Consider the following 56082-nt stretch of genomic DNA (forward strand, 5'->3'; position numbering starts at 1 on the left):
CGATCTATTACTCCCCCTTGTAGAAAGGCAGAGATTGGCCGAAATCGGATCGAGGGGGTGTTATATAGGGACTAGCCGTGGTGACCTATTTATCCGTGTTCCGTGTATTGCTTACCGCTTGGCCCGTATCGTGCTGACGATGGCAGGAATTTCATCGTCCGGTGTTGGACCGTGTTCGTCCGTAGCTATGTAACCCTGAGTGGTGCATTTGAAGGCTATCGCAGTTTGTGATAATGGCAAGTGATCATGAACAACTATCGAGGCGGTATTGATCTTTCGGCACAGCGAGCATTGCAAGCTCGACTAACGGAGTTCATTACGCCGACGATGAGCTTCTCCGGCCAAGTCAAGTTCTTCCTGTAACGAATTGCTGGTACCCACTCAAGGTAGGTACCAACTCGTTACTTTCACTGGTGTACTCCAGGTGAGTGTTTAGGATAATTCAAGTTCGCTGAATTTCAAATTGATTCCCTGCTCAATGTCATTGATTAGCCTGCCTAGTACCCTCTTTAGGTTAATACCGGCTTCAATATAAGTGGCATCTCGACTTTTCCTCATTAAAACATCGTCGATGTAAAAGCAAAGATCCCCATCATTAATGTAGCCATTTTCTGGGTCGGTAGTGATAACTTTATCGATGCCAAGTTCTTTTTCAATTTCGAATGTGTAGTTTTTTTTGTTTGTGTGTAGAATTTTCAGGTTTTCTTTCAGTCTCTCGAAGCCCATTTCTACAATACTTTTTAATGGTCCTGGCTTTAAAAAAATATTGCTGTTATTCGTAAATTCGAAATATAAAAATCCTCTCAGTTCGCCTGAAAGCTCTTCAATTTTTGGTTTTACGTAAGGGATTGTGTTGTGTTTTAGGCAGTTGTTAATGTCCAAGAATATGCTGTATTTCACGCCGTGAGAGAAATGTTCATTGCAATAAAATCGATACATGTACTCATGATATTTCCTCGCGAGGCTGGATACTAAGAAGCTATCATCGCAATATTCAAATTTGAAGTTTGATGTTTTTTCCATCATGCCAGTGTCTTTCAGATGGCCGACGATTGCGTTTCCGAAAAATATTGGCCAGTAATCATTTCCTGATAATTTGCTTGGGTCCTGTTGGCTGATTTTTATGATTTTTTCCCGTGTGTCGTTTCTGATGTCCTCCATCGAAGCTAATTTTTCGTTTTTTCCTTTTGAAGGGTAGGTTTTCCGAATATTGAAATTGTTAAGCGGTCTGTACTGAACTTTTGTAATGTTTTGCGCGTTTATCCCCATTCTTAAAAAGCAGTAAATGTAGTAATAGTCGATCAATGATGCCATCGAGTTCATGATCGAGTCGGTTAGGGCCTGATTGATGTTTAGGTTTTCATTGTCTGGTATTTTTTTATTTACGACCTCTTCCAGAAGTCTTTTAATTGTCTTCTCCCTTAGGCTCCAGAACATTGAAAGCTTTTTGATTTGATATTCGATGTTTTCCCTTATTTGGTTGGTGTAATCATGTGTTTCCAAGAGATTTCTCCAATCGAGTGTGGCTTTTTGGCGTTTAAGTTTCGGTTAGGCTTGGTATTTTGTGTGATCACTTTCTTTGACAAGTTTGGAAGAGAGGGACGGATTTATTATCCCGAACGGTACGAAAAAATAAGTTTGTCCGCTTTGTTTGTTTCAGTAAGTGCAAGGAGCTCTATTAAATTACTTGCGAAACTCTCTTAGCATGTGTCCCATTTTTAATGCCTTGGTTTTCAAATAGGGTGCAGAACTTGTAGTGGATTCTATTTCTAGTGGGTGGCGAGTTACTTTAATGCCTGACCCAATTACCGCATCAATTTTTCTTGGGTTATTTGTTAAGAGCCTAATTTCTTTGAACTCGAAGTGACTCAATATCTCGTTGACTCTCGAGTAATTTCTAGGGTCTTGCTCTATATTCAAATGCCGATAGGCTTCAGAGGTATCCATTCCATGCAACCTGCCAAGCTCTAATCCGCGCACCTTATTTAAGAGCCCGGCTCCGCGACCATCGCAAAGCATATATACTAAGTAGCCACCTTCGCCGGCTATTAGTTGCTGGCTTTTGCTAAGTTGCGCATGGCAATCACAGTCTAGACTTCTAAATATCTCAGCGGTATAACAAGCACTTTGAATTCTTACAAGTGGGGCGAATTTAATGCTTTTCTTTTCAAGAACGAGAATGTTGTCCTCTTCATGTGCGCCCCAAGAAAAGCAATGAAATATGAAGCTGCCAAACTTAGTTTCTATTGTCGTGGTTTCCAGTTCAAATGTTTGTATCATTTTAATTATGACTCTTGTGTTCGTTGTTTAGAAGAACCTTGTATGTTTTCCGGATTTGGAACCATTGGTAGCCATGAATAGTGTGCGTCTAGCGCGATTTTTGAAACTCGCTCAATCAGTAGCTTCTCGGGATGCGCTGAGTCTTTATAGTCCAGTATTTTATATTGAAATTTATGTAAATTATCCTCGATTTCTCTTTGTGACGTTCTGTAAAGCGCCCACAATTGTTGTGGCTTTCTGAGTTGGAGCCAGGTAGTTGAGAACGCGACTAAAGCTGAAAGCATGGAAGGGACTACTTTCTCCAGGAACATACCGCTGCCTAATGTTAGAAACAATGGGGCGGTGAGTGCGCCGCCCATGGAGAGCCAGAAAAAAAACATCGATTCGTTTTTGTTGTGTACGGCTTTACTTTTGAAACCCTGAATTAGGTTTTTTGTAAAAACTTCTGGGTCTGGCAATTTATCGTCATGTTCTGTATTGTCAGGCAGCATTCGTAGTACCCAAGTTATTAGAGAAAATTTTCGCATTTAGACGACAGCGCCTCTTATTCTTCATATGTTTTTTTACGGGCCCGCTCCTGACAAAACTGGGTGATTGTGACGAGGGAAAGAGGACAGATTTATTTCAAGTAAATAAATCTGTCCATTTTTGCTAAGTCTTAGCGCCTTTTACGTGTTCCTTCACCGTGTACGAGTATGGGTGACCAGTTTTTGTCGGCACCGACATGTGCGAACTCAGCTCGGATCTGTTCCACGGTGAAAAAAGGTTTTGACATGAATAGCACTGCGTAAAAGTGCTTCCAATCCTCGCTGCCTGCATACCCACGCATGTCTTCGTAAAAGCCGCCAATGATCTTCCTGGCCTCCTCCTCAGTGGTCGCATATTTGTACTCCGCCGCAGTTTTGAGAGACGGGACGCCAAGATCGGCTTTGTAAGTCTTCGTGACTTGGGGGACGGGTATCTCACGCATGGTGTCAGGGAACACATGTATCAGTAGATCGTATACGCAGTTGCGGACTTCTGCCTCGCTATTTGGCGTGATTTTGCGATCATGTACGATCTTGGGCGTGTTTCTTAAAATAGCCTCTAGCAGTACACGCTGCTTTCTTTCATCCGTTTCTACCGACTCAAGATTTATTAGCGATGAAGTGGTTTTATGAAAGCGCCAGAAGTAACTGAGTGTGCTGCTATGAAAGTCCCCGTCGCGGGTGGGCGAACATGAAGTTGGATTGCCTGAATAAGCCGAATAGCCTGACTTAAAGTCTTGGAGCAACTGAACGTATCCGAGTGATTCCAATAGGAGGCAGAGAGAAAGGTGAATCCGCTGAATTTTTGAAGAGAAATAGGTTTCTTCTTCGTCGTAGTCTTCGTTGGTGCCGTTTTCGTGGTCTACGTGCTCACTGAGATTTTGCAGCTTATAGACAGAATTCCAAGCATCTGTTAGCTGCTCGTCAATGTCTTTGAGGAGCGATATCTGGGGTGCATAGTTGATGTTGATTTCCAGCATTGAACCTTCTCCTTGGTTGATACTGTTGTAGCCCATACGCTATGCGGTGGGCGTTCTGCTTACTGGTCAGCCCAAGCGTAGCGGCAATTTGATGGCTTACACATTGTGCCTGCGTGATCTATTGCGCATCAAGGACCCACTTCGTTCATATAAGACTCGACGATCCAGTCAAGAATCTCTAGGGCTCTTAGCCGTTTTGAACCAATGACAGCTTCTGACCGATTGCGCGGAGCTCTGCAAACGCACGAGATTTTATTGCGATAACACGGCACGGGTCAGGCTTGACGCCATCGCCAGCAAGCCTCGCTCCCACAGAATAGCGGCACGTCTCAGCCGAGGATTTCGAATGACGTGCTAGCCAGGCGTTCGCCATTCACCAGGATGTGCACCGCGTGTTTGCCTACATAATGCTTCCGAGTGGTCAGCTCCTTAATCTGCTGACCACGACTAGCCCGTTCAGTCGCCCCGCCAGCCAACGTCAACGCCTTCAGCTTGAACACCTTCGCCGAAGTGCTGCCATTGGCTTTGACGTAATCAATCGCATAATCAATCACCAACCGCTGACTCTCTGGCACTGTGGATTTCACCGCAAACGACAGGGTGATTTTCTCCCCCAACCGAATCACCGCCGGCTCCACCTTCACCCCAACAATCTCAACCTCAGCCTTGCCACTCGCCCCAATAATCGCCAACGCCCGCTGATTCCCCTGCTTAATCAAACTGCGCAGCGCATGCTTGGCAATCCACGCCGTGTGCTTGTTCTCCAGCGCCCAACCCTCAATCAGATCCAGCACCCACTCCGGATGGTCCTTGGTAATGTCATTAAGGTGATTAGCCACGGACTTGCGCACGTAAAGGCTGTCATCCGCCTTGAGGTTGTCGAGAATCGCCGCCGCCAATGTCGGATCACTCTGAATCTGCTCCAACCGAAACGACCACGGCAACCGCGGTCGGCTGCCTTCACTGGCCAGGCGCCGAACATGCTCATTCCCATCCCGAGACCATTCCTGCATCAGCGCCAACGACCGCTGCAGATCACTGCGCAGAAAATACCGAATCGCAAATTCCGCAGACCCAAACGCAGTGAAGTACTTGAGCGCCTCCATCGACCGCTCAAAATCATGCCCGCCATACATCGCCACGTAATGCGGCAGCGAGATGCTGACAAACCCGCTGTTCAAACGAGGGGCGAGGGCGCGCAGCACTTCAAGAGATTCGTCATAACCCAGCGGCAACAAGGCGTGTAGGCATTCGCTGACCCGGGCCATGCGTTGCATGATCGACAGGTCGGCGAGGCCGTCGTTGGCCTTTTTTAGGAAGGCTTTGGCGTTGAATGCCGGGTAGACCGCCGTCATTTCGGTGGCGATGTGTTTGAGGCGTTCGGCGTTGAAGATTTCCTTCAGCGCCGGGGCGGGTTGTTCGGCGGCGGTCATGGTCGGGTCCGTTCGAGGGGGCCGGTCAGGTTATCGGGGTACTGATGAAGGCCTCAAGCTTTTCTGCCTGCGCGGTGAATTCCGCGATTAAAGGAAACCGTTCGGCGTCGACTTGATCCGGTGTTACCAGGTTGGTGAAGCTCCAGGCGACGGCGAGGGTGATGCCGTCTTGCCCGATCAAGGTGCCGTTTGCCAGCGGCTGTTTTTCCAACTCCCGTTCAAGCGCGGAATACGCCGCGGCGAGTTGGCCTTCAACCCGTTCAACCCAAGGCTGGTATTGAATCTCGGCGGGGCGCAGGTTGCGTTCGTAGTAAAGCTGCACTGACTTTTCGCACGCCGCCAACCCGAGCCCGATCAGGCGCCATGCGCGCAGCCGTTGCTTGAGGTCGTCGGGCATCAGGCTTTTGCCGGGGCTGGCCAGGGCTTCGAGGTAGTCGATGATCAGCGTCGAGTCGATCAACACCTCGCCGTCGTCCAGCACCAGGGTCGGCGCCTTGACCACGGGGTTGATCTGCTGGAAGTGCTCGAAGTGGCGGAACACCGAAACTGATTCGTGCTCCAGGTCGATGCCCAAATGTTTGGCGGAAATGGCCACGCGCCGCACGTAGGGCGAATCCAGCATGCCGATCAGTTTCATTGAGCCGCTCCTTCAGGTGTCCATGTCGGGATGGACTACCTTAGCTGAGGTTCGGCGACCTGCAAACGGCGCTGGGCTAATCGTCGAAACCGACCTGTTCGTGAATCTCGTCGACCTTCAATTCCAGTCGATACGCCACGGCGATAAACAGCGCCTGGCACAGGCACAACGTCGCGCTCAACGAGCGGAAGGCGAACGAACTGCCTTCATTGACCAGCAGCACGGTGTTGGCGCGCTTGGCCAGGGGCGACAGGTTGCTGTCGGTGATGATCAGGGTTTTCGCCTGGTTGTGTTGGGCGATGCGCAGGCAGTGCTGGGTTTCCTTGCCGTACGGCGTGAAACTGATCGCGATCACCAGGTCATTGGCGCGCACGCTGCGCATCTGCTCGCGGTAGCTGCCGCCGAGGCCGGAGACCAGGTGGATGCGCTTATTGGTGTGTTGCAGGTTGTAGACCAGGTAATCGGCCACGGCGAACGAACGGCGCACGCCGACCACGTAGATGTTGTCGGCGTTGACCACCAGGTCCACGGCTTTGTCGAAAGCCTCGTCATCGAGTTCCTGCCCCAGCCGCTCGATGCCGGACAGGGTCGCGTCGATGCACTCGCGGGCGAGGTCGCCGCCGCTGGCTTTCTGCGATTTGTTGGCGATCATGCTGCGAATGCGCTGCTGGTAGTTCTGCACCGGCGTGGTTTTGTGCGTGTACGCCTCTCGGAACAGGGCCTGCATTTCGCTGAAACCGCTGAAGCCGAAGCGCTGGGAGAACCGCACGATGGCCGACGGGTGCACTTCGCACTCGCGGGCGATGTCGCTGATGCGGTCGACCATGATCCGGTCGCTCTGCTGGCTCATGTAACTGGCGATGCGTTTGAGCTGGCGCGGCAGGCTTTCGTATTCGTTGGTGATCAGCTGCAGCAGGCGCTCGGCATTGATCGGGGGGCTGACGAGATCGCTGTCGGGCGTGCTCTCGGTCGTAGCCGGCTGATCGGTGCGGGACATAGGGAATCCTTCTGGCTTGTTCTTATAGGGCTGACTTGTGTGTCGTCCCCTGACAATAGGTTGGCTGTGCGCAGTCTACAGGGTAGGCCGGAATAAAATCTTGAGCTTGCGGCCGGCGTGAGGTTTGCTGAAACGATGCACTGTGTCTGAAATGCTTTGGTAAAAGTTTATTGGAAAAAATATTCCACGTAAAAATTATTTGGAATAATTATTGATTGTTCGGTCCCGGTCGTTTTAGTCTGCATCCCACCAAGAGTGTTCGGCGCCTCCATCGCCCCGAACGCAGGCTGATAAAAATAACAGGAGCCAGCATGGGCCAGACTCGTTTTGCCAGTGGGCGTCAATTGGATCTGATTTGCCTGGGGCGCCTTGGCGTCGACCTCTATGCGCAGCAAGTCGGGGCGCGGCTGGAAGATGTTTCAAGCTTCGCCAAATACCTCGGTGGATCGTCCGCCAACATCGCCTTCGGCACTGCTCGGCTGGGCCTGAAATCGGCAATGTTGAGCAGGGTAGGGGACGACCACATGGGCCGGTTCCTCCTGGAATCCCTGGCTCGCGAAGGCTGTGATGTCAGCGGTGTCAAAGTCGATCCGGAGCGCCTGACCGCCATGGTCTTGCTCGGTCTCAAGGACCGCGAAACCTTTCCTTTGGTGTTCTACCGTGAAAACTGCGCTGACATGGCGCTGCTGGCCGAAGACATCAACGAAGCCTTCATCGCCTCCAGCAAAGCCTTGCTGATCACCGGCACCCATTTCTCCACCGACGGCGTCTACAAGGCGAGCATCCAGGCGCTGGATTACGCCGAGAAGCACAACGTCAAACGGGTGCTGGATATCGATTATCGCCCGGTGCTGTGGGGGTTGGCCGGCAAGGCTGATGGGGAAACCCGCTTCGTCGCTGATCAGAACGTCAGCCAGCATGTGCAGAAAATTCTTCCGCGCTTTGATCTGATTGTCGGCACCGAAGAGGAGTTTTTGATTGCTGGTGGGTCGGAGGATTTGCTCACGGCGTTGCGTAATGTCCGGCGTTTGAGCGATGCAACGTTGGTGGTCAAGCTTGGTCCACAGGGTTGCACGGTGATTCACGGGGTGATTCCGGTGCGGCTTGAAGACGGGGCGATTTACCCCGGCGTTCGGGTGGAAGTGCTCAACGTATTGGGGGCCGGCGATGCCTTCATGTCGGGCTTCCTCAGCGGTTGGCTGGAGGATGCCAGTGACGAGCGCTGCTGCCAGTTGGCCAATGCCTGCGGCGGTCTGGTGGTGTCGCGTCATGCGTGCGCCCCGGCGATGCCGACTCGCGCCGAACTCGATTACCTGTTCAACAGCCCGGTGCCGATTACCCGGCCGGATCAGGATGCGGTGTTGCAGCGTCTGCATCAGGTCAGCGTGCCGCGCAAACAGTGGCGGCAGCTGTTCATCTTTGCCTTTGATCATCGTGGGCAATTGGTAGAACTGGCGCAGGAGGGCGGCCGCGACCTGAGCGCGATCTGCGAACTCAAGCAACTCTTTATCAAGGCCGTGGAGCGGGTTGAAACTGATTTGCGTGAGCAAGGTATTGACGCTGATGTTGGGTTGCTGGCTGATCAACGTTTCGGCCAGGACTCGCTGAACGCAGCCACCGGTCGCGGTTGGTGGGTGGCGCGGCCGGTGGAAGTCCAGGGCTCGCGGCCGTTGGCGTTTGAACATGGGCGCTCGATTGGCAGCAACCTGATTGCCTGGCCGCAAGAGCAAATCATCAAGTGCCTGGTGCAATTCCATCCCGACGACGAGCCGTTGCTGCGGCTGGAACAGGAAGCGCAGATCAAGGGTTTGTATCAGGCCTCCCAGGTCAGCGGTCATGAACTGCTGCTGGAAATCATCCCGCCCAAGGATCATCCGTCGACCCATCCGGACGTGCTGTATCGCGCACTGAAACGCCTCTACAACCTGGGGATTTACCCGGCGTGGTGGAAGATCGAAGCGCAGAGTGCCGAGGAATGGAAACAACTCGACGAGCTGATTCAGGAGCGCGATCCGTATTGCCGTGGCGTGGTGTTACTGGGCCTGAATGCGCCGGCGGCGGCGTTGGCCGAAGGGTTTCAACAAGCGAGTCAAAGCCAAACGTGCCGTGGTTTCGCCGTGGGCCGGACGATTTTCCAGGAACCGAGCCGCGCGTGGCTGGCCGGGGAGATCGACGACGAGGCGCTGATCCGCCAGGTGCAGGACACCTTCGTCGAACTGATCGAAGCCTGGCGCACGGCCCGCGCATGACGCAACACCGCGTTATCGTTCTTCGCGGGCAAGCCTCGCTCCTACAGGAAGCAGCGGTGATCTGTAGGAGCGAGGCTTGCCCGCGAAGGCGGCCTCAGACTCAACGGAAATTTAGAAAACAATAAAAGGTGCAGCCATGCCCGCTATCCGAATTGGCATTAACCCGATCTCCTGGAGCAACGACGACTTGCCATTCCTCGGTGGCGAGACGCCGCTGAGCACCGCTTTGAGCGAAGGCAAGGAAATCGGTTACGAAGGTTTCGAACTCAACGGCAAATTCCCCAAGGATGCCAAAGGCGTCGCTGACGTGCTGCGGCCCTACGAACTGGCGCTGGTGTCCGGCTGGTATTCCAGCCGTCTGGCCCGCCGTTCCGTGGCCGAGGAAATCGACGCCATCGGCAGTCACGTCGAGCTGCTGGCGAAGAATGGCGCGAAGGTGCTGGTTTACGGTGAGGTGGCTGACTCGATCCAGGGCCAACGCATTCCCTTGGTCGAGCGCCCGCGTTTCCACACCGAACAGGCCTGGCAGGAATACGCCGACAAGCTCACCGAACTGGCGCGTTTCACCCTGTCCCAAGGCGTGCGCCTGGCCTATCACCACCACATGGGCGCCTACGTCGAATCCCCGGCCGACATCGACAAGCTGATGGTGCTGACCGGCAGCGAAGTGGGTCTGCTGTTCGATTCGGGCCATTGCTACATCGGCGGCGGGGAGCCGTTGCAGGTGCTGCGTAAACACATCGAACGCATCTGCCACGTGCATTTCAAGGACGTGCGCAAACCGGTGGTGCAACTGGCGCGTAACAACCTGTGGAGCTTTCCGGACTGCATCATCAACGGCACCTTCACCGTGCCCGGCGATGGCGACATCGACTTCGCCGCGCTGCTCGATGTGTTGCTGGCCAACGATTACCACGGTTGGCTGGTGGTCGAGGCCGAGCAGGACCCGGCCGTGGCGCCCAGTTATGCCTATGCGAAAAAAGGTTACGACACCCTGCGTGCGCTGCTCGACGAGAGGATTAAGTGATGAGCCTGCTGGTCAAAAGCAACGCCCGTGGCCGGACCATGGTCGAGTTAGGCAAAGATGAACTGGAATTCGTCGGCTTCGCCGCGTACCGCTTGAGTCTGGGCGAAACCTTGCCGGTGTCGGCCGGTGATAAAGAGCTGTGCCTGGTGCTGCTCAGCGGCCGGGTCAGCATCAAGGGCGAAGTACCGGGGCAGGGCGCGTTCGACTGGGACAACCTCGGCGATCGCCAGTCGGTGTTCGAAGACAAATCGCCCTTCGCCGCGTACTTGCCTCCGGGCAGTCAGGCCCAAGTCGTGGCGTTGAGCGATGTGCAAATCGCCGTCTGCGCCGCACCGGGCTCAGCCGAAAAGGGCCTCGGCCCGCGGCTGATCAAACCCGACAGCATGAAGCGCAGCGTGCGCGGCAAGGGCGCCAACACCCGATACGTGTGCGACATCCTGCCGGACACCGAGCCTGCCCATTCGCTGCTGGTGGTGGAAGTGCGCACGCCGTCTGGACACTCGTCGAGCTACCCGCCGCATAAACACGACACCGACGACCTGCCGCACCAGAGCTTTCTCGAAGAAACCTATTACCACCAGATCAACCCGCCCCAAGGCTTCGTGTTCCAGCGCGTCTACACCGACGACCGCAGCATCGATCAAGCCATGGCCGTGGAAAACAGCGACCTCGTGGTCGTGCCCAAGGGCTATCACCCGGTCAGCGTGCCCTACGGCTACGAGTCGTATTACCTGAACGTGATGGCCGGGCCGAAACGGGTCTGGCAGTTCCATAACGATCCGCAGCACAGTTGGCTGCTTGATCTCTGACTTTCACCTTCTGCACGGAGAACAAGAACAATGAGCGACGCCCCGGTCATCGGCCATTACATCGACGGTCAAGTGCAAGACAGCGGCAGCGAGCGGTTCAGCAACGTCTTCAACCCTGCTACCGGCAATGTTCAGGCACGCGTCGGGCTGGCCAGCCAGAAGACCGTGGACGTTGCCGTCGTCTCGGCCCTGAAAGCATTCCCGGCCTGGTCCGAGCAATCGTCCTTGCGCCGTTCGCGGGTGATGTTCAAGTTCAAGGAGTTGCTCGACCGTCATCACGATGAACTGGCAGAAATCATAAGCCGCGAACACGGCAAGGTGTTCTCCGACGCCAAGGGCGAAGTGACCCGTGGCATCGAAATCGTCGAATACGCCTGCGGCGCGCCGAACCTGCTGAAAACCGAGTTCAGCGACAACATCGGCGGTGGCATCGACAACTGGAACCTGCGCCAGCCACTGGGTGTGTGCGCCGGGGTCACGCCGTTCAACTTCCCGGTGATGGTGCCGTTGTGGATGATCCCGCTAGCGTTGGTCACCGGTAACTGCTTCATCCTCAAACCCTCCGAGCGTGACCCGTCCGCCAGTTTGCTGATGGCGCGCCTGTTGACCGAAGCGGGGTTGCCGGACGGCGTGTTCAACGTGGTTCAGGGCGACAAGACTGCGGTCGACGCACTGCTGCAACACCCGGACATCGAGGCGATTTCCTTTGTCGGCTCGACGCCGATTGCCGAGTACATCCACCAGCAGGCCACCTCCCGTGGCAAGCGGGTCCAGGCGCTGGGTGGGGCGAAGAACCACATGATCGTCATGCCCGATGCGGATCTGGATCAAGCCGCAGACGCCTTGATCGGTGCGGCTTACGGCTCGGCCGGCGAGCGTTGCATGGCGATCTCGATTGCGGTCGCGGTGGGTGATGTGGGCGACCAGTTGATTGCCAGATTGTTGCCGCGCATCGACCAACTCAAGGTTGGCAATGGCATGCAGGGCGACAGTGACATGGGGCCGTTGGTGACAGCTGAACACAAGGCCAAGGTCGAAGGCTTTATCGATCAGGGCGTGGCGCAAGGCGCGCAGCTGATTGTCGATGGTCGTGGATTCAAGGTGCCGGGCGCCGAGAACGGTTTCTTCGTCGGCGCGACGCTGTTCGATAACGTCACGACCGAGATGAGTATTTATCAGCAGGAAATCTTCGGCCCGGTACTGGGCATTGTCCGCGTTCCGGATTTCGCCAGCGCCGTGGCGTTGATCAATGCCCACGAATTCGGCAACGGTGTGTCGTGTTTCACCAGCGACGGCGGCATCGCACGGGCCTTCGCCCGCACCATCAAGGTCGGCATGGTCGGCATCAATGTGCCGATTCCGGTGCCCATGGCCTGGCACTCGTTCGGCGGCTGGAAGCGCTCGCTGTTTGGCGACCATCACGCCTATGGCGAAGAAGGCATCCGCTTCTACAGCCGCTACAAAAGCGTGATGCAGCGCTGGCCCGAAAGCATCGCCAAGGGCCCTGAATTCAGCATGCCGACGGCCAAATAATTCACCTGTGCGGAGAGCAACAATAATGAGCAAACCCCTGCGTTTCGCCCTGAACCGTATGGTCGCCCCACGTTTGTCCCTGCCCGCGTTCATCGACCTGGCGGTGGCCCTCAAGGCCGACGCCATCGAGATTCGCAACGACCTCAAGGGCGTCGAGATCGAAGACGGCACCGCCCCCGAACATGTCCGTGAGTTGTGTGCGGCCAAAGGCATCACCGTGCTGTCGATCAACGCGCTGTATCCGTTTGATGTGTGGAATGACGAGCGCCGGGCGCAGGCCTTGAAACTGGCGGCTTATGCTCGTGATTGCGGGGCGCAGGGTTTGGTCATGTGCCCGCTGAACGATCGCGCCGACCCGCGAAGCGAAGCCGAGCGCGCTGCAGGCTTGCGCACCGCATTGAGCGAACTGGCGCCGATCCTGCGCGATCACGGCATCCTTGGCTTCATCGAGCCGCTGGGGTTTGAAGAATGTTCGCTGCGCCTCAAGCGTACGGCGGTAGAGGCGATCAAGGGGATTGGCGGGTTGGATGTGTTCCGGCTGGTCCACGACACCTTTCACCATCACCTGGCCAGTGAGCATGAATACTTCCCCGAGCTGACCGGGTTGGTGCACATCTCCAGTGTCGAGGATGCCGAAGCGCCGCTGGCGACCATTCGCGACGGCCATCGCGTGCTGGTGGGCGAGGGCGACATCCTCGGCAACGCCACGCAAATCGCCACCTTGCTCAGCAGCGGATACAGCGGCTACCTGTCGTTCGAACCGTTTGCCGACAGCGTCCATGGCCTGGCAAATATCCAGCAGGCCATTGGCGCGAGCATGGATCACCTACAAAAAACTCAAGGTTAATGGAGATCCCCTGTGGGAGCGGGCTTGCTCGCGAAGACGGCGGTACATCCAACATTGATGTCGCCTGACACACCGCTTTCGCGAGCAAGCCCGCTCCCACATTAGACTGGGTTTGCCTTCAAAAAAAGGTGCAAGCATGACCACAACAAGACTGACCATGGCCCAGGCCCTGGTGAAATTCCTCGATAACCAGTACATCGAGGTCGATGGCGTCCAGAGCAAATTCGTCGCCGGGATCTTTACCATTTTCGGTCACGGCAACGTGCTGGGCCTGGGGCAAGCCCTGGAGCAGAACAGCGGCGACCTGATCGTCCATCAGGGCCGCAACGAGCAGGGCATGGCCCACGCCGCCATCGGTTTCGCCAAGCAAAACCTGCGACGCAAAATCTACGCCTGTTCTTCATCCGTCGGCCCGGGCGCGGCGAACATGCTGACCGCCGCCGCGACGGCCACCGCCAACCGCATTCCCTTGCTGCTGTTGCCCGGCGACGTTTACGCCTGTCGCCAGCCGGACCCGGTGCTGCAACAGATCGAGCAGTTCCACGACCTGAGCATCAGCACCAACGACGCATTCAAGGCCGTAAGCAAATACTGGGACCGCATCAACCGTCCCGAGCAGTTGATGACCGCGGCGATCCACGCCATGCGCGTACTCACCGACCCTGCCGAAACCGGCGCCGTGACCCTGGCCTTGCCGCAAGACGTGCAGGCCGAGGCCTACGACTATCCCGATTACTTCCTGCAAAAACGCGTGCACCGCATCGAGCGCCGTCCGGCCACTGAAGCGATGCTCGGCGACGCCTTGGCGCTGTTTAAAGGCAAGCGCAAACCGCTGATCATTTGCGGTGGCGGGGTCAGATACTCCGGTGCCAACGCGGCGTTGCAAGCGTTTGCCGAGCGCTTCGATATTCCCTTCGTCGAAACCCAGGCCGGCAAGAGCGCGGTGGTCTCCAGTCACCCGCTGAACGTTGGCGGGATTGGCGAAACCGGTTGTCTGGCGGCGAATCTATTGGCCAGGGAAGCGGATCTGATCATCGGTATCGGCACTCGCTACAGCGATTTCACCACCGCGTCGAAATCCCTGTTCCAGCAGGCGGACGTGCAATTTCTAAACCTCAACATCAGCCCCTGCGATGCCCTGAAACTCGACGGCGTGCAACTGCTGGCGGATGCCAAAACCGGCTTGCAAGCCTTGGCTGAAGCCTTGGGCGATTACCGTTCGGCGTGGGGCGATCAGCCGCGTCAGGCCAAGGCGCAACTGGACGAAGAAGTCGATCGCCTCTATCAGGTCGAATACCAGACCCAGGATTTCATCCCGGAAATCAACGACCACATGGACCCGGCGGTCCTGCGCGAATTCATCGAGCTGACCGGCTCCTGCCTGACCCAGAGCCGCGTGCTCGGCGTGCTCAACGAAACCCTCGCCGATGACGCCGTGATCGTCGCCGCTGCCGGCAGCCTGCCCGGTGACTTGCAGCGCAGCTGGCGCAGCAAGGGCGTGAACACCTATCACGTCGAGTACGGTTATTCCTGCATGGGGTACGAGGTCAACGCCGCATTGGGCGTGAAACTCGCCGAGCCCGAGCGCGAGGTCTATGCGCTGGTCGGCGACGGCTCTTACATGATGCTGCACTCGTAGCTGGCGACTTCGATCCAGGAGCGCCGCAAGATCAACGTGGTGCTGCTCGACAACATGACCTTCGGCTGCATCAACAACCTGCAGATGGAACACGGCATGGACAGCTTCGGCACCGAGTTTCGCTTCCGCAACCCGGAAACCGGCAAGCTCGATGGCGGGTTCGTGCCGGTGGACTTCGCCATGAGTGCGGCCGCCTATGGCTGCAAGACTTACAAAGTGAACACCGTTGAAGAGCTGAAAGCCGCACTGGCGGATGCACGCCTGCAGACCGTGTCGACGCTGATCGACATCAAGGTGTTGCCCAAAACCATGATTCACAAATACCTGTCGTGGTGGCGGGTCGGCGTGGCGCAAGTCTCCACCAGCGCCCGCACCGATGCGGTGGCCAAGACCCTGAACGAACGACTGGCCAAGGCCCGTCAGTACTGACTGCTCGACAAAAATTCCAACAGGGGATCAGAAATGTCTTTGAAGCTGGGTGTTATCGGTACAGGGGCCATCGGCCAGGATCACATTCGTCGTTGCAGCCAGACCTTGCTCAACAGCCAGGTTGTCGCCGTCACCGACATCAATTTGCAGCAAGCGGCCAAGGTCGTTTCCGACCTGAAACTGACCGCCGAGGTCTACCCCGACGGCCACGCGCTGATCAAGGCGCCCGAAGTCGAAGCGATCCTCGTCACCTCCTGGGGGCCGAGCCACGAAGCGTTTGTGCTGGCGGCGATTGCGGCGGGCAAACCGGTGTTCTGCGAGAAGCCCCTGGCGGTCACCGCTGAAGGCTGCCGCAACATCGTCGAGGCCGAAGTAGCACACGGCAAGCGCCTGGTGCAGGTCGGTTTCATGCGTCCATACGATGAAGGCTATCGCGCCCTGAAAGCGGTGATCGACAGCGGCCAGATCGGCGAACCGCTGATGCTCCACTGCGCGCATCGCAACCCGACCGTGGGCGAAAACTACAAGACCGACATGGCCATCACCGACACGCTGATCCATGAATTGGATGTGCTGCGCTGGTTGCTCGACGACGATTACGTATCGGTGCAAGTGGTGTTCCCGCGCAAGAGCAGCAAAGCCCTCGCGCATTTGAAAGACCCGCAAATCGTGCTGCTGGAAACCGCCAAGGGCACGCGCATCGACGTGGAAGTGTTCGTCAATTGCCAGTACGGCTACGACATCCAGTGCGAAGTGGTGGGGGAGACCGGCATCGCCAAACTGCCGGAGCCTTCGCAGGTTCAACTGCGCAGTGGGGCGAAGCTGTCGAATGCGATTTTGATGGACTGGAAGGATCGCTTCATTGCGGCGTACGACGTTGAGTTGCAGGCGTTCATTGATGGTGTGCGCGCTGGTCAGGTGGGCGGCCCCTCGGCGTGGGATGGCTTCGCAGCGGCGGTGGCAGCGGATGCGTGCATCGAAGCCCAAAACAGCGGCCAGATCATAAAAGTCACCTTGCCAGACCGCCCACATTTCTACGGCTAACCCCCGATTCCCTGTAGGAGCGAGGCTTGCCCGCGAAGGCGGCTATTCAGCCAACATCAATGTGGATTGTGCTGACGCTTTCGCGGGCAAGTCGGATCGCCGCACCGCTCGCTCCTACAGGATGTGTGCCGGGCTCAAGACCTGTTTAGGGAGAACAATAAAATGCGCATCGCACTAGACCCTTACATGTACCGCACCCTGTCCCTGGGCAAGATGGTCGATAAAGTCGCCGAACTCGGCTACGAGCACATCGAACTCTCGCCCCGGGAAGATTTCCTGCCGTTCTACAAGGCCCCGCGGGTCGACAAGGCGCGGATCAAGGAATTCCGTAAAGCCCTGAGCGACACCGGGGTCAAACTGTCTTCCTTATTACCGATGTACCACTGGGCCGCCGCTGACGAAGGCCAGCGTGTGGCTGCGGTCCGCAACTGGAAACGCGCAATCCAGATCGCCGTGGAGATGGACTGCGAGCTGGTCAACACCGAATTCACCGGCCAGTCAGACAACCCGCTGGTCTGCGAGAACCAGTTCATGCGCTCCATGGACGAGTTGGTTCCGGAGTTTGAACGCGAAGGTATCAAGCTCGACATCCAGGCCCATCCTTATGACTTCTGCGAGCGCAACAACGAGTCGGTGGACATCATCCGCGGGCTGGATCGCGATTGGATCAACTACCTCTACGCCGCGCCGCACACGTTTTTCTACGACGACGGCGTCGGTGATATCGCTTCGATGATCAAGTACGCGGGCTCCAAGCTGAGCCACTTGATCATCGCCGACACCTACAACCACAAGGCTTCCTCGGGTTTGCGCTACATCGTCAACCCGCCGGGCGTTACGGCTACCGTGCACCAGCATCTGGACATCGGGCAGGGCGAAGTCGACTGGGAGGCGTTTTTCGGCACCTTGCGCGAGATCAAATTCGACGGCATCGCCACGGTCTCGGTGTTCGCCTGGGAAGACCGGCCGGACGCGTCCAACCGGATGATGCTCGAACGCGTCAAAAGCGAACTCTGCCGCTAACGGCCGGCACAAACCTGTAGGAGCGAAGCTTGCTCGCGAAAGCGGCGGCACAGTCAATATTGATGTCGCCTGATACAACGCCTTCGCGAGCAAGCTTCGCTCCTACAGGGGCGGTGTACATCCAGTGAGCGGTTACAGAACAATAAGAAGGAATGCACACATGCGTATCGGACTTGTCGGTTACGGCCATGGCGGCCGGTTTTTCCATGCTCCGCTGATCAGCAGTCTGCCGGCGGCGACGTTCGTTGGCGTGGTCACCCGTTCCCCGGAGCGCCGACAGTTGCTGGCGGCCGAGCACCCCGGCGTGCCGGCCTTCGACAGCATCGGCCAACTGGTGGAAGCCGGCGTCGATGTGTTGGTAATTTCCACACCGCTCAAGGGTCGCCCGGCGCTGGTGCTCGACGGTATTGAACACGGCGTGGCGGTGGTCAGCGACAAGCCGTTCGCCGCCGATGCGCAGCAAGCCCAGACCCTGATCACCATGGCCGAGCGCCAGGGCGTACAGCTCAGCGTCTACCAGAACCGCCGCTGGGACTCGGACTTCCTCACCGTGCGCAAACTCATCGAGTCCGGCGCCCTGGGCCACGTCACCCGTTTCGAATCGCGGATCGAACGTTACTCGCCGCAATCGGTGAACAATGGCAGTGGCGGTGGCTTCCTGCGTGATCTTGGCAGTCACTTGGTGGATCAGGCGTTGCTGCTGTTCGGCCCGGTGACAACGGTGTATGCCGAACTGGATTACCTGGAAAAAGGCCAGATCTTCGACAACGGTTTCTTTGTGTCCCTGACCCACGCCAACGGGGTGATCTCGCACCTGGGCGGCAGCTGCCTGCAAAACACCCCCGGCCCGCGTTTCCGCGTGACCGGCACTCAAGGTTGTTACAGCGTCGATGGTCTGGACGGGCAAGAGGCCTCGGCGCTCGCCGGGCTCTCGCCGAAATCCGAGGGTGAACGCTGGGGCGTCGAAGAGCATCGCCGCTGGGGCTGGTTCGAACAGGGCGAAGTGCGCGAACGCGTTCCCTCGGAGCGCGGGTGCTGGAATCAGTTCTATTTGCAGCTACAAACCGCGTTACAGAGCGGTGGCCCACTGCCTGTGGAGGCCCGTGATGCACTGGCGACCACCCGCGTTCTAGACGCTGCGCGGCTGAGTTTCGAGCGGCGTCAGGTCGTGGAACTAAGCCCGTTTGAGAGTTATGGAACAAAATCAGAATAAAATTCTAAAATGAGTTGATATAGAAATAATATTCCAATAAAGTCATTTCCAGCGAACTGCCTCTCGCTCGTCATCAACGCTTTTACCGCTTGCCCGCTTACTGAAAATCGTCACGCCTCATCCATAAAACCAACAAGAATGTGGAGAAAGACTTTTCATGAAGACCAAGATCCGTTTTGCCTCACTGGCCTTGTCCCTGATGTTCGCCAGTGGCGCTGCCCTGGCCGACATGAAGATCGGCGTCAGCATGTCCCAGTTCGATGACACCTGGCTGACCTACCTGCGCGAATCCATGGACAAGAAAGCCAAGTCCTACCCCGACGGCGTGCAGTTGCAGTTCGAAGATGCCCGTAGCGACGTGGTCAAGCAGCTGAGCCAGGTAGAAAGCTTCATCAGCCAGAAAGTCGATGCCATCGTGGTCAACCCGGTGGACACCGCCGCCACCAAGAAAATCACCGAGGCCGCCGTCAAGGCCGGCATCCCGCTGGTGTACGTCAACCGTCGCCCGGATGACCTGAAGCTGCCAAAAGGCGTGGTCACGGTCGCGTCCAACGATCTCGAAGCCGGTGAAATGCAGATGCAATACCTGGCCGACAAGATGGGTGGCAAGGGCGACATCGTGATTCTGTTGGGCGACCTGGCCAACAACTCCACCACCAACCGCACCAAAGGCGTCAAAGAGGTGCTGGCCAAGTACCCGAACATCAAGATCGAGCAAGAGCAGACCGGCACCTGGCTGCGGGATAAAGGCATGACCCTGGTCAACGACTGGCTGACCCAGGGCCGCAAGTTCGATGCGGTCGTGGCCAACAACGACGAAATGGCCATTGGTGCCGCGATGGCCCTGCAACAGGCAGGCGTCGACAAGGGCAGTGTGCTGATCGCTGGCGTCGACGGTACGCCGGACGGCTTGAACGCGATCAAGAAAGGTAACATGGCTGTTTCGGTGTTCCAGGACGCCAAGGGTCAGGCGGATGGTTCGATCGACACCGCCGTGAAAATGGCCAGGAACGAGCCGGTTGAACAGGCCGTGTGGGTGCCATATCGCTTGATCACTCCGCAAAACGTCGACACGTTCAAATAGCCCGTCCGCCAAATAACAACAATAAGCACGCAAGGTTGCCACCGCGACCTTGCTGATGGAGTACCTGATCATGTTCGCTTCAGCGACTGCTTCGAGCACCCCGTTGGTGGGTATCCAGCCAACCGCAACACCTGTCGATGAGCCGTACCTGCTGGAGATCATCAACGTCAGCAAGGGTTTTCCCGGTGTGGTGGCGTTGTCCGACGTGCAGCTTCGGGTCCGTCCCGGCTCCGTCCTGGCGCTGATGGGTGAGAATGGCGCGGGTAAATCCACCCTGATGAAAATCATCGCCGGCATCTACCAGCCGGACTCCGGTGAACTGCGCCTGCGTGGCAAACCGGTGGTGTTCGAGACGCCCCTGGCCGCGCTTCAGGCCGGGATTGCGATGATCCATCAGGAACTCAACCTGATGCCGCACATGAGCATCGCCGAGAACATCTGGATCGGCCGCGAGCAACTCAACAGCCTGCACATGATCGACCACCGCGAGATGCACCGCTGCACCGCGAAATTGCTGGAACGCCTGCGGATCAACCTCGACCCGGAGGAGCAGGTCGGCAACCTGAGCATCGCCGAACGGCAGATGGTCGAAATCGCCAAGGCGGTGTCCTACGACTCCGACATCCTGATCATGGACGAGCCGACCTCGGCCATTACCGACAAAGAAGTCGCGCACCTGTTTTCGATCATTGCCGACCTCAAGAGCCAGGGCAAAGGCATCATCTACATCACCCACAAAATGAATGAAGTGTTCGCCATCGCCGATGAAGTGGCGGTGTTCCGTGACGGCGCCTACATCGGCCTGCAACGGGCCGACAGCATGGACGGCAACAGCCTGATCTCGATGATGGTCGGCCGCGAGCTGAGCCAGTTGTTCCCGGAGCGCGAAAAGCCCATCGGCGATCTGCTGCTGTCGGTGCGTGACCTCAAGCTGGACGGTATTTTCAAAGGCGTGTCCTTCGACCTGCATGCTGGCGAGATCCTCGGCATCGCCGGGCTGATGGGGTCGGGCCGGACCAATGTCGCCGAAGCGATTTTCGGCATTACCCCGAGTGATGGCGGCGAGATTCGGCTCGACGGCGAAGTGGTGCGCATCAGCGATCCACACATGGCGATCGAGAAGGGCTTTGCGCTGCTGACCGAGGATCGCAAGCTCAGCGGTCTGTTCCCTTGCCTGTCGGTGCTGGAGAACATGGAGATGGCGGTGCTGCCGCATTACGCCGGCCACGGTTTCATTCAGCAGAAAGCCCTGCGGGTGTTGTGCGAAGACATGTGCAAGAAGCTGCGGGTGAAAACCCCGTCGCTTGAGCAGTGCATCGACACCTTGTCCGGCGGCAACCAGCAGAAAGCCTTGCTGGCACGCTGGCTGATGACCAATCCACGAATCCTGATTCTCGACGAACCGACCCGAGGCATCGATGTCGGTGCCAAGGCCGAGATCTACCGGCTCATCTCCTACCTCGCCAGCGAAGGCATGGCGGTGATCATGATTTCCTCGGAGCTGCCGGAAGTGCTCGGCATGAGCGACCGGGTGATGGTCATGCACGAGGGCGACCTGATGGGCACCCTCGACCGCAGCGAAGCGACACAGGAACGGGTCATGCAACTGGCCTCGGGCATGTCCGCGGTTCACTAAGTCAAGGGTGAACGCAGTTCTGTGGCGAGGGGATTTATCCCCGTTGGGCTGCGAAGCGGCCCCAAAAGATGGGACTGCTGCGCAGTCCAACGGGGATAAATCCCCTCGCCACAGGGTATGTATTCGATGCCGGAATTCATTAGAAGGGTGAGTGGTTATGAACGCGATACTGGAAAACAAGCCAGCAACGACACCGGTCAAGAGTCGCCGGCGCTTTCCGACCGAGTTGAGTATTTTCCTGGTGCTGATTGGCATCGGCCTGGTCTTCGAAGTCTTCGGCTGGATCGTGCGCGACCAGAGCTTCCTGATGAACTCCCAGCGCCTGGTGCTGATGATCCTGCAGGTGTCGATCATCGGCCTGCTGGCGATTGGCGTGACGCAGGTGATCATCACCACCGGTATCGACCTGTCATCCGGTTCGGTGCTGGCGCTGTCCGCGATGATCGCTGCCAGTCTGGCCCAGACCTCGGATTTCGCCCGGGCGGTGTTTCCGTCGCTGACCGACTTGCCTGTCTGGGTTCCGGTGATCGCCGGGCTCGGCGTGGGACTGCTGGCGGGCGCGATCAACGGCAGCATCATTGCCATCACCGGGATTCCGCCATTCATTGCCACCCTTGGCATGATGGTGTCGGCGCGGGGCCTGGCGCGGTTCTACACCGAAGGCCAGCCGGTGAGCATGCTCTCGGATTCCTACACGGCCATCGGACATGGCGCCATGCCGGTGATCATTTTCCTAGTCGTCGCGGTGATCTTTCACATCGCGCTGCGCTACACCAAGTACGGCAAGTACACCTACGCCATCGGCGGCAACATGCAGGCGGCGCGCACCTCGGGGATCAACGTCAAGCGTCACCTGGTGATTGTCTACAGCATCGCCGGGTTGCTTGCCGGCCTGGCGGGGGTGGTCGCCTCGGCACGTGCCGCGACCGGGCAGGCGGGGATGGGCATGTCTTACGAGCTGGACGCGATTGCCGCGGCAGTGATTGGAGGCACCAGCCTGGCCGGCGGCGTCGGGCGCATCACCGGCACCGTGATCGGGGCATTGATTCTCGGGGTGATGGCCAGCGGGTTTACCTTTGTCGGGGTTGATGCGTATATTCAGGACATCGTCAAGGGACTGATTATTGTGGTGGCGGTGGTGATCGACCAATACCGCAACAAGCGTAAACTCAAGCGCTGAGTCGCAGAACAGACAGCCAATGCGCCACGCCTGACCCGCGTGGCGCAGCCGTTTGTCTTCTATATACAGCCGCTCGATTGAATTTCTTGCTATAAACGCACTCCGATAATCACCGCAAAGGCTGCAATAGAGCACTTTCCGGGCTTTGTCGGACAAATTCGCTGTCTTTTCAATTGCAGAGGCCTCAAGTCGGCCTTAGACTGCCGGCCCTCGTAAATTGAGTGCCGGGTGGCGCTTGGAATAAACGGCGCCTTTCCGATGGCCAGACCAGGTCCGCCGGAATGCTCCCTAATTCGCCTTAATGCACGTTTTTTTATAGAGATATCAATGACAAAGGACAAGTTGCTGGCCATGCCGGCGGATGACTACATGAATGCCGAGCAACATGCTTTTTTCTCCGAGCTGTTGCAGAACATGAAAGTCGAAACCCATGAGCGCATCGAACAGAACCGCATCGCCATCGAGAGCCTGGACACACCAGCCGATCCGGCCGACGCTGCTTCTGTCGAAGAAGAGCGCACCTGGCTGGTGAATGCGATCGATCGCGACCAGCGCATGCTGCCTCAGTTGGAACAGGCTCTGGAACGCATCAAAGAAGACAGCTTCGGCTGGTGCGACGACAGCGGCGAGGCCATCGGCCTGAAGCGCTTGCTGATTAGCCCGACCACCAAGTACTGCATCGAAGCTCAAGAGCGTCACGAACAGATCGACAAGCACCAGCGTCAGGCCTGATTTCGTAACGACCCGCATCGCGGGCAATCTTTGCTCCCTGTAGGAGCGAGGCTTGCCCGCGATGCTTTTTGCCGTCTGCGAAAACCTCAAGCACTTCTATTGATCTGCTGCAGCGCCCACTACTAATGGATCATAGATAATGGCCCAGTAGTGGCGTTTAATGCCTGGACAACAATTAGAAGATGCATGGGGTGACGAAGATGACGAGAGACGGATCTCTGGTTGCGGCAGTGCCTGCACCAGTGTTTTTGCCGAAAAACCCTTGGCTGACGCCAACCCTGCAAAGCATCGCCCTGATGCTCTTGCTGTGCGGCATGGCGCTGGGAGGCTGGTCGCTTTACCTTTGCCTGCCACTGGCCATTCTGGTTATCTGGCTGCCACGCCTACGCTCACGCACCACTCCCCAAGCAACTCCTGCCGACGGCGCCAGTGCCATCGCCGAGTTGACTCGCGATCTTTCCTACACCACCAGTCATAACGCCTTGTCGGCCGCAGGCGTGGCCTTTTCGGTCAAGCAACTGGCCGACAAACTGCAATCGCAACTCGACGCGGCGGCGCAAATCGTCAGCAACGCCGAAGTGATGATCGCGACCGAACAAGCCACCTCGAAACTCAGCCGCGAAGCCCTCAGTGCCGCCAGCGAAGCTCATCAGAGCAGCGCAGCAGGGCGCACGGAACTGATTGAGTCCATCAGTCGCATGCATCAGCTCAGTCAGCGCGCCAGCAGCAGCCGTGAACTGATCGAGGCCTTGAGCCTGCGCAGTGACGATATTCAACGGGTTACCCTGGTGATTCAGTCGATAGCCAGCCAGACCAATCTGCTGGCCTTGAACGCCGCGATCGAAGCGGCCCGAGCCGGGGAACACGGTCGCGGGTTCGCGGTGGTGGCGGATGAAGTTCGCGGTCTGGCGGCGCGCACGGCGACGGCAACCGGCGAAGTCGGGGAGATGGTTGCCGATATCCAGCAACGCACGGCTCAAGTGGTGGAGCAGATCCGCCAACTGTCCAGCGACCTCGACACGGGTGTTGAGCAGGTCGAACACACCGGCCAGCACCTGGAAAACATTGCGCGTCTGGCCGCCGGCGTCGAGAACCAGGTCGGGGAAATCGCCAGGGGCGCGGACACCAACCGCGAACAACTCGACAGCCTGTTCCACGCCATCGAACAGATGCGCAGCGACCTGGCGGTCAGCGACCAACAGACCCAGCGCCTGGCTCAAGCAGCAGTGCAAATGGAAGGTCAGGCCGAAACCATCAGTGAGCGTCTCGCCGAGGTCGGGCTGGATGACTACCACCAACGGATTTACGACCTGGCCCGCGAAGGCGCCAGCCAGATTGCCGCGCGTTTCGAAGCGGATATCGATCAGGGTCGTGTGAGCCTTGATGATCTGTTCGATCGCAGTTACCAGGCGATCCCCAACACCAGCCCCGCTAAGTTTCAGACCCGCTTCGATCGTTACACCGATCAGGTCTTGCCAGCGATCCAGGAACCGTTGCTGCCGCGACATGAAGGCCTGGTGTTTGCCATCGCCTGCACCCAGCAGGGTTACGTGCCGACCCACAACACACTCTTCAGCCAGCCGCTGACCGGCGATGCGCAGGTCGATACGGTAAAAAACCGCACCAAGCGCAAGTTCGCCGACCGTACCGGCATCCGCTGTGGCAGCCATCAGCAGCCCGTGTTGTTGCAGACTTACACCCGCGACACTGGCGAGCTAATGCACGACCTCTCGGTGCCGATCATGCTCAAGGGGCGGCATTGGGGTGGATTGCGCTTGGGCTACAAGCCCCAGAAGCCCAAAAATAGAACAACCGATGAATCACTTGTTGTGAGGGGGCTTGCCTGTGGCGAGGGGATTTATCCCCGTTGGGTCGCGAAGCGGCCCCTAGCGTCCGTTCAGAGATACTGAATTGTCTGGATTGACGACTGCTGCGCAGCCAAACGGGGCGGTGCGACGTTTCGCTAAACCCCCTCGCAACAGTCAAGACTGGCGGGCTAGTGAATCTGGTGCATGCGCAGGTTCAGGTCGTCGACCACCCGCGCCCAATCGGCGTCTTCACGCAATTGTTCTTTGAGGAAGCCTGCTTGTTGCGGCGTCCAGAACTCGGCATCGATGAGTTTCTTGTCGTCGGCCAAGGGGGAATGACCGGCGATGAAATCGTCGATGGCTTTCTCGCTGGAGTCCAGGCCGAGCTGGTCGAACAAACCTTTCAAGTCGTGTGTAGGTGAATCCATCTTCATCTCCTTGCGGGTCGCGTCGAATGCGAGGTCTGAGGTGCGGTGTCATTGCATCTGAGGGGGCCGCGCTTCAGGAGTTCGATCACGATGTGGGTCAGCAGGAGAGAGCATAGACGGCAAATCCGACGATCAGGCTTTCAATGCACCTTCATCGACGGCGAGTTTAAGGGCTTGGGCAGCCTCCTTGGCGGCGATAGCGGCGACTTCCGAGGTTTTGAACCAGCGATCCTTCTCGACCTGGTGATACGTCACCGCAGTCAACGGTGGTTTGGCACGCATGATGATGACTGCCTGGAATTCGCCGTCGACCTCTCTGGCTTCGCCCCGGATAAAAAATTCACCGATATCAAATTCCGTCACGTAGCTGCCTTCCCTTGGAAATATTTTGTTGTGTTGAACGCCGTCCGTCCTGGGGACGGATTTCGTGGATCGGGCAGTATGGCAGTAGTTGCCTGCCGGCGGCTGAGTTAAGTCGCCGGCATGACGAAACGTCTATAGGTATGAACGCAAAAGAACACGTCAGACGCGTGACTCGAATGAGCGGGCAAGGGCGCAGGCTTCGTTATGGCATCCGCGGAAACCTCTTACGCGTCCCGTGGAAATTTCCTTGATGTGGAAGAAGGCATTACCGGCCAATACCACTTGAAAGCGTGGCAGCAGAAAGCTTTCCGGCTGCAACTCATGCGGCTGGAACATCACCGGGAGCAAGGGGACGGAGCTGTTTGCGCGCTCTGTTTGGGAGGAAGCGAAGTGAGTCATTGTGCACATGTGAAGTCCTTTTCATTGTTTTGCCGACGTGTGTACGTCGTTTTGGGTAGTCTCTGTGAGCAAGGCTGCTCTAGAATCACCCTCACTGGTGGGCGAATGGTGTTCATCTAAAGCAATTTTTTACTGGCGATCTGTCAGAAAAGTGCTTTTTTTAAAGAGATTTTTCCCTAAAGTTGGTAATCCGGTTTCCTCTGGCTGCAAGAAGGGCGTTTTCCTTCAACATCTGACGACTTTCACAGAGGACGGCGCGAGGGGTATTCCAGTAATCTCACTGACCTCGCGAGGCATGAGCGCTCTGCTCAGCTCAGGATTTCAATTCGGGTCTTACGGCAAACTTTCGGCATGGCCGCTTTTTTCTGCTGTGCGCTTCTTCTGCGTGCGGCATCATTTTCAGATGTGGGGATGTTTCCTTGGCAGTAAGTAATCTCGATATGCATGCTTTGTTCGTGCTCGGTGATTTGCGCGCAAAGCTGGTTAAACAGTTTCAGTCACGTTTCGTTTACATCACCGAACAGAACGCTGAAGGCATTTACATTGCCGAGATCGACACCGAAGAGGCACTGGTGGTCGATGACAAGCCAGGGCTCAAGCTCAAGGTCGGCGATCATTTCAGTGCTTCGGTATTGCCCAGTCGTGAAGGTGGCAAGCTCGACATCAAGTTCCGTGAAATCAAACTGACGGTGTACGGACTGGGCGATTACGCCTTTGTCACCACCGCAGACGGTCACGCGATTGTGTTCAAGGAAGGTCATAGCGTGGTGATGGTCTTCGCCGCTCACCAGCAGTTGCAGGAAGGCCTGACCAAAACCCTGAAAGCCGTGACCGCCAAAGCCGCCAAGTGGCGCAAGGGCGAACTGATCACGTTCAAGGCCAGCGAGTAATGACCCTGACCCGCGCCGATTTCCACGAACAGAACCAGGCCAGCGCGCAAGTCGAAGCCCAGCGGCTGTTCGAGCAGAAGGCTGTTCTGCAGGGAGGCTGGCTGAGATGGGTCGCGTCACAGATCTACACGCTGCGCCCGGCGGCGTACGCCAGCATGGTAAGAAGAGAGCTGGCTCGCTTGCAGGAAACTTCCGAAAAGTAATTCATGCCCCCTCGAAAGCAGGAACCTCTACTACAGTCAGTTGACTGGGTATTCAGAGGCTTGCGGTCTTCTGTCAGGCCATCCTGCTATTGCTGTGAACAGCACGAGGTGCAAAAGCATGAAAGGATTTCGACGGTTGCTGGCCGTTGCCCTGGCCACGTTTGGTGTATTGAGTTCATCCCTTCCGGTATCTGCGGCCCAGGCGCCGATCCACTTCGCCGACCTGAACTGGGAAAGTGGCAGCCTGATCACCGATATCCTGCGGATCATCGTCGAGAAGGGCTACGGCTTGCCGACGGACACCTTGCCCGGCACAACCATCACCCTGGAAACCGCACTGGCCAACAATGACATTCAGGTCATTGGCGAAGAATGGGCCGGGCGCAGTCCGGTCTGGGTCAAGGCTGAAGCCGAGGGCAAAGTCGTGAGCCTGGGCGATACGGTCAAGGGGGCGACTGAAGGCTGGTGGGTGCCCGAATATGTGATCAAGGGCGACCCGGCCAAGGGCATCAAGCCGCTGGCGCCCGGTTTGCGCAGTGTCAGCGACCTGCCCAAGTACAAGGATGTGTTCAGCGATCCGGAAAGCCCGGGCAAGGGACGCTTCCTCAACAGCCCGATTGGCTGGACGTCGGAAGTGGTGAACAAGCAGAAACTAACGGCCTATGGCCTGAACGACAGCTATGTGAATTTTCGCAGCGGTTCCGGAGCGGCGCTGGATGCAGAGATCAGTTCGTCGATTCGTCGCGGCAAGCCGGTGCTGTTTTATTACTGGTCACCGACGCCGCTGCTCGGGCGCTTCAAGCTGATTCAGCTGGAGGAGCCGCCCTTCGATGCCGAAGCCTGGAAAACCCTGACCGACGCAGACAACCCCAATCCGAAACCGACGCGCTCGCTGGCCTCGAAGCTGTCGATCGGTGTGTCCACGCCTTTTCAGAAGCAGTATCCGCAGATTGCCGATTTCTTCAGCAAGGTCGATTTTCCGATCGCCCCCTTGAACAAGGCGCTGGCTGAAATGAGCGAAAAACACACCCCGCCACGTCAGGCGGCGGAGGCGTTCATGAAGGCGCACCCGGATGTTTGGCAGGCGTGGGTGCCCAAGGATGTGGCGGATAAGGTATCTGCCGAGTTGAAGTGATGCAGGGAGACTGATGCCGCTTTCGCGAGCAAGCCCGCTCCCACAAGGATTTTGTGAGCGCTGAAGATCCATTGTGGGGCTTGCTTCGGGCGGCGTTCCGACGAAGCTTTTGCTTTTGCTTTTAAAACCGGGTCTGCACCGCCAATTCAAACGTCCGCGGTGTCCCGAGGTAATACGCCGGCGACACATGCGCAAACTCGGCATACACCTCATTCGTCAAATTACGCACCCGGCCGGTGACGGCGGTATGCCGATCGACCTTGTAACTGAGAAACGTGCCATAGAGCGTGTACGACGGCACAATCATGGTGTTGGCACTGTCGGCAAACACCGAGGCCACATAACGTGCATCGACACCGCCTTGCCATTGCGGCGCGAAGTCATAGGTCAGCCACAGATTACCGACCCGGTCCGGCACGTTGGTCGGCGTGTTGCCCTTGCGTGAAACCACCACGCCGGCCGCATTCTTCTCGGTGAACTCGTCGTACTGCGCATCGACCCACGCGAAGTTGCCCTCCGCCAACAGCTTGTCGGTGATCCGCAGGGAGCTGGCCAACTCGATCCCTTTGGACGTCTGCTGCCCCACGGGAATGCTGGTGGTCGGGTCCAGTGGATCGATCACTGCGAAATCCTTTCGCTCAATCGTGTACGCCGCCACCGTTGCCGAACCGCGGCCGTCCAGATAATCGAACTTGCTGCCGACTTCCCATTGCTTGCCGGTGGACACGTCGAAATCCTGCGTGCCGTTGGGCTGTTCGGCGGCGGTGCTGTATTGCACGTAGACGTTGGCGGAGGGAATGAACTGATAGGTCAGGCCGACCCGACCGGTCACCGGTTCCCAGCTGCGTTTCAAATGCCGGGGGTTGCTGGCGGTCACTGCCCGGTGATTGGTCACGTCCAGGTCGATATCGTCGTAACGCACGCCGGTCAGCAACGCCAGTTTGTCGGTCAGTGCCAGGCGGTTTTCGGCGAACAGGGCTTTGGTCGTCACCTCGTTGGTCTTGTCGCTGACAAAACCCGGTTTAGTGCCGGGGATGTCATAGAAGTGCCCTGGCTGAAAGTTGTTCGGGTCGACGGTGCTGGCACCTTTGACGTTCAGCGGCGAGTTGGTGGTCTGGTTGGCCTTGTACTCGAAACCGCCAGACCAGGTAGTGTCCAGGCCAAACAGCGTGTTGTCGTGGCGCAACTCGAACTGGTTGCCATTCTGTTCGCCCTGATGCCGAACCTGATACGCCGTGGAGCGGTTCACCGCGCTGTTGTCGGCGTTGTACTGGTAGGTTTCCAGGTTGCGGTAATCGCGCTGGCTGTCGAGGTGATAAAGGGTGTTGCGCAGGGTGGTGCTGTCGTTGATCCGATAGTCGATGATCGAGCGAACCCAGATCGTGCGCTGCTCGTAACGCCCGTCTTCAGCGTTGTAGTTGTTGAAGCGGTTGTGCCTGTCGATTTTCAGTTCGCCGGCCTTGGGGTTGAGCACGGGCGTGCCCCAGTACGGACTGTCTTCATGTTCGTCCTGATATTCCAGCGCGAGGGTGTGGGACAGGTTGGGCGTCAGGTCGCTGAGCAGCGAGAACGCCACACTCCAGGCCTCGCGCTCTTGACGGTCGATGTAGCCATTGCCGGTGTTGTGGCTGACGTCGAGCCGCGCGTAGTGCTGCACATCTGCACCGGCCTCGCTGAGCGCGTGGTTGAGGCCGAACGCGGCTTCTGTGGTGTCATAAGTGCCGTAGCTGACGCGGCCTTCGATCGCGCGCTCTTCGCGGGTCGCGAGTTTGGTCACGTAGTTCAATGAGCCGCCCACGGAACCGGCGCCATTGATCAGCGACGACGGGCCGCCCACCAGTTCCACCCGATCATAAATCCACGCATCCACCGGCCGGGCGAGGCCGCCGGAGACGTTGATGCCGTTGAACATCTGGGTGATCTGGCCGCTGGTGAACCCCCGGTAGGAGACAAATCCGCCGAAACCCGGCGGTGCGCTGGCATTGACGCCGGGCAAGGTGTTGGCGGCGTCCTGGAAGTTTTGCGCGCCGTGGCGCTCGATGTCATTGCGGTCGGCGATGGCCACCGACGCCGGGGTTTCACGCACGCTCAGGCCCAGACGCGAGGCCATGCCGCTGGCTTGATCGAGGCTTAACCCCGGCTCAGTCACCGCTTCGCCATCAATCATGATGGGCGCCAGGTCGACGGTGGATTGCGCCCAGGAGTTAACAGACAGGCAGCCGCACAGGCTGGCCAGTAAAGGAATGCGTTTCATCGATGAATCCTGAATGCTTGTCTAGGAAGCAGCGCACAGGCAAACGTCACGCGTTGGCGCGGTGGGCTGATCGGAAAAGGCGAAGTAACTCAGGCGAAAGGCGGGGCGCGAGGATTGGCCGAAGGCCAGGTGAAGCGGGCAGGGAGGTCAGCGCTGGCGACGACGGCCAAGGGTGGGCTGTGTTGCTCCGGAAGGATCGCCAGGGTCAGGCTGGAGTTGAGCGCCGGGCCCATGCCGCCGGTGGAACACAGCGGGCAACCGAAGGCCTTGGACAGGGTCGGCAGGTTGTCTTCGGAGCTGTTCGGGGAGGCTGGCGCCTGGGTGGCCGGATCAACCGAGCAGAACTGGCCGCCGATGCCGTTGAGCTGCATCCCGACCATTTGCCCGTGACCGATACTGCAGGCGAACACGTTGAACAGGACGCAGCAATAAAGCATCCAGGCCATCAGTGTGCGATCAGTTCGGGCGAATTTCATGGAGCGGTACTTTACCACCGCCGATGACAAATACCCTTACAAAAACGTTCAAGGAGGTTCATCCTGCTGCGACATTTCACGCTGGATGTCTGAATATGAGCCTAATGGTCGCGCAATGGATTGCTGCAATCTTCCTGTTGATGAGCCTGGTCCATTTGTACTGGGCGGCGGGGGGCAAGTTGGGAAGCGAGGCGGCGGTGCCGCGAGTGCCCGGGGAGGGCGGCGCAGAATCAAGGCCGGCGTTCAAGCCGTCGGGATTTGCCACGTTGTTGGTCGCGGTGGGGTTGCTGTTGATCGCGATACTGGTGTGCCTGCGAGTCGGGCTTTATCTGCCGACGGTGCATCACTGGTCGCTGCAATGGGTGATCAGCGCCATTGCGATGCTGTTGTTTGCCCGGGCGATTGGCGATTCGAACCTGGTGGGGTTCTTCAAACAGGACAAGGATTCGAAGTTTGCCCGGCTCGACACCTGGGCTTATTCGCCGTTGTGTGTGGTGTTGGGCGCCGGGTTGTTGGCTGTTGCCTGGATCTGAGTTGTTGCTGAAAAGCTTCGCGGGCAAGCCTCGTTCCTACAGGATCGCGCAAAACCTGTAGGAGCGAGGCTTGCCCGCGAAGAGGCCCGCCCAATCAACACAAACTTCTGAATTAACTCCTGCTCTCAGTGCGCCGACTACTCACCTCAGCCGGCACATCATCCCCCGCCATGCGCTTGCGAAACAGCGCAGCCCGGGCCAGCAGCAACGTGGTCACCGGCACCGTGATCGACAGCAGAATCGGAATCAACCAGGCATGCAGCACCGGCCCGGACTTGAGCGCCGAAAAATAGATGATCGAGGCCAGCGCCACGCACCACGCCCCCAAGGTCGAGGCCAGCGCCGGTGGGTGCATGCGCTGAAAGTAGTCCTTCATCCGCACCAGGCCAATGGCGCCGATCAGCGCAAACACACTGCCGAGCACCAGCAGGATCGCCACCGGAATTTCAACCCACAGAGACAGTTCCGCGTTCATTCGATCACCTCGCCACGCAGCAGGAATTTGGCCAGAGCAAACGAGCCGACGAAACCGAACAGGGCGATCAGCAGCGCCGCCTCGAAATAAGTGTCACTGGCATAACGAATGCCCAGCGCCAACATCATCAGCATCGCGATGATGTACAGGTAGTCCAGCGCCAGAACCCGATCCTGGGCCGATGGGCCTTTGAACAGGCGAATCAGGGTCAGGATCATCGCCAGGGAAAACAGAAACAGGCTCAGCAGGATCGCGTTCGACAGCAATTCGCTCATTCGAAGATCTCCATCAAGGGGCGCTCATAGGTCGCCTTGAAGTGCTCGATAAACAGCGCTTCATCATCCAGATCGAACACGTGCACCAACAGGATGCTGCGGTCCAGCGCCAGTTCCGACCAGACCGTCCCGGGAACCACCGTGCAGATCATCGACAGCGCCGCCAGGCCATTGGCATCGCGCAAATCCAGCGGCACTTTGATGAAGCGCGAGCGCGGTGGACGGCGACCGGCGTTGAGCACGCCCCAAGCCACGGTCAGGTTCGACACCACCACGTCGCGGCCGACCAGGAAGAACAAACGCAGGATCACCCCGGGTCGACGAATGCGGATCGGCAGCGGCCGCAGCTTGCGCATCATCAGCGGCGCGCAGAACCCCAGCACCGCGCCGAGCAACAGGTTGCCGGGGCTCATCGACAGGTTCAGCACCAGCCACAACAGCCACAAGGCCAGCGACAACCACGGTGCCGGAAACAGACGCTTCATGGCTGCACCTCCAGCATTGCCGCCTTGGCTTCCGGGCTCGGCCCCACACGCGTGCCGAGTACCGCCATGACGTATTGCTGCGGGTTGTTCAAGGCATTCGCGGCCGCCTGGGTATAGCGCATCAGCGGTTCGGCCTTGAAGGTCAGCGCAACGCTCAGCCCCAGCAGGACGATGATCGGCACGCATTCGAAACGGCGCAACAAGGGCGATGGCCGTTCTTCGGGTGTCCAGAAACGCTGGATGCCCAACCGCGAGAAGGCAATCAACGACGCCAGCCCGGACAGGATCAACAACGCCAGCAAACCCCACGCCGCATTCGACACCGGTTCATCAGTGCCATTGCCCAGCCCCAGCGGGTTGAGCAGGGCGCTGAGCAGGCTGAGTTTGCCGATAAACCCGGACAGCGGCGGCATGCCGATGATCAGCAGCGCGCAGGCAATGAAGCTCAAGCCGAGGAACGCCATGGTCCAGGGAATCACCTGGCCGACCACGGCTTTCTGCTCGTCATCGAGGTTGATGCCTTTGGGCGGCTGCAAGGATTCCATCGGTCGCGGTAGATCGCCGTCATCGAACAACGGCATTTCATTGGCCGAACGCGAACGCTCGATCAACTCGGCCAACAGGAATAACGCGCTCAATGCCAGGGTCGAGCTGACGAGATAGAACAGTGCCGCGCCGATCAGGTTCGGCTGGGCGAAACCGATGGCCGACAGCAGAATCCCGGCCGACACCAGAATACTCAGGCTGGCCAGGCGCTCCAGTCGTTGTGCGGCAAGAATCGCCACGGCGGCGCAGACGATGGTGGCCATGCCGCCGTAGATCAGCCAGTCGCCGCCAAAGTATGCCGACGCCCCGGCCTGGCCGGAGAACAGCAGGGTCCACAAGCGCAGCAAGGTGTACACGCCGACCTTGGTCATGATCGCGAACATCGCCGCCACCGGCGCACTGGCCGCCGAATAGGCCGGCACCAGCCAGAAGTTCAGCGGCCACATCCCGGCCTTGGCCAGGAACGCTACCGCGAGAATCCCCGCGCCGGCATGCAGCAGGCCACGATCGGCCTCCGGGACCAGCGGGATTTTCAGCGCCAGGTCGGCCATGTTCAGCGTGCCGGTGACGCCATAGATCAGCGCCGCGCCGATCAGGAACAGCGACGACGCCAGCAGGTTGATCGAGATGTAATGCAGCCCCGACGACACCCGCGCCCGGCCCGAACCGTGGAGCATCAGCCCGTAAGACGCCGCCAGCAACACTTCAAAAAACACAAACAGGTTGAACAGGTCCGCCGTCAGGAACGCGCCGTACAGGCCCATCATCTGGATCTGGAACAGCGCGTGGAAACTCGAACCGGCGCCGTCCCAACGGGCCATGGCGAACAGCAAGGCGCTGACGCCGATGATCCCGGTCAGCACCAGCATCAGCGCCGACAAGCGATCGACCACCAGCACGATACCGAACGGCACCTGCCAGTTGCCCGGCAGGTAGACGCCGACCGAACCGGGCACGCCGGTGGTCTGCGTCCATTGCAGCAACATCACGGAAATCCCCAGGCCCAGCAGGCTGGAGAACAGGTTGATCTTGGCCTTCAACGGGCGATGTTTCTCGCCCAGCATCAGCATGATGGCGGCGGTCAGCAGTGGCAGCAGAATCGGTGCGGCGATCAGGTGCGTCATCGCATTCATTCTTTAGGCTCCCGGCCATCCACATGGTCGGTCCCGGTCAAGCCACGGGAGGCCAACAGCACCACCAGAAACAGCGCGGTCATGGCAAAGCTGATCACGATGGCGGTCAGCACCAGCGCTTGCGGTAAGGGGTCGGTGTAATGCAACAAGTCCTGCGGCACGCCGTCCTTGATGATCGGTTCCTTGCCGATGAACAGGCTGCCCATGCTGAAGATGAACAGGTTGACGCCGTAGGACAGCAGGCACAGGCCCATCACCACCTGAAACGTCCGTGGCCGCAGGATCAGCCAGACGCCGGACGCGGCCAGTACGCCGATGGCGATTGCGATGACTTCTTCCATCAGACGGCTCCTTTGGTGGCGACGGATCTGGGCAGGGCCGCGGTCTTGTGACCCCGAACCGATTGGTGGGCGAGGGCGGTGAGGACCAACAGCGTCGAACCGACCACCACGGCGTAGACGCCGATGTCGAAGAACAGCGCACTGGCGATGTGGATATCGCCCAGCACCGGCAGTCCGAAATGCCAGGTGTGGGTGGTCAGGAACGGATATCCGGCGGCCATCGCGCCGAGCCCGGTGACCGTGGCGAACAGCAGGCCTGTGCCCATCCAGCGCAGCGGACGCAGGCTCATTTGCGCCTCGACCCACTGGGTGCCGGCAACCATGTATTGCAGGATGAATGCGACCGACATCACCAGCCCGGCGACAAAACCGCCACCCGGTTGGTTGTGCCCGCGCATGAACAGGTAGAACGACACCACAAAGGCAATCGGCAGCAGCAGACGTACCAGCACCGCCGGGACCATCATGAAGCCGAGCGCGGTGTCGCTGGCCTGACGCGGGTTGACCAGATCGGTGACGACGTCGGGCGCCAGCAGGCGTTGCTGGGCCGGTAACTGCAGGCTTTCTTTCGGAGGTCGGAAACGTCGCAGCAGGGCGAATACGGTCAACGCCACGGCTGCCAGCACGGTGATTTCGCCGAGGGTATCGAAACCACGGAAGTCCACCAGCATCACGTTGACCACGTTGCTGCCGCCGCCTTCGGGCAGGGCGCGGCTGAGGTAGAACGAGGAGATGTCGTTCGGCGTCTGGCGCGTCAGCATCGCGTAGGACAGCAACGCCATACCGCCACCGACGACGGTCGACAGCAGCAAGTCGCGGATACGACGGATGCGTGCCTTGCGCAGGGTGCTCGGCAGCGGCGACACCTCTTCGATCCGGCGCGGCAACCAGCGCAGGCCGAGGAGAATCAGCACCGTGGTCACCACTTCGACCACCAGTTGCGTCAGCGCCAGGTCCGGCGCCGAGAACCAGACAAAGGTGACGCAGGTCATCAGGCCGCAGACGCTGACCATGGTCAGGGCCGCGAGCCGGTGATACTTGGCCTGCCACGCCGCGCCGAGGGCACAGGCAATCGCCAGCAGCCAAAGGGTCACGAACACGATCGACCCCGGAATCTTCGGCCGATCACCCCAGCTCAGGCTGCTGTGCAGCATCGGGATCAACCCGGCGAACACCGCCGCGAGCACCACCAGAAACAATTGGGTTTGCAGGCGTTTGGTGCTGATCCGCCGCTCCAGCCGACGGGCCAGGCGCATCATGATCACCAGGCTGCGTTCGAACAGGCGCTTGCCGTTGAACCGCCCAATGACCGGCGGGTATTTGAAACGCCCGAGTTTGAGCTGATTGCGCAACAGCAGATACAGCACGATGCCGCAGGACATGGCGATCAGGCTCATGATCATCGGCGCGTTCCAGCCGTGCCAGATTGCCAGGCTGTATTCAGGCAGGACTCCGCCCACCACCGGCAGGGCGGCGGCGGCCAGCAACGGGCCGACCACTTGCGCCGGGAAAATCCCCACGATCAGACAGGCGAACACCAGCAACTCAACCGGTGCGCGCATCCAGCGTGGCGGTTCGTGCGGGGTGTGGGGCAGGTCGGTGGCGGTCGGGCCAAAGAACACGTCAACGGTGAAGCGCAGCGAGTAGGCGACGCTGAAGGTGCCGGCGATGGTCGCGACAATCGGCAAGGTCATCTCGACCCAGGCCGTGGCGTTGATGAACACGGTTTCGGCGAAGAACATCTCTTTCGACAGAAAGCCGTTGAGCAGTGGCACGCCGGCCATCGAGGCGCTGGCGACCATGGCCAGGGTGGCGGTGAAGGGGATCAGCTTGATCAGGCCGCTGAGCTTGCGAATGTCACGGGTGCCGCTTTCGTGGTCGATGATCCCGGCGGCCATGAACAGCGAAGCCTTGAAGGTTGCGTGGTTGAGGATGTGAAACACCGCGGCCACGGCGGCCAGCGGACTGTTCAGGCCCAATAGCAGAGTGATCAGGCCGAGGTGGCTGATGGTCGAGTAGGCCAGCAAACCCTTGAGGTCGTTCTGGAACATCGCGCAGTACGCGCCGAGCAACAGGGTGCAAGCACCGGCGCCGCTGACGATGTAGAACCATTCTTCACTGCCGGACAGCGACGGCCACAATCTTGCGAGCAGGAACACCCCGGCCTTGACCATGGTCGCCGAGTGCAGATAGGCCGAAACCGGTGTCGGCGCCGCCATCGCGTGGGGCAGCCAGAAGTGGAAGGGGAATTGCGCACTTTTGCTCAGGGCGCCGATCAGGATCAGGGGCAGCAGGATAGGGTAGAGGTGGTGCGCGCGAATCAGATCGCCGGCGGCCAGGACCTTGTCCAGGTCATAGCTGCCGACCACATGGCCGAGCAGCATGACCCCCGCCAGCAGGCACAATCCGCCGGCGCCGGTGACCATCAGCGCCATATAGGCGCCGCGTCGCGCATCGGCGCGGTGGTGCCAGTAGCCGATCAACAGGAATGAAAAGAGGCTGGTCAGTTCCCAGAAAAACACGATCTGGATCAGATTGCCGGAGATCACCAACCCGAGCATCGCGCCCATGAACGCCAGGAAAAACGCAAAGAACCGTGGCACCGGATCGTCCGGCGACATGTAATAGCGAGCGTATAAAGAAACCAGCGTGCCGATGCCCAGCACCAGCATCGAGAACAGCCACGCGAAACCGTCCATGCGCAGGACGAAATTCAGGCCCACGCTGGGCAGCCAGAAAAACTCTTCACGAATGACGCCGCCATGGGCGATTTGCGGGTACAAGAGGGCGACCTGAACGGTGCCTATCAAGGCAACCAGGCCAGCCAGCAAAGATTCGGTGTTACGCGCGTTGTGAGGCAGCAAAGCCGCCAGACAGCTGCCGATAAAAGGCAGAAGCAGTAGAACTATCAGGGACATAGGCTTCTAATCTGCGGAAGTTTGTGAAGCATCATACGTGCCAGCTCCCGGATCGCCAAACGCCAAGCTGTCGCAGAATCCTACAAGGTAGACGGAAAAAACCTGATTCACATTGTTTCAAAGGTGTGTTTTCAGCAGGTCTGGCCCCTTCGCGAGCAAGCCCGCTCCCACATTGGATTAGCATGGTGCACAAAATTTGTGTACACAGCAGATCCCTTGTGGGAGCGAGCCTGCTCGCGATGAGGCCCATACAGCCAAATCAATCTCGGAAATCAAACGACTTCCGTCAGACCTGCGCCCTAATCTGCCGACCCAACACATCCATCACATCACATCCATCACATCACACCCATCACGCAGCAACATTGCCGCCGCATGCGCGAGTTGCTGCACATCGGCCCCCTTGGCTTGAGTGATATCAAGACTGGCCAAACTTTCCATCATTTGCGTCACGGCCAGAAACCGTGTGGCCGCGTTGCTGTGCAACACGTCCAGCGGCGCTTGAGTGGCGACCAGTAACACCGGTATATCGCAGTCATTGTTGGTCATCGGCATATGCGGGTTCATACATCACCTCCAGCTTGGGTCGCGTGCATCCCGTCGATGGATGCTTGAACCAACGAGCGCGCAGTACCGAGCATTTGCTGGCTGGCCCAGCGTAATGAAGCTTTATGTTCCGGGCGGGTAGCGGTGGGGGCTTGATGGGCAAGGGCTTCGGCGCAGCTGAGGTAGACCGCGGCGTGTTCGAGGGCGTCGAGTAGCGGGATGTCGGGTTGTACCGCGAAGAGGTGGTGGTCGACGTGGTCGCAGCGGGCGAAGGGGGTGGATTTTGTGGTTGGATTGGTCATGTGCATCTCCTGAAAAATGGAGTGGCCACGTCATCGCCGTCAAACGAATCAGGTGGCAACTGTACGCAGGTTGACGGACCGGTCCAGGAACCCGGCGCACTCGAAAGTGCCCCACGCACAGCTGCCATAGCGCTGCACAAGGTCCTGGAAAACGCCGAGCCGTCAAACCCGATCACGAATGAGTTCGTGACAGGCGCGAGGATAGGGAGTGAGGGCAGGGCAGTCAACCGGCCAAAAGCCTGAAACAGCTGCTTTGCTTGTAGGTCTGTTCCGAGTCAGCTAACACCCGAAGCCCTTGTGAGGAACGGACTGGCACTGATCGGCGTCACTCAAGCATGACACTGAACCTGTGGCGAGGGAGCTTGCTCCCGTTGGACGGCGCAGCAGTCCCTTTTTTGGGGCCGCTTCGTAGTCCAGCGGGAGCAAGCTCCCTCGCCACCGGTTATCCTCATGCTCAAGGGAATAATTGAGGTGTCATAAAAAGGATGTTTACGAATAAAAGACTGATTTTCTGGTTGGGTGTTTTGATACTGGTTAATGCAACCGTATTGGCGTTTGTTGCATTAAACGTGTCGAGGACCCATGACATGAGCATGATTAAAACTAAAGAGCCTCTTCTTATTGAGGGGCCGAATGGCGATGAAAACTATTATGTGCTGCCCCTCGGCACCACGCTTTATCGTGACAAGAGCTTTCCTGAAGGGCATGACCGTTATGTCGTTTACTTGAACCACAAGGGTGCAATTGCACACGAAGAAGTGCCGATGAGGCCGGAATACCAAGGAGATTTCATTTCCCCTCTGTGGATGTCAAATGTTGACTCCGATGCCCTAAAGAAGATTTTCAAACGCTTTCCTCTTTCCAAGGAGGATGTTGCCGCGGCCATCAAATCCAACAAGATCACTAGGGATGACCTGGCGGACATCATTCGGTCGTTGCCGGAGTAATCGCAGCGTAGGCGTTATCAAGATCATTGGAGATTTCTGGCCGTCTTCCTGAGCATCGGGAGAAAATCTCATTTGTTTGAGTCGATGGCCTCGCTCTCTACCTGGTCGTTAACTACCCCACGATCTTTACCCTTGGTCTTCAACTCACTCACAATCACCGCCGCCACAATCAACCCCGCACCCACCAACGCAATCGCCGGCAACCGCTCCCCGGCAATCCTTCCGACTATCCCGGCCCACACCGGCTCGCCCGCATAAATCAACGTCGCCCGGGTTGGCGAGACACTCTGCTGCGCCCAGTTCATCGCCACCTGAATCGCCGCGCTCGCTGCACCCAAGCCCAGCGCACTGCACAGCAACAGCCATGAGAAACCCGGAATCACTTCCTGAGTCGGCACCACCATCAGGAACGACAGCACCGACGTGGTCGCCAGTTGCGCCACCGTCACCCGGCGCACATCGACTTGCCCGGCATACGTGCTGATCAAAATGATCTCCGCCGCAATCGCGACAGCACTGATCAACGTGGCGATTTCACCCGGACTGAAATTAAAGGAAGCGCCCGCCGGCCCGGACAGCAGCATCAACCCGGTAAACGCCAGCATGATCCCGATACTCGGCATCAGCCCCGGACGCCGTCCCAGCACCAGCCATTGCAGCAGGGGTACGAAGGGCACGTACAACGCGGTAATAAATGCCGACTGACTGCTGGGAATGCTTTGCAAACCGACAGTCTGCAAGCCGTAGCCCAGCATGATCGCCACGCCGATAAACGCCCCGGCCTTGAGTTCGAACAGGGTCAGTTCCCGCAGATGACGCCAGGAGAACAGCGCAACAATGATCGCCGCCGCCGCAAAGCGCAGGCCGACAAAAAACATCGGCCCGCTGACGGTCATTGCGTGCTGCACCAGCAAGAATGTCCCGCCCCAGACCATGGTGATCAGCACCAGCACGTACTCGGCCTTGCTGAACCGCGAGAAACGGGAAGAAGTGTGAGAGGCGTTCACAGACGTCATGACCTTGCGCGCTACCTGAGGGGGACGCACAATGCGTCGAATGTTGCGCAGTATACTGCCCAACTCCACCAAGTGAGCAATATAGTGCACAAAGATTCTACCCAGCGGGCCTCGGTCCTTCAGCACGTCAGCCAGAACGTTCGACGCCTGCGTCATGCCGCCGACATGAGCCAGACCGCGCTGGCCGAAAAGTCCGGGGTCAGCCGCCGCATGCTGGTGGCGATCGAGGCCGGCGAGAAAAACGTCAGCCTGACCACCCTCGACCGTGTGGCCGAAGCACTGGACGTGGCGTTCAGCGATTTGATCCAGGCCCCGGATGCCCGCGACCCGAGCCGCATCAACGAAGTCGCCTGGGCCGGAACGATTCCCGGCAGCAAAGCCGTTTTACTGTCCAAAGCCACCGCCACCCGTGAAGTGGAGCAATGGGAATGGTGTTTGCAACCGGGGGAGGTTTATCCGTCGCAACCGGATGCGGAGGGTTGGAGTGAGCAGATTTATGTGTTCGCAGGCTGCCTGACGTTGATGCTGGGCGATACGCCGCTTGAGATTGGCGCGGGTGAGTTCTTCATGTTCGCCAGTGACCAGCCGCATTCCTATCGCAATGATGGTCCGGTGGCTGCGCGGTTTGTTCGAAACGTAGTGATTTAACTGTTTGCCGATCAACACTGGACAGACACTTTGGCTGTTTTAAAGCTGTAAGTCTTTCTCGGTAAAATACTCAAGCTATTGAAATAAAACGAAATTGAATTAAGGCACGACTCCTGCAAAAGCTCTGGCGTATTCACCAGAATCCCGGAGTCGGCCCATGACAGCCTCTACCCAACCCCCTCGCACCGCCCATGTGATCCGCTCGGACGCCGAAGCCATCGCCGTCGCTCACAAGCTCGCCGCACGCTTCGCCGTCGAAGCCAGCCTCCGCGACCGCGAACGACGCCTGCCGATTAATGAGCTGGACGAGTTCTCCGCCAGCGGCCTCTGGGGCATCACGGTGCCCAAGGCATATGGCGGCGCTGGCGTTTCCTACGTGACCGTCGCCGAGGTGATCAAGATCATTTCCGCCGCCGACTCATCCCTCGGCCAGATCCCGCAAAACCACCTCGGCGTGCTCGACATCCTCCTGCAAACCGCCACCGAGGAGCAGAAGCGCTTTTACTTCGGCAAAGTCTTGCAGGGCTATCGTTTCGGCAACGCCTTCTCCGAATCCAAAAGCAAAAACGCCGGTGCTTTCGAAACCCGAATCCGTTTCGGCAAAGACACCGCGCAAATCGACGGCGAGAAGTTCTACTGCACCGGCGCGTTGTTCGCGCACATCGTACCGGCCGTGGCGGTGGATGAAGAGAACAAGGCCTTCATTGCTTTCATTGAGCGCGACAATCCCGGCCTGACGGTGATCGACAGCTGGGACGGATTCGGCCAGCGCACCACGGCCAGTGGCGGCGTGACGCTGAGCGCGGTGAAGGTCCCGCTCAGTGCGGTAATCCCGGCCCACAAGGCGTTCGACGAACCCACCGCCGACGGCCCGATCTCGCAAATCATTCAGGCTGCCGTGGACACCGGCATCGCCGTCGGCGCCCTGGAAGAAACCAAACGCTACGCCCGCGAAGCCCGGCCATGGATCGACAGCGGGCAGGACCACGGCTGGCAGGACCCGTTCAGCATCGCCGCGATTGGCGATCTCGAATGGCGGGTGCATGGCACCGAAGCGATCCTGAAAAAGGCCGGACAGGCCATCGACGCGGCGTTGCTCAACGCCAATGAAGACACGGTGGCCCACGCTTCGGTGGTGGTCGCTCAAGCCAAAGTCCTGTCCGCCGAAATCGCCTTGCTCGCCAGCAGCAAACTCTTCGAACTGGCCGGTACCCGCTCGGTGCTGGGCAAATACAACCTCGACCGCCACTGGCGCAACGCTCGGACTCACACGCTGCACGATCCGGCGCGCTGGAAATCCCACCTGATTGGCAACTACCTGCTCAACGGCGTGAAGCCCGCGCGCCACGCCTGGAACTGAGGAGCCCACCATGAACGCTTTGACCCAACCGATTGTTGCCGACCAGCCCCTGACCAAGAGTCAGCACGACTTGCACAACGCCCGCAGCCTGCTCGATGCGACCCTGCGTTTTGTTCGCCAGCAAGCTCAAGCCACGAGTGACCCCTACGTCATCAGCCGTGTCGGTGATTTGCACATCCGCATCGAAGTCGCCGCCGCGCTGCTCGAACGCGCCGACGAGTTTCTGAACAGTCACGAAGACGACACGGAAATCAGCGTTGCCATCGCCGAGTCGCACCTGGCCAGCGCCGACGCGCTTAACGCCGTCAGCAATGCCGAATTCGAACTCACCGGCCAACGCACCGTGCTGCATGGGTCGCTGCAAGACCCGTTGCGCTGGAAGCTTCACCTTATTGGCAACTTCCGCCTGAACGGCATTCATCCACACAAGTTTTCTTACGTAACGTATTGATAAATAGAAATTTTTCGAGAAAAACGTTAAGCCTGCAATGACAGGCTTTGTTGTAGCCAAATTCGTGCTCGGCGCAGCTAGTTAAACCCCCGTTACCACTCGTCTGAACGCATGTTGACCTGTTATTTCTGACAGTAGACATCCTCGTGTTTTCGATCTTATATATTACGCAGTGCAAGAGCTTGCACTAAACAGGTTGTGCGATGAAGTCCGAATCAATCGGAACTTCATATTTTACTCTTAAGAGGGAACGCGAAATGTCAAACGAACAGCCAGAACTTGACGCGCCAGAAGTTAAAGTGACGCAGTCGGATTTTGTAATTGATACCCCTTCGTCGACAGATACAATTACTAAAAAGGGTTACTGGGTCCACTGCTGGGGTAAGCCGGCGACAGATACGAACTTTTATGCGCTCAGCTCACAGAGAGTTGAAGAGGATGGAGCGGGTGTAATTAGTAAAATTAAAAAGGACCACGAGCGCCTGCGTGGCCATAAGCATGTGGATTTTAGGTTTACTCTAGAGAATAATGACACTGAGAGGCTGGGTAAATCTAAGGTCACTTCAGTTGCCAGCTAAGGCTCTCGATTCTCAAAAGTAAATTTGTTAATAAGTGCTCTTTTCTCTCCGGAGATTAGAGCGCTGTCAATTGCAGGTGTTGCTCCGCAAACAGCTACCCAACACTTTGTGCTGTTAGTCGACCGTCTATTTTTTTATCTCGCAACAGGAAATGGCGAAAACAAGCTGTTTATCCATTCTGGCGCGACTCGTGCATTAGGACTCTCATATCCAACAGGAGTCCGAAAGTCATGTTGTCCACATCTGCTATCCCCCGTTTTAATCGCTCTATCGCCTGCACGGTTTCAGGAGAATTGCCTGATGCCTCGTGAAATCCGTCTCAACGCCTTTGACATGAACTGCGTCGGCCACCAGTCGCCGGGTTTATGGGCGCATCCGCGGGATCGCTCGTGGCAGTACAAGGACCTCGAGTACTGGACCGATCTGGCGAAAATCCTCGAGCGTGGCAAGTTCGACGGTTTGTTCATCGCCGACGTGTTGGGCATCTATGACGTTTACAACGGCAACGGTGATGCGGCGATCCGTCAGGCGGCGCAGGTGCCGGTCAACGATCCATTGCAACTGATTCCGCCGATGGCGCTGGTCACCGAGCATCTGGGTTTTGGCCTGACCGCGTCGTTGTCCTTCGAGCATCCGTATCCGTTCGCCCGGCGCTTGTCGACGCTCGACCATCTGACCAAGGGCCGCGCGGGCTGGAACATCGTCACCTCTTATCTGGAAAGCGGCGCGAAGAACCTCGGCCAGAAAGCCCAGACCGAACACGATGCCCGTTATGACTTCGCCGAAGAATACCTGGAGGTTTGCTACAAACTCTGGGAAGGCAGTTGGGAAGAGGGCGCGATCCTGCGCGACCACGAGCGACGGATTTTCAGCGATCCGAGCAAGATCCACGAGATCGGGCACGTGGGTAAACACTTTCAGGTGCCTGGGATTCACCTCTGCGAACCCTCGCCGCAACGCACCCCGGTGCTTTATCAGGCGGGCGCATCGAGTCGCGGCAAGCAGTTTGCTGCCGAACATGCCGAGTGCGTGTTTGTCGCCGCGCCGTCGAAAGTGCTGCTGAAGAGAACCGTGGCCGATATTCGTCGTCGCGCCGCCGAGGCCGGGCGTGATCCGTCGAAGATCCTGATCTTCAACCTGCAAACCGTGATCCTCGGCGAGACCGACGCCAAGGCGAAAGCCAAGTTCGAGGAATACAAAACCTGGGTCAGCTACGAGGGGGCGATGGCGTTGATTTCCGGTTGGACCGGGATCGATTTCAGCCAGTTCAAACCGGACGAGCCGCTCAAGCATGTGCACACCAACGCCATTCAATCGGCGGTAGAAGCGTTCTCGACGGCGGATCCGAACAAGGTCTGGACGCCTAACGAATTGGCCGATTGGGTCGGTATCGGCGGGTTCGGGCCGTTGTTTGTCGGCAGCCACGAAACCGTCGCCGATCTGTTGCAGGAGTGGGTCGAGGAGACCGACGTGGACGGGTTCAACCTGGCCTATGCGTTGACCCACGAAACCTTCATCGACGCCGTGGAATTGCTGGTGCCGGAGTTGCAGAGGCGCGGGGTATACAAGACCGAATACGCGCCGGGGACCTTGCGTGAGAAGTTGTTTGGGGCCGGGCCGCGACTGCCGGAGATTCATCCGGGTGCAGGGTATCGGGATCTGGCGGGGTTGCGGCAGCAGGAGAAGAAAGTGGTGTCTGCGTAGGCCCCTTCGCGGGCAAGCCACGCTCCCACAGGTTTTGTTTCGCCGGCGGTATTTGTGGACGACACCAAACCCTGTGGGAGCGGGCTTGCTCGCGAAGGGGCCGGCAGCATTAAAGTTGCCTGACCCACCGCTTTCGCGAGCAAGCCCGCTCCCACATTGGGACGCGGTCGTTTTACAGATTTCAGCCCGGCGGACCACCGCACGCTTTTGCCCATGAACAGGAGGTCCCATGAGCGTGCATGAACTCAAGCGTCCGCCAATCGCGGCCTCGGCCCCGTGGCGGGTTGATCTGCCCCAGGCTTTGGATCAGATGCGCCACTGGGCGCAGGTCAGCCCGTTGCAGCCAGCGTTGCGGCACAAGCGCCACGGTCAGTGGGTTGTCTGGCGCTGGATCGACGCCTTGCGCGATGTCGAACGGCTGGCCGATGGCTTGCGTCAGCAAGGCTTCACCGAAGACTCGCGGCTGGCGCTCAGCGGTGCCTTCGAACCGAATCTGTTGCTGTTGGCACTCGCCGCTCAACACATCGGCGGTGAACGGCTGACATTGGCGGACAATCTCGACGCCGAATCACTGCACAAAGCCCTGTGGCGCAGCCGCCCGACCCATGCCTTCGTCCAGGGCCGGCAGACGCAGCAACTCTGGCTCGACCACGGCCAGACGCTGCTGGAGTTCGCCGCACTGCTCGGCCCGACAGAGCCCCCGCAACGCTGGCATCGCTGGGCACAAGGCGCCCAACTGTGGAGCGAAGAGGGCACGCAATGGCAGGACGGCCTGACCGTCGTGTTTGAACAATGGCTCAGCAGCGGCCACTCTCTGGCCTTCCCGGAAAGCCCCGGCAGTGCCAGCCGCGATCGCCGTGAAGTCGCGCCGTCGGGGCTGTTGCTGTCGGCCGAACGCCTGCAACGGCTGGCCACTGAAATCGACAGTCGCCTGGCCCCCCAAGGCACCTGGCGTCGACGCCTTTGCGACTGGGCCATCGCCCACCCGCAAAGACCGTTGCAACGCCTGATCAAAAACCGCGTTCGCCGTCTGCTGGGGTTCCACAACCTGCATTTCATCTGGCAAGCCACGCGCACCCCAGACGCTCGACCGGCGCCGACCTGGCTCAACGAATTCAAACGGGACACCGCATGAGCTCGACCGAATCCAACCTGCCAGTGGTACGGCGTGTTCGCCATCAGTCGGGCGACGGTGACGCGTCCTACTTTGGTACCGCTTGATGACTGTTCCATGGGTTTGGCGCCTATTATCGTCCAGGAGATTTTCGAGATGAACCATTGACCAGTGAGAACGCCATGACTCAAACCCAACGCGGACTGGCGACCGACGGCATTCGCCACGCGGACATTCTGATCGTCGGCGGCGGCCTCAGCGGCGCGATGTTGGCGGCGCAGTTGTTGCGATTGCCTGGCAAGCGTTCGTTGCGGGTGATCGAACCGCGCGCCGAACTCGGCCGGGGCGAGGCGTACAGCGCGGTCGAGCTGGGCCATACGCTCAACGGCAATGCTGCACGCATGAGCGTCGACCCTGACAACGTCGATGATCTGACCCAATGGCTGACTGCGCACATCGCTGCGGGTGGCTGGCCGGAGTCGGATGAACAGCATGTGCCGGTCAGCGAATTATTCCCGCCCCGGGGGCTTTTCGGTGTGTACGTGCAGCAGCGTCTGGCGGAGGCGCAAGCGGTGGGCGCGGTGAACGGTTCAACGGTCGAGCATGTGCAGGCCGAAGTGGTTGATCTGCAAACCCGCGACGATTTGGTGCTGCTGACCCTGAGTGACGGGCAACGCTTGCAAGGCACTTACGCGGTGCTGGCCACGGGGATGTTTCCCGCCGCGCGCACGCCGCAGACCGAGTCCAGCGGCTTGAATGCTGCGGCGCTTGATCCGTGGGATGTCGCGGCCATGCGCCGCTTGGACCCGCAGTCGACGGTGTTGATCATCGGTTCGGGCCTGACCATGGTCGATGCCGTGGTATCGCTGGAGCAGGCCGGGCATCGCGGGCCGATCGAAGTGTTTTCCCGTCACGGCTTGCTGCCGCATGTGCGTCGGCAGCCGCCGGCCTGGGTGGATTTTCTCGCTGAGGATCAGAGCATTCGCACGCCTCGTCAGTTGGTGCGCGAACTGCGCCGGCATTGCCGGGACGCCATCGCTCAAGGCATCGACTGGCAGTCGCCGCTCGACACCGTGCGGGCGCATGTTGGCCGGTTGTGGAATCAGGCGACGGACGTGCAGCGTCGGCAGTTTGTGCGGCACGTGCGGCCGTGGTGGGAAAGTCATCACCACCGCTCGCCACCGTTGAGTGCCGAACTGGTGGCACGGCTGCACCAGGAAGGGCGGCTGCGGATTCAGGCGGCGTCGTTCAAGGGGCTGGAGTCGACGGTCGAGGGGCAGGTGAGCATCCGCATCCGCCGTCGTGGTGAGGTTGACACCACGGTTGTCAGTGGCGCGGCGTTGATCAACTCCAGCGGTATCGAATACGACTGGCGCCGGGTGGCCCGACCGCTGCCGCAACAATTGCTGGCTTGCGGGCTGATTCGCCCGGGGCCGTTGGCACTGGGGATTGCGGCTGCCGTTGATGGCGCAGTGCTGGACGCCGATGGGCAGGTCGCCGAACGCCTGTTCGCCATGGGCCCGCCGTTGCGGGGCATGTGGTGGGAAAGCACGGCCGTCACCGATGTGGCCAGTCAGGCCAAAGCCCTGGCGGAGCGCCTGACACGGTCGTTGTAGCTGCCGATGTGGCGAGGGGATTTAGCGAAACGTCGCACCGCCCCGTTTCGCTAAATCCCCTCGCCACAACGACAGCTGCTACGGGATCGATGGACACCTGATACGAAGAAACCCCGGGTAGATCGGATCTACCCGGGGTTTCTTGTTTCAAGCGGCGCAAAGCCGTTGATCAATAACGCTGATACTTCGAACCAAACTCAGGGCGGTTTTCAGCGACGTAGAGTTTGCTTGCCTGGCTGTCTTTGTGATCAAGGTCGACAGTGTTCACGTTCAACGTAGCCGGTTGGCTGACTTTACCCCCGGCAACAACTTGCGAGGTGGCGTGTGGGGCGGCGATGGCGGATGTGGCGCCAAGAACCGAAAGGGCGAAACCAAGACCGATGATGCTTTTCATGATGTTGCTCCAGTAGGTGGGGAGAAGATGTGGCCACTGTAGTGCTGGAGCATCGCGATGAAAAAACACCCTTGCGCATAGTTGATATCGAGCGCGTTGATCCACCGTCAACGGGGTGGGTTGTCGTTGAGCCAACGCTGCTTGAGTTGTTCGAGGCGTCCGTCGCGGCTCATCTCCTCCAGCGCCTGCTGCCAACGCGCCACCTGACGAGCATCGGTGAGCGGAGAAAACGCGATGTAGGTGCCTTGCTTCATCAACGGCATTTGATAATGCAATTGACTGGGCGCCAGACCTTCTTCCCGCGCCAGGGCGGTGATGGAGAGGGTATCCGACACCACGAATTCGGTACGGCCCAGGCGCGCCAGGCGCATCATTTGTTCGGGCGTTTCCACGCCGTATAAATTGTTCAGACCCTGCTTCTGCAAGTAGCTGTAGACCAGCCATTTTCGCGGGACAACGATGCGGCCCAGGCTGCCGGCTTCCTGCAAACTGTGCACCGGTTGCTGGGTGCCATTGGCGGAGTAGAGTGCCGTTTCCACTTCCATCAACGGACCGACCCACTGGTACTGGCCATCGCGTTCGGCGGTGCGCATCACGGTAAACACCCCGGTGGCAGGCTCGGTGCTGGCGACACGCAAGGCACGCAGCAAAGGGACTTGTTGGAAATGCACCTGATCGCCGGCACTTTCGGCCAGCGCCTGCACCACATCCACGCCAAACCCCACCAGTTGGTTGCCTTGCTGGAAATGCAGGGGCGGATGGTTGTCGGTGAGCAGGTTCAGATCGGCCGCCACCGCAGTGAGTGTCAGGAAAGACAACAGGCAACCGGCAATGCGCTTCATGAATCGTCCTTGATTGAATGAGGTGCAGATCTTAGTACGCGCTCATTCAACTGTCCCGAGAAATTGTCGGACTATTGCGTCAGATTTCAGGATTTATCAGCGTTGTGCAGGGGGGAAGCGGCAACACGCAATCGAACTGTGGGAGCGGGCTTGCTCGCGATATAGGTAGTCCGTTCCTTTCTCTTCCATACTGATATCGCTGGAAGTCAGTTGTCGGCGAGGAAGGAACATGCACCTGTGGGCTACGAATATGCTCGCGCAGCTGTTTGCAGATAGCTGGAGAGGCTCAGCGGAGTTTCTAACGCTCGGCCTGTTGAGTGGTGAGGAGCGGAAGGTGTACGCCGAATCTTTGTAGGAGCGAGCAGGCTCGCTCCTACAGTGGATTGGGTGTTTGTCAGGCGCCGTTTATTACGCAACCACTTGATAACACGGAACATAAGCCGCGCCACCCGGTAGTTTCATCCGGTGCTGTGCGACAAAGGCCTTGAGCAATTGATCAAGCGGATGCATCACCGCTGCATCGCCACGGATCTGGTAAGGCCCGTGTTCTTCGATCAGGCGGATGCCCTTGTCCTTGACGTTGCCGGCGACGATCCCGGAGAACGCGCGGCGCAGGTTGGCTGCCAGTTCGTGGGCGGGCAGGTCACGGCTGAGTTTCAGGTTGGCCATGTTTTCGTGGGTCGGGTTGAACGGGCGCTGGAAGCCTTCGTCTATTTTCAGCAGCCAGTTGAAATGGAACGCGTCGTTGCGCTCGCGGCGGAACTGTTTGACCACTTTGAGGCCTTGAGTCATCTGGCGCGCGACTTCAGCAGGGTCGTCGATGATGATTTCGTAATGTTGCTTCGCCGCGTCACCCAGCGTCGCGCCGACGAACGCATCCAGTTGCTCCAGGTACGGTGCGGCATGTTTCGGCCCGGTGAGGATGACCGGGAAGGGCAGGCCGGCGTTGTCCGGGTGCATCAGGATGCCGAGCAGGTACAGGAACTCTTCAGCCGTGCCGGCGCCCCCGGGGAAAATAATGATGCCGTGGCCCACGCGCACGAAGGCTTCCAGGCGTTTCTCGATGTCCGGCAGGATCACCAGCTCGTTGACGATCGGGTTCGGCGCTTCGGCGGCGATGATGCCGGGCTCGGTCAGGCCCAGGTAACGGCCGCCGTGGATGCGCTGCTTGGCGTGGGCGATGGTCGCGCCTTTCATCGGGCCTTTCATCACGCCGGGGCCGCAGCCGGTGCAGATATCGAGGCTGCGCAGGCCCAGTTCGTGGCCGACTTTCTTGGTGTATTTGTATTCTTCGGTGTTGATCGAGTGGCCGCCCCAGCACACCACGATCTTCGGCTCGACGCCGGGGCGCAGGGTGCGGGCGTTGCGCAGCAGGTGGAACACGTAGTCGCTGATGCCCTGGGAATTGCTCAGGTCGATGCGTTGGCTATCGAGTTCGTTTTCGGTGTAGACGATGTCACGCAGGGCGCTGAAGAGCATTTCCCGGGTGCTGGCGATCATTTCGCCATCGACGAAGGCGTCGGCCGGAGCATTCAGCAGTTCGAGGCGGACGCCGCGGTCTTGCTGGTGAATGCGGATTTCGAAGTCCTTGTAGGCTTCGAGAATGGTCTTGGCGTTATCAACATGGGCGCCGGTATTGAGGATGGCCAGGGCGCACTGGCGGAATAACGTGTAGGTGCTGCCGGATCCGGCTTCGCTCAGTTGCTGTACTTCACGTTGAGAAAGGGTTTCCAGGCTGCCTTTAGGGCTGACGGAGGCGTTGATTACATGTCGTTGGGTCATTCAATGATCCTTAAAACGATGTCATTCATACAGGCAAATGGCATCCGAATAGTGTGTATCCATGAAAGAAGATGGCACGAACTGCGCTGTATCGCCATGTTCCCCGATTGACGATGAAAAGATGAAGAGATGCCCAGCATAGCTAAATCCTGCGCAGGGGCGATAATGCCCCGCAGTCTTTTCGCTCTCCGAGCCTTTTACCATTGATGCAAGGAACCCCGTCACGATGTTCGAAATCCAGCCGATGAACGCCGAACTTTTTCGAAAGCAGACACGGCGCAGCACGGTGATTATTGCGCTGATATTCCTCGCGCTGGCGATGGTGCTGTCCACTGCGGCGGTGGCGCTGTTTGGTGAGCCTGGGGGCGACAATCTGCGATTTAACGTCGGCGGCGTGTTTGTCGCGGTGCTGCTGATGGTGGCGTTGATGCGCGGTACGTTCTGGTCTCAGGCGTGGATGGCGCCGGCGGTGTACGGCTGGCAGCTCAAACGCAGCCTGATGAGCATCACCAATGTGATGCATCAGGTAACGGCAGCAGTGGAGGTGGGTGACCCGACGGCCATGAAGCTGCTGCGTTTCTACCACCTGGGCTTGAGCCAGATGCACGAACTGGACGGAAACTCCAGCGATCATGGCCAATTGAGCCGCGAAATGGAGCAGCACAAGGAGCGGATGGAAACACTGGGCCTCGACACCGAACAGACGCAGTTGAATCCCGCCTGGCTGGAAGCGGTGAAGCAGACGCCGAAGTAAAACCCGTGGGGTGGCATCGTCACCCCACACAAACCCGTCACAACGCTAGCAAAATCACCTATCTTGTTTCTGATGGGGCATTGCGATCCGAGTGTCAGACACAGCTGGATGGCGCAAAAAGGGCGAACGGGAAAATTCGCCATGTCATAACGATTCAGGGAGCGTCATGGGACATCCGTCCATCAACGACCGAATTGAACACACCCGGCCCGTCGCACCTCGGGTGCCCGAGCACATTGAGTCCAGGCTCAGGGTCCGTTACGCGGTTGTCCTGCTCGTGGCGGTGTGCCTGTCCATGACGGCCATTGTCATCTGGGAAGCCTGGAACTCGCGCCAGTACCATTTGCATGACAAAGAAGTGGCAATGTCCAACCTTGCCCAGACCTTGGCATCGCAAGCGCAGGCGTCGGTCAAACAGGCCGATACGCTGCTGTTTACCCTGGTGGACCGCCTCGAAAACGAGGGCGTGGCTGCGGCGCAGCTACCCAGGTTGCGCCGCTTGCTCAGCACCCAACGCAGTGAGCTGAGCCAGCTCCATGGCCTGTTCGTATTTGACGAGCGAGGGGGGTGGATCGCCAATTCCAACGGCGCGGATATACCCGGTGCGAACAATTCCGACCGTGAGTATTTCATCTACCATCGTGATCATCCTGACCGCGGCCCCCATATCGGCCCGTCGATCAAGAGTCGATCGACCAGCGAATGGATCATGACCGTGTCACGCCGGATCAATCATCCGGATGGCAGCTTTGCCGGTGTGGCGCTGGCATCGATTTATCTCAGCCATTTCCTCGGGCTCTACGACAGCATCGACATGGGTAAAAACGGCGTGATCAACCTGATCGCCGACGACGCCACCATCGTCGTTCGCCGGCCTTTCAACGAAGCGGAGGTCGGCACCAGCGTCGCCAAGGGCCCGCTGTTTACGCAACTGTTGCCCAAGAGCAATTCCGGCACGGCAACCGTCAAGTCTTATGTGGATGGTGTCGAGCGAGTGGTGGGGTTTCGACGGGTCGATGGTTATCCGCTGATCGTCTTCGCCGCTCTCGACAAGAATGACGTGCTGGCCGGCTGGCGCGAGGAGTCAATCCTCAGCGCCGGCATCGTGCTGTTGCTGCTGGTGTTTCTGGGCGGGCTCGGTTATCGCCTCATTCGCTTCATGAAGCAGCAGAATCACATTCAGAGCGTGTTGCTCGATGCCCAGGAAAAGCTCATCGAGGTCAACCGCAGCCTTGAATTGCTGGCGCTCGAAGACGCACTGACCGGGCTTTCCAACCGGCGTCAGTTCGATCTGTTCATCCTCGCGGAAATGGGCCGTGCCAGGCGCACCCTGACCCATCTCGCCATGTTGATGATTGACGTCGATCACTTCAAGAGTTTCAACGATCGTTACGGGCATGTGGCAGGGGATCAGTGTTTGCGCAAAATCAGCGCGATCATCAAGGACAACATCAAACGCCCCGGCGATCTGGCCGCTCGCTATGGCGGCGAGGAATTTACGGTTGTGCTGCCCGGCACCGACTATGTGGGGGCGTTCCTGGTCGCGGAAAAAATTCGCCGAGCGGTACAGCAAGCGGGGATCGAACACAGCGAGTGCCCGGAGGGTACGGTGACCGTCAGTGTCGGGGTTTGCGCCTATACCCCGGCCTCACAGGATCAGCCCAACGATTTGGTCAGCGCTGCGGACAAGGCCTTGTACGTGGCCAAGGCCAGTGGGCGGAACATGAGTGTCATTGCAAACTGAGTTCAAACGAAGCGATCGCTGCCCTGGACCAGTTTTGTAGACAGGTACGATTGCTTGAGTTTTTCCAGCCACCAGCCCAGTGCGCGACCGTCATGATCGCCGCGCCAGCCGGCGTACAGAATGTTCGGCTCGCGCGGATCAGCCATCTGCTTTTCCACCAGCGTGCCGCTTCTCAGTAACGCGCCGACCCGATGCCTGGGCAACCAGCCCACGCCGAGGCCATCGCACTGGGCGAGAATCTTTGCGCGCATGGTCGGCACGGCGAGTATGAGACGCCATAGGTGCTGCCCTCGGTAACCCTGGACGAATCGGCCACGACAATCGCCCGGTGCTGCGCAACCATGGCGCGTGAAATCGGTTCCCTGGCCTTGGCCAGCGGGTGTTTGGGCGAGACCGCGAACACCCATTCCATCTCACCCAACTGCATCCAGCGCAGGCTGGGGATGGCCGGCGGTTCATTGGTGGCGCCAATGATCAAGTCCGCGCGGCCTTCACGCAGGGCTTCCCACACACCTTTGAGCACTTCGTGAGTGATGCGCAGCGGTACGCCGGACTCCAGCGCATCGAACTCGTGAATCACCGGGATCAAGGCTTCGAATTCGAGCAGTTCGTCGGTGACGATCCACAACCGGCTCTCCCAGCCATTGGCCACTTGTTGCACCCGTTGGGTCAGCCGCGAGACGTCTTGCATCAGCCGCGCCGCTTCGTTCACCAGCAACTCACCGGCCGGGGTCAGCTGCAAGCGATAGCGACGTCGGTCGAACAACAAGGCGTCGAAGCGCTCCTCCAGTTGCCGCGCGGCGTAAGACACCGTTGACGGCGCTTTGCCCAAGTGAGCGGCGGCCCGCGACAGGCTGCCGGTTTCGCGGATAGCTTGGAGCAACGTCAGGTCTTCAATCGACAGCATGTCCTGTCCTCGGCGGGTGTTTCAGGCTGCCCGGCGTAACTTCCACAGTCTGATCAACCGAAGATAGACCACGACGTTGATCGCCAGCACCACGCTGCCCAGCGCCAGTTGAATCGCGGGTGTCAGCCCGGCCGGGTAGATGACCGGCCAGACGTAATGCTCAATGAAGCCACCGCCGTAGCCGGTTTGCCCGGCGGCCTCGCGCATGAGGTTTTCCCATTGCGTCAGCGGGCACGTCAGGTGGAAGACTTCCACGCTCACGCCCCACGCCGCGGCGGGCAGGTGCCACCAGATCAGGGGGCGCCATTTGAGCACCAGCAGCCCGCCGAACAGCACGAACAGAATGAACATCAGATGAAACAGCACCAGCCCATCGGCGGCAATCCGGTAAAGCATGTCGACTCCCTGACGCGTTATGCGAATGGCTCCATGGTACTCGGGTTCTCTTCACTACTGCTGTTCAGAACACTTCGGGAAGCGTTGCCCGCAAGTGCGCAAGATTGTTCAAGCCATCGAACGCAACTGCTGGCACAGTCTGGCGACTTTCCCTGGTTGTAGAGCGTTATGTCGAACTCACTCATGCCGCGCAGCGCCTTTCTTCGCGGCGCCGTGGCGATCATGCCGTTGTCCCTGGCGACTGCGCCCTGGGGGCTGTTGGCCGGGTCCATGGCCATCGAGGCCAATCTCACGCCACTGCAAGGTCAGGGCTTGTCGAGCATCGTGTTTGCCGGTGCCGCGCAACTGGTCGCCATCGGTATGCTCAAGGGCGGCGCCGGGGTCTTTTCGATCCTGCTGACCACGCTGTTACTCACCTCCCAGCATTTGCTGTACGGGATGAGCCTGCGTTCGGTGATTTCACCGCTGCCGGGTCGCTGGCGCGTGGGGCTGGGTTTTTTGCTCACTGACGAGCTGTTCGCGCTGACCAGCCAGCATGACAAACAGCAGTTCAATCGCTGGTACGCCTTGGGCGTGGGCCTGACGTTTTATATCGCCTGGAACCTGTTCACATTGGCCGGCATCGTCCTGGGCAGCAGCATTCCCGGCCTCGAACACCTGGGGTTGGACTTCTCCATCGCCGCGACCTTTATTGCCCTGATCACCCCGGTGGTGCGCAACGTTCCGACGGTGGTGTGCGTCGCGGTGTCGCTGTTTTGCTCGGTGTTGTTCAGTTACTGGCAATGGGGCTCGGCGCTGGTGCTGTCGGGGTTGCTGGGCATGACCGCAGGCTTTATCTGCAACAAATTCTATGGGGGGCGCACATGATGGTCTGGGCTGTGATTATCGGGATGGGCGTGCTCGTCTTCCTGAACCGCTACGTATTCCTCGAACCCAGGCTGCCGCTTCGCCTGAGCAGCAATGCCCGGCAGTTTCTCGGTTTTGCCGTGCCGGGGATGTTGACCGCGATCTGCGGGCCGA

Annotated in this window: 54 protein-coding genes and 3 pseudogenes (1 of these 57 only partly in view); 31 read left to right on the plus strand and 26 right to left on the minus strand. The window is 58.7% G+C overall.

What is annotated here, in order from left to right:
* Positions 1 to 432: 432 nt before the first annotated feature.
* From EYC95_RS09835 to EYC95_RS09865, 7 genes are all read right to left on the minus strand, one after another.
* Positions 433 to 1503: a hypothetical protein gene (locus EYC95_RS09835; RefSeq protein ID WP_131060176.1), complete on the minus strand. Its 1071-nt coding sequence runs from the start codon at positions 1501 to 1503 to the stop codon at positions 433 to 435.
* A gap of 180 nt (positions 1504 to 1683) precedes the next feature.
* Positions 1684 to 2280, minus strand: coding sequence for a GTP cyclohydrolase II RibA (gene ribA / locus EYC95_RS09840; protein WP_131060177.1), 597 nt, complete (start codon positions 2278 to 2280; stop codon positions 1684 to 1686).
* 5 nt (positions 2281 to 2285) lie between these two features.
* Positions 2286 to 2771: an SLATT domain-containing protein gene (locus tag EYC95_RS09845; RefSeq protein ID WP_131060178.1), complete on the minus strand. Its 486-nt coding sequence runs from the start codon at positions 2769 to 2771 to the stop codon at positions 2286 to 2288.
* Positions 2772 to 2938: 167 nt separating this feature from the next.
* On the minus strand, positions 2939 to 3787 hold the full coding sequence (locus EYC95_RS09850; protein WP_131060179.1) for a hypothetical protein: 849 nt from the start codon (positions 3785 to 3787) through the stop codon (positions 2939 to 2941).
* A 329-nt stretch (positions 3788 to 4116) separates the two neighbouring features.
* Positions 4117 to 5220: a DNA alkylation repair protein gene (locus tag EYC95_RS09855; protein ID WP_131060180.1), complete on the minus strand. Its 1104-nt coding sequence runs from the start codon at positions 5218 to 5220 to the stop codon at positions 4117 to 4119.
* A 25-nt stretch (positions 5221 to 5245) separates the two neighbouring features.
* The gene (locus tag EYC95_RS09860; protein WP_131060181.1) at positions 5246 to 5857 is read right to left on the minus strand and encodes a glutathione S-transferase; all 612 of its coding nucleotides are present in this window, start codon (positions 5855 to 5857) and stop codon (positions 5246 to 5248) included.
* Positions 5858 to 5933: 76 nt separating this feature from the next.
* Complete coding sequence (locus tag EYC95_RS09865) at positions 5934 to 6854, minus strand: MurR/RpiR family transcriptional regulator (RefSeq protein WP_131060182.1); 921 nt, start codon at positions 6852 to 6854, stop codon at positions 5934 to 5936.
* A 311-nt stretch (positions 6855 to 7165) separates the two neighbouring features.
* Between EYC95_RS09865 and iolC the strand changes: the two genes are divergently transcribed.
* The 14 genes and pseudogenes from iolC (at position 7166) to EYC95_RS09945 (ending at position 25209) form a co-directional block, all read left to right on the plus strand.
* Positions 7166 to 9103, plus strand: a complete 1938-nt coding sequence (iolC, locus tag EYC95_RS09870) for a 5-dehydro-2-deoxygluconokinase (RefSeq protein WP_131060183.1) — start codon at positions 7166 to 7168, stop codon at positions 9101 to 9103.
* Between the two features lie 136 nt (positions 9104 to 9239).
* On the plus strand, positions 9240 to 10130 hold the full coding sequence (iolE, locus tag EYC95_RS09875; protein WP_131060184.1) for a myo-inosose-2 dehydratase: 891 nt from the start codon (positions 9240 to 9242) through the stop codon (positions 10128 to 10130).
* Positions 10130 to 10939 carry a 5-deoxy-glucuronate isomerase gene (iolB, locus tag EYC95_RS09880; protein WP_131060185.1) on the plus strand — a complete coding sequence of 270 codons (810 nt, stop codon included), beginning with the start codon at positions 10130 to 10132 and terminating at the stop codon, positions 10937 to 10939. Before iolE ends, iolB begins: the two co-directional genes overlap by 1 nt.
* Before the next feature lie 30 nt (positions 10940 to 10969).
* Positions 10970 to 12472, plus strand: a complete 1503-nt coding sequence (locus EYC95_RS09885; RefSeq protein ID WP_131060186.1) for a CoA-acylating methylmalonate-semialdehyde dehydrogenase — start codon at positions 10970 to 10972, stop codon at positions 12470 to 12472.
* Positions 12473 to 12497: 25 nt separating this feature from the next.
* A complete protein-coding gene (locus EYC95_RS09890; RefSeq protein WP_131060187.1) occupies positions 12498 to 13319 on the plus strand; it encodes a TIM barrel protein in 822 nt (273 codons plus the stop codon).
* A 136-nt stretch (positions 13320 to 13455) separates the two neighbouring features.
* A pseudogene (gene iolD / locus EYC95_RS09900) lies at positions 13456 to 15387 on the plus strand (3D-(3,5/4)-trihydroxycyclohexane-1,2-dione acylhydrolase (decyclizing)).
* Positions 15388 to 15420: 33 nt separating this feature from the next.
* Positions 15421 to 16431, plus strand: a complete 1011-nt coding sequence (locus EYC95_RS09905) for a Gfo/Idh/MocA family protein (protein WP_131060188.1) — start codon at positions 15421 to 15423, stop codon at positions 16429 to 16431.
* A 162-nt stretch (positions 16432 to 16593) separates the two neighbouring features.
* A complete protein-coding gene (locus EYC95_RS09910; RefSeq protein ID WP_131060189.1) occupies positions 16594 to 17454 on the plus strand; it encodes a sugar phosphate isomerase/epimerase family protein in 861 nt (286 codons plus the stop codon).
* A gap of 160 nt (positions 17455 to 17614) precedes the next feature.
* The gene (locus EYC95_RS09920) at positions 17615 to 18667 is read left to right on the plus strand and encodes a Gfo/Idh/MocA family protein (RefSeq protein ID WP_131060190.1); all 1053 of its coding nucleotides are present in this window, start codon (positions 17615 to 17617) and stop codon (positions 18665 to 18667) included.
* A gap of 157 nt (positions 18668 to 18824) precedes the next feature.
* The gene (locus tag EYC95_RS09925; protein WP_131060191.1) at positions 18825 to 19751 is read left to right on the plus strand and encodes a sugar ABC transporter substrate-binding protein; all 927 of its coding nucleotides are present in this window, start codon (positions 18825 to 18827) and stop codon (positions 19749 to 19751) included.
* Positions 19752 to 19821: 70 nt separating this feature from the next.
* Positions 19822 to 21387, plus strand: a complete 1566-nt coding sequence (locus tag EYC95_RS09930; protein ID WP_131060192.1) for a sugar ABC transporter ATP-binding protein — start codon at positions 19822 to 19824, stop codon at positions 21385 to 21387.
* A 157-nt stretch (positions 21388 to 21544) separates the two neighbouring features.
* The gene (locus tag EYC95_RS09935; RefSeq protein WP_131060193.1) at positions 21545 to 22567 is read left to right on the plus strand and encodes an ABC transporter permease; all 1023 of its coding nucleotides are present in this window, start codon (positions 21545 to 21547) and stop codon (positions 22565 to 22567) included.
* Positions 22568 to 22894: 327 nt separating this feature from the next.
* Positions 22895 to 23299 (plus strand): TraR/DksA family transcriptional regulator, encoded by a 405-nt coding sequence (locus EYC95_RS09940; RefSeq protein WP_007907888.1) that lies wholly within the window; start codon positions 22895 to 22897, stop codon positions 23297 to 23299.
* A gap of 581 nt (positions 23300 to 23880) precedes the next feature.
* Positions 23881 to 25209, plus strand: a complete 1329-nt coding sequence (locus tag EYC95_RS09945; protein WP_256656934.1) for a methyl-accepting chemotaxis protein — start codon at positions 23881 to 23883, stop codon at positions 25207 to 25209.
* A gap of 86 nt (positions 25210 to 25295) precedes the next feature.
* Here EYC95_RS09945 and EYC95_RS09950 read toward each other — a convergent pair whose 3' ends face one another.
* The 3 genes from EYC95_RS09950 to EYC95_RS30150 form a co-directional block, all read right to left on the minus strand.
* Entirely contained in the window at positions 25296 to 25535 is a 240-nt protein-coding gene (locus EYC95_RS09950) for a DUF2789 domain-containing protein (RefSeq protein ID WP_131060194.1), read from the minus strand.
* A 132-nt stretch (positions 25536 to 25667) separates the two neighbouring features.
* Positions 25668 to 25898: a hypothetical protein gene (locus tag EYC95_RS09955; protein WP_131060195.1), complete on the minus strand. Its 231-nt coding sequence runs from the start codon at positions 25896 to 25898 to the stop codon at positions 25668 to 25670.
* 707 nt (positions 25899 to 26605) lie between these two features.
* The gene (locus EYC95_RS30150) at positions 26606 to 26743 is read right to left on the minus strand and encodes a hypothetical protein (protein WP_165557445.1); all 138 of its coding nucleotides are present in this window, start codon (positions 26741 to 26743) and stop codon (positions 26606 to 26608) included.
* Between EYC95_RS30150 and EYC95_RS09965 the strand changes: the two genes are divergently transcribed.
* The 3 genes from EYC95_RS09965 to EYC95_RS09975 all read left to right on the plus strand — a co-directional run bounded on the left by EYC95_RS09965 (position 26717) and on the right by EYC95_RS09975 (position 28525).
* Positions 26717 to 27187, plus strand: a complete 471-nt coding sequence (locus tag EYC95_RS09965) for a hypothetical protein (RefSeq protein ID WP_131060197.1) — start codon at positions 26717 to 26719, stop codon at positions 27185 to 27187. The two genes, EYC95_RS30150 and EYC95_RS09965, sit on opposite strands and share 27 nt — an antisense overlap.
* Positions 27187 to 27390 (plus strand): hypothetical protein, encoded by a 204-nt coding sequence (locus EYC95_RS09970; protein ID WP_131060198.1) that lies wholly within the window; start codon positions 27187 to 27189, stop codon positions 27388 to 27390. The genes EYC95_RS09965 and EYC95_RS09970 overlap by 1 nt, the downstream gene beginning before the upstream one ends.
* Positions 27391 to 27508: 118 nt before the next feature.
* Positions 27509 to 28525: an ABC transporter substrate-binding protein gene (locus tag EYC95_RS09975; RefSeq protein ID WP_131060199.1), complete on the plus strand. Its 1017-nt coding sequence runs from the start codon at positions 27509 to 27511 to the stop codon at positions 28523 to 28525.
* Between the two features lie 121 nt (positions 28526 to 28646).
* Here the strand turns inward: EYC95_RS09975 and EYC95_RS09980 are convergent, their stop codons facing one another.
* Positions 28647 to 30779 (minus strand): TonB-dependent siderophore receptor, encoded by a 2133-nt coding sequence (locus tag EYC95_RS09980; RefSeq protein WP_131060200.1) that lies wholly within the window; start codon positions 30777 to 30779, stop codon positions 28647 to 28649.
* 89 nt (positions 30780 to 30868) lie between these two features.
* A complete protein-coding gene (locus tag EYC95_RS09985; RefSeq protein ID WP_131060201.1) occupies positions 30869 to 31255 on the minus strand; it encodes a DUF2946 domain-containing protein in 387 nt (128 codons plus the stop codon).
* 95 nt (positions 31256 to 31350) lie between these two features.
* Between EYC95_RS09985 and EYC95_RS09990 the strand changes: the two genes are divergently transcribed.
* Positions 31351 to 31788 (plus strand): DUF3995 domain-containing protein, encoded by a 438-nt coding sequence (locus EYC95_RS09990; protein WP_131060202.1) that lies wholly within the window; start codon positions 31351 to 31353, stop codon positions 31786 to 31788.
* Between the two features lie 112 nt (positions 31789 to 31900).
* Here EYC95_RS09990 and EYC95_RS09995 read toward each other — a convergent pair whose 3' ends face one another.
* The 8 genes from EYC95_RS09995 to EYC95_RS10030 all read right to left on the minus strand — a co-directional run bounded on the left by EYC95_RS09995 (position 31901) and on the right by EYC95_RS10030 (position 38809).
* Positions 31901 to 32263: a Na+/H+ antiporter subunit G gene (locus EYC95_RS09995; RefSeq protein WP_131060203.1), complete on the minus strand. Its 363-nt coding sequence runs from the start codon at positions 32261 to 32263 to the stop codon at positions 31901 to 31903.
* Positions 32260 to 32538 (minus strand): K+/H+ antiporter subunit F, encoded by a 279-nt coding sequence (locus EYC95_RS10000; RefSeq protein ID WP_131060204.1) that lies wholly within the window; start codon positions 32536 to 32538, stop codon positions 32260 to 32262. The genes EYC95_RS09995 and EYC95_RS10000 overlap by 4 nt, the downstream gene beginning before the upstream one ends.
* Positions 32535 to 33023 (minus strand): Na+/H+ antiporter subunit E, encoded by a 489-nt coding sequence (locus EYC95_RS10005; RefSeq protein WP_131060205.1) that lies wholly within the window; start codon positions 33021 to 33023, stop codon positions 32535 to 32537. The genes EYC95_RS10000 and EYC95_RS10005 overlap by 4 nt, the downstream gene beginning before the upstream one ends.
* Positions 33020 to 34702, minus strand: a complete 1683-nt coding sequence (locus EYC95_RS10010; protein ID WP_131060206.1) for a monovalent cation/H+ antiporter subunit D — start codon at positions 34700 to 34702, stop codon at positions 33020 to 33022. Before EYC95_RS10010 ends, EYC95_RS10005 begins: the two co-directional genes overlap by 4 nt.
* Positions 34699 to 35043: a Na+/H+ antiporter subunit C gene (locus EYC95_RS10015; protein ID WP_007986256.1), complete on the minus strand. Its 345-nt coding sequence runs from the start codon at positions 35041 to 35043 to the stop codon at positions 34699 to 34701. Before EYC95_RS10015 ends, EYC95_RS10010 begins: the two co-directional genes overlap by 4 nt.
* Entirely contained in the window at positions 35043 to 37961 is a 2919-nt protein-coding gene (locus EYC95_RS10020; protein WP_131060207.1) for a monovalent cation/H+ antiporter subunit A, read from the minus strand. The genes EYC95_RS10015 and EYC95_RS10020 overlap by 1 nt, the downstream gene beginning before the upstream one ends.
* A 324-nt stretch (positions 37962 to 38285) precedes the next feature.
* Positions 38286 to 38528, minus strand: coding sequence for a short-chain dehydrogenase (locus EYC95_RS10025; protein ID WP_256656928.1), 243 nt, complete (start codon positions 38526 to 38528; stop codon positions 38286 to 38288).
* Positions 38525 to 38809, minus strand: a complete 285-nt coding sequence (locus EYC95_RS10030; protein ID WP_131060208.1) for a DUF3077 domain-containing protein — start codon at positions 38807 to 38809, stop codon at positions 38525 to 38527. The genes EYC95_RS10025 and EYC95_RS10030 overlap by 4 nt, the downstream gene beginning before the upstream one ends.
* Before the next feature lie 587 nt (positions 38810 to 39396).
* Between EYC95_RS10030 and EYC95_RS10035 the strand changes: the two genes are divergently transcribed.
* Positions 39397 to 39756 (plus strand): hypothetical protein, encoded by a 360-nt coding sequence (locus EYC95_RS10035; RefSeq protein WP_256656929.1) that lies wholly within the window; start codon positions 39397 to 39399, stop codon positions 39754 to 39756.
* A 68-nt stretch (positions 39757 to 39824) separates the two neighbouring features.
* Here the strand turns inward: EYC95_RS10035 and EYC95_RS10040 are convergent, their stop codons facing one another.
* Positions 39825 to 40862, minus strand: coding sequence for a DMT family transporter (locus EYC95_RS10040; protein WP_131060210.1), 1038 nt, complete (start codon positions 40860 to 40862; stop codon positions 39825 to 39827).
* On the opposite strand from EYC95_RS10040, the gene EYC95_RS10045 reads away from it, so the two are divergent.
* From EYC95_RS10045 to EYC95_RS10080, 8 genes and pseudogenes are all read left to right on the plus strand, one after another.
* On the plus strand, positions 40857 to 41420 hold the full coding sequence (locus EYC95_RS10045; protein ID WP_131060211.1) for a helix-turn-helix domain-containing protein: 564 nt from the start codon (positions 40857 to 40859) through the stop codon (positions 41418 to 41420). The two genes, EYC95_RS10040 and EYC95_RS10045, sit on opposite strands and share 6 nt — an antisense overlap.
* Positions 41421 to 41577: 157 nt before the next feature.
* Positions 41578 to 42780 (plus strand): SfnB family sulfur acquisition oxidoreductase, encoded by a 1203-nt coding sequence (locus EYC95_RS10050; protein WP_165557447.1) that lies wholly within the window; start codon positions 41578 to 41580, stop codon positions 42778 to 42780.
* Positions 42781 to 42790: 10 nt separating this feature from the next.
* Positions 42791 to 43231: an acyl-CoA dehydrogenase gene (locus tag EYC95_RS10055; protein WP_131060213.1), complete on the plus strand. Its 441-nt coding sequence runs from the start codon at positions 42791 to 42793 to the stop codon at positions 43229 to 43231.
* Positions 43232 to 43488: 257 nt separating this feature from the next.
* Positions 43489 to 43809: a hypothetical protein gene (locus EYC95_RS10060; RefSeq protein WP_131060214.1), complete on the plus strand. Its 321-nt coding sequence runs from the start codon at positions 43489 to 43491 to the stop codon at positions 43807 to 43809.
* A 300-nt stretch (positions 43810 to 44109) separates the two neighbouring features.
* A complete protein-coding gene (locus EYC95_RS10065) occupies positions 44110 to 45513 on the plus strand; it encodes an LLM class flavin-dependent oxidoreductase (protein ID WP_131060215.1) in 1404 nt (467 codons plus the stop codon).
* Positions 45514 to 45742: 229 nt separating this feature from the next.
* Positions 45743 to 46648, plus strand: a complete 906-nt coding sequence (locus EYC95_RS10070; protein ID WP_131060216.1) for an AMP-binding protein — start codon at positions 45743 to 45745, stop codon at positions 46646 to 46648.
* A 39-nt stretch (positions 46649 to 46687) separates the two neighbouring features.
* Positions 46688 to 46786, plus strand: a pseudogene (locus tag EYC95_RS30550) (ABC transporter ATP-binding protein); the annotation flags it as partial.
* A 23-nt stretch (positions 46787 to 46809) separates the two neighbouring features.
* Positions 46810 to 48243, plus strand: a complete 1434-nt coding sequence (locus tag EYC95_RS10080) for an FAD/NAD(P)-binding protein (RefSeq protein ID WP_131060217.1) — start codon at positions 46810 to 46812, stop codon at positions 48241 to 48243.
* 169 nt (positions 48244 to 48412) lie between these two features.
* Here the strand turns inward: EYC95_RS10080 and EYC95_RS10085 are convergent, their stop codons facing one another.
* From EYC95_RS10085 to ppnN, 3 genes are all read right to left on the minus strand, one after another.
* Positions 48413 to 48637, minus strand: coding sequence for a hypothetical protein (locus EYC95_RS10085; RefSeq protein WP_131060218.1), 225 nt, complete (start codon positions 48635 to 48637; stop codon positions 48413 to 48415).
* Between the two features lie 107 nt (positions 48638 to 48744).
* The gene (locus EYC95_RS10090; protein ID WP_131060219.1) at positions 48745 to 49479 is read right to left on the minus strand and encodes an ABC transporter substrate-binding protein; all 735 of its coding nucleotides are present in this window, start codon (positions 49477 to 49479) and stop codon (positions 48745 to 48747) included.
* Positions 49480 to 49887: 408 nt separating this feature from the next.
* Complete coding sequence (gene ppnN / locus EYC95_RS10095) at positions 49888 to 51261, minus strand: nucleotide 5'-monophosphate nucleosidase PpnN (protein ID WP_131060220.1); 1374 nt, start codon at positions 51259 to 51261, stop codon at positions 49888 to 49890.
* A gap of 226 nt (positions 51262 to 51487) precedes the next feature.
* Here ppnN and EYC95_RS10100 point away from each other — a divergent pair, with 226 nt between their 5' ends.
* The gene (locus EYC95_RS10100; RefSeq protein ID WP_131060221.1) at positions 51488 to 52015 is read left to right on the plus strand and encodes a DUF3087 domain-containing protein; all 528 of its coding nucleotides are present in this window, start codon (positions 51488 to 51490) and stop codon (positions 52013 to 52015) included.
* Positions 52016 to 52181: 166 nt separating this feature from the next.
* The gene (locus EYC95_RS10105; RefSeq protein WP_131060222.1) at positions 52182 to 53759 is read left to right on the plus strand and encodes a sensor domain-containing diguanylate cyclase; all 1578 of its coding nucleotides are present in this window, start codon (positions 52182 to 52184) and stop codon (positions 53757 to 53759) included.
* 2 nt (positions 53760 to 53761) lie between these two features.
* Here EYC95_RS10105 and EYC95_RS10110 read toward each other — a convergent pair.
* A pseudogene (locus EYC95_RS10110) lies at positions 53762 to 54666 on the minus strand (LysR family transcriptional regulator).
* A 21-nt stretch (positions 54667 to 54687) separates the two neighbouring features.
* A complete protein-coding gene (locus EYC95_RS10115; protein WP_131060223.1) occupies positions 54688 to 55062 on the minus strand; it encodes a DUF2784 domain-containing protein in 375 nt (124 codons plus the stop codon).
* A 168-nt stretch (positions 55063 to 55230) separates the two neighbouring features.
* Here EYC95_RS10115 and EYC95_RS10120 point away from each other — a divergent pair, with 168 nt between their 5' ends.
* Positions 55231 to 55929 carry an AzlC family ABC transporter permease gene (locus EYC95_RS10120; protein WP_131060224.1) on the plus strand — a complete coding sequence of 233 codons (699 nt, stop codon included), beginning with the start codon at positions 55231 to 55233 and terminating at the stop codon, positions 55927 to 55929.
* Positions 55929 to 56082: the start of an AzlD domain-containing protein gene (locus tag EYC95_RS10125; RefSeq protein WP_165557448.1), read on the plus strand. 158 nt of this gene lie beyond the right edge of the window; the window shows 154 of its 312 coding nt (coding positions 1-154); the start codon lies at positions 55929 to 55931; its stop codon lies beyond the right edge, outside the window. Before EYC95_RS10120 ends, EYC95_RS10125 begins: the two co-directional genes overlap by 1 nt.

It is taken from the genome of Pseudomonas sp. BGI-2, assembly GCF_004310295.1.
Taxonomy (GTDB): Bacteria; Pseudomonadota; Gammaproteobacteria; order Pseudomonadales; family Pseudomonadaceae; genus Aquipseudomonas.

Excerpts from the sequence above, each read along its gene's own strand:
- EYC95_RS10085 (WP_131060218.1), bottom strand. The coding sequence starts at position 48,637 with ATGAAAAGCATCATCGGTCTTGGTTTCGCCCTTTCGGTTCTTGGCGCC.
- EYC95_RS09845 (WP_131060178.1), bottom strand. The coding sequence starts at position 2,771 with ATGCTGCCTGACAATACAGAACATGACGATAAATTGCCAGACCCAGAA.
- EYC95_RS09850 (WP_131060179.1), bottom strand. The coding sequence starts at position 3,787 with ATGCTGGAAATCAACATCAACTATGCACCCCAGATATCGCTCCTCAAA.
- EYC95_RS09995 (WP_131060203.1), bottom strand. The coding sequence starts at position 32,263 with ATGAACGCGGAACTGTCTCTGTGGGTTGAAATTCCGGTGGCGATCCTG.
- EYC95_RS10115 (WP_131060223.1), bottom strand. The coding sequence starts at position 55,062 with ATGCTTTACCGGATTGCCGCCGATGGGCTGGTGCTGTTTCATCTGATG.
- EYC95_RS09890 (WP_131060187.1), top strand. The coding sequence starts at position 12,498 with ATGAGCAAACCCCTGCGTTTCGCCCTGAACCGTATGGTCGCCCCACGT.
- EYC95_RS09985 (WP_131060201.1), bottom strand. The coding sequence starts at position 31,255 with ATGAAATTCGCCCGAACTGATCGCACACTGATGGCCTGGATGCTTTAT.
- EYC95_RS10005 (WP_131060205.1), bottom strand. The coding sequence starts at position 33,023 with ATGAAGCGTCTGTTTCCGGCACCGTGGTTGTCGCTGGCCTTGTGGCTG.
- EYC95_RS10060 (WP_131060214.1), top strand. The coding sequence starts at position 43,489 with ATGTCAAACGAACAGCCAGAACTTGACGCGCCAGAAGTTAAAGTGACG.
- EYC95_RS10070 (WP_131060216.1), top strand. The coding sequence starts at position 45,743 with ATGAGCGTGCATGAACTCAAGCGTCCGCCAATCGCGGCCTCGGCCCCG.
- EYC95_RS09860 (WP_131060181.1), bottom strand. The coding sequence starts at position 5,857 with ATGAAACTGATCGGCATGCTGGATTCGCCCTACGTGCGGCGCGTGGCC.
- EYC95_RS09940 (WP_007907888.1), top strand. The coding sequence starts at position 22,895 with ATGACAAAGGACAAGTTGCTGGCCATGCCGGCGGATGACTACATGAAT.
- EYC95_RS09905 (WP_131060188.1), top strand. The coding sequence starts at position 15,421 with ATGTCTTTGAAGCTGGGTGTTATCGGTACAGGGGCCATCGGCCAGGAT.
- EYC95_RS09975 (WP_131060199.1), top strand. The coding sequence starts at position 27,509 with ATGAAAGGATTTCGACGGTTGCTGGCCGTTGCCCTGGCCACGTTTGGT.
- EYC95_RS09910 (WP_131060189.1), top strand. The coding sequence starts at position 16,594 with ATGCGCATCGCACTAGACCCTTACATGTACCGCACCCTGTCCCTGGGC.
- EYC95_RS09855 (WP_131060180.1), bottom strand. The coding sequence starts at position 5,220 with ATGACCGCCGCCGAACAACCCGCCCCGGCGCTGAAGGAAATCTTCAAC.
- EYC95_RS10100 (WP_131060221.1), top strand. The coding sequence starts at position 51,488 with ATGTTCGAAATCCAGCCGATGAACGCCGAACTTTTTCGAAAGCAGACA.
- EYC95_RS10065 (WP_131060215.1), top strand. The coding sequence starts at position 44,110 with ATGCCTCGTGAAATCCGTCTCAACGCCTTTGACATGAACTGCGTCGGC.
- EYC95_RS09980 (WP_131060200.1), bottom strand. The coding sequence starts at position 30,779 with ATGAAACGCATTCCTTTACTGGCCAGCCTGTGCGGCTGCCTGTCTGTT.
- EYC95_RS09865 (WP_131060182.1), bottom strand. The coding sequence starts at position 6,854 with ATGTCCCGCACCGATCAGCCGGCTACGACCGAGAGCACGCCCGACAGC.
- EYC95_RS10000 (WP_131060204.1), bottom strand. The coding sequence starts at position 32,538 with ATGAGCGAATTGCTGTCGAACGCGATCCTGCTGAGCCTGTTTCTGTTT.
- iolC (WP_131060183.1), top strand. The coding sequence starts at position 7,166 with ATGGGCCAGACTCGTTTTGCCAGTGGGCGTCAATTGGATCTGATTTGC.
- EYC95_RS10050 (WP_165557447.1), top strand. The coding sequence starts at position 41,578 with ATGACAGCCTCTACCCAACCCCCTCGCACCGCCCATGTGATCCGCTCG.
- iolE (WP_131060184.1), top strand. The coding sequence starts at position 9,240 with ATGCCCGCTATCCGAATTGGCATTAACCCGATCTCCTGGAGCAACGAC.
- EYC95_RS10030 (WP_131060208.1), bottom strand. The coding sequence starts at position 38,809 with ATGACCAATCCAACCACAAAATCCACCCCCTTCGCCCGCTGCGACCAC.
- EYC95_RS09930 (WP_131060192.1), top strand. The coding sequence starts at position 19,822 with ATGTTCGCTTCAGCGACTGCTTCGAGCACCCCGTTGGTGGGTATCCAG.
- EYC95_RS09925 (WP_131060191.1), top strand. The coding sequence starts at position 18,825 with ATGAAGACCAAGATCCGTTTTGCCTCACTGGCCTTGTCCCTGATGTTC.
- EYC95_RS10080 (WP_131060217.1), top strand. The coding sequence starts at position 46,810 with ATGACTCAAACCCAACGCGGACTGGCGACCGACGGCATTCGCCACGCG.
- EYC95_RS10055 (WP_131060213.1), top strand. The coding sequence starts at position 42,791 with ATGAACGCTTTGACCCAACCGATTGTTGCCGACCAGCCCCTGACCAAG.
- EYC95_RS09885 (WP_131060186.1), top strand. The coding sequence starts at position 10,970 with ATGAGCGACGCCCCGGTCATCGGCCATTACATCGACGGTCAAGTGCAA.
- iolB (WP_131060185.1), top strand. The coding sequence starts at position 10,130 with ATGAGCCTGCTGGTCAAAAGCAACGCCCGTGGCCGGACCATGGTCGAG.
- EYC95_RS10015 (WP_007986256.1), bottom strand. The coding sequence starts at position 35,043 with ATGGAAGAAGTCATCGCAATCGCCATCGGCGTACTGGCCGCGTCCGGC.
- EYC95_RS09945 (WP_256656934.1), top strand. The coding sequence starts at position 23,881 with ATGATCGCGACCGAACAAGCCACCTCGAAACTCAGCCGCGAAGCCCTC.
- EYC95_RS09970 (WP_131060198.1), top strand. The coding sequence starts at position 27,187 with ATGACCCTGACCCGCGCCGATTTCCACGAACAGAACCAGGCCAGCGCG.
- EYC95_RS10035 (WP_256656929.1), top strand. The coding sequence starts at position 39,397 with ATGAGCATGATTAAAACTAAAGAGCCTCTTCTTATTGAGGGGCCGAAT.
- EYC95_RS09935 (WP_131060193.1), top strand. The coding sequence starts at position 21,545 with ATGAACGCGATACTGGAAAACAAGCCAGCAACGACACCGGTCAAGAGT.
- EYC95_RS10120 (WP_131060224.1), top strand. The coding sequence starts at position 55,231 with ATGTCGAACTCACTCATGCCGCGCAGCGCCTTTCTTCGCGGCGCCGTG.
- EYC95_RS09950 (WP_131060194.1), bottom strand. The coding sequence starts at position 25,535 with ATGGATTCACCTACACACGACTTGAAAGGTTTGTTCGACCAGCTCGGC.
- EYC95_RS09920 (WP_131060190.1), top strand. The coding sequence starts at position 17,615 with ATGCGTATCGGACTTGTCGGTTACGGCCATGGCGGCCGGTTTTTCCAT.
- EYC95_RS10010 (WP_131060206.1), bottom strand. The coding sequence starts at position 34,702 with ATGAATGCGATGACGCACCTGATCGCCGCACCGATTCTGCTGCCACTG.
- ribA (WP_131060177.1), bottom strand. The coding sequence starts at position 2,280 with ATGATACAAACATTTGAACTGGAAACCACGACAATAGAAACTAAGTTT.
- ppnN (WP_131060220.1), bottom strand. The coding sequence starts at position 51,261 with ATGACCCAACGACATGTAATCAACGCCTCCGTCAGCCCTAAAGGCAGC.
- EYC95_RS10025 (WP_256656928.1), bottom strand. The coding sequence starts at position 38,528 with ATGAACCCGCATATGCCGATGACCAACAATGACTGCGATATACCGGTG.
- EYC95_RS30150 (WP_165557445.1), bottom strand. The coding sequence starts at position 26,743 with ATGCATATCGAGATTACTTACTGCCAAGGAAACATCCCCACATCTGAA.
- EYC95_RS10090 (WP_131060219.1), bottom strand. The coding sequence starts at position 49,479 with ATGAAGCGCATTGCCGGTTGCCTGTTGTCTTTCCTGACACTCACTGCG.
- EYC95_RS10105 (WP_131060222.1), top strand. The coding sequence starts at position 52,182 with ATGGGACATCCGTCCATCAACGACCGAATTGAACACACCCGGCCCGTC.
- EYC95_RS09990 (WP_131060202.1), top strand. The coding sequence starts at position 31,351 with ATGAGCCTAATGGTCGCGCAATGGATTGCTGCAATCTTCCTGTTGATG.
- EYC95_RS10020 (WP_131060207.1), bottom strand. The coding sequence starts at position 37,961 with ATGTCCCTGATAGTTCTACTGCTTCTGCCTTTTATCGGCAGCTGTCTG.